Origin of the sequence: Phenylobacterium sp. (assembly GCF_013822795.1) — a bacterium.
Taxonomy (GTDB): Bacteria; Pseudomonadota; Alphaproteobacteria; order Caulobacterales; family Caulobacteraceae; genus Phenylobacterium.
On the sequence record NZ_PNLB01000028.1, the window covers coordinates 1 to 45,078 of the forward strand.

50 protein-coding genes are annotated in these 45,078 nt (G+C 68.5%); 20 read left to right on the top strand and 30 right to left on the bottom strand.

Annotation, left to right across the window (positions count from 1 at the left end; genetic code table 11):
• Positions 1 to 60: 60 nt before the first annotated feature.
• A complete protein-coding gene (locus C0481_RS20295) occupies positions 61 to 486 on the bottom strand; it encodes a hypothetical protein (protein ID WP_293407326.1) in 426 nt (141 codons plus the stop codon).
• Between the two features lie 64 nt (positions 487 to 550).
• Positions 551 to 886, bottom strand: coding sequence for a hypothetical protein (locus tag C0481_RS20300; protein WP_293407328.1), 336 nt, complete (start codon positions 884 to 886; stop codon positions 551 to 553).
• Positions 887 to 1,099: 213 nt separating this feature from the next.
• Here C0481_RS20300 and C0481_RS20305 point away from each other — a divergent pair, with 213 nt between their 5' ends.
• From C0481_RS20305 to C0481_RS20320, 4 genes are all read left to right on the top strand, one after another.
• On the top strand, positions 1,100 to 3,004 hold the full coding sequence (locus C0481_RS20305; RefSeq protein ID WP_293407330.1) for an ATP-binding protein: 1,905 nt from the start codon (positions 1,100 to 1,102) through the stop codon (positions 3,002 to 3,004).
• A gap of 116 nt (positions 3,005 to 3,120) precedes the next feature.
• Positions 3,121 to 3,489 (top strand): hypothetical protein, encoded by a 369-nt coding sequence (locus C0481_RS20310; protein ID WP_293407332.1) that lies wholly within the window; start codon positions 3,121 to 3,123, stop codon positions 3,487 to 3,489.
• A gap of 96 nt (positions 3,490 to 3,585) precedes the next feature.
• Positions 3,586 to 3,876: a GNAT family N-acetyltransferase gene (locus C0481_RS20315; RefSeq protein WP_293407334.1), complete on the top strand. Its 291-nt coding sequence runs from the start codon at positions 3,586 to 3,588 to the stop codon at positions 3,874 to 3,876.
• A complete protein-coding gene (locus C0481_RS20320; RefSeq protein WP_293407336.1) occupies positions 3,876 to 4,028 on the top strand; it encodes a hypothetical protein in 153 nt (50 codons plus the stop codon). The genes C0481_RS20315 and C0481_RS20320 overlap by 1 nt, the downstream gene beginning before the upstream one ends.
• On the opposite strand, the gene C0481_RS20325 is transcribed toward C0481_RS20320, so the two are convergent.
• Complete coding sequence (locus C0481_RS20325) at positions 4,025 to 4,600, bottom strand: nucleotidyltransferase family protein (protein ID WP_293407338.1); 576 nt, start codon at positions 4,598 to 4,600, stop codon at positions 4,025 to 4,027. The two genes, C0481_RS20320 and C0481_RS20325, sit on opposite strands and share 4 nt — an antisense overlap.
• Entirely contained in the window at positions 4,597 to 5,400 is an 804-nt protein-coding gene (gene thiD / locus C0481_RS20330; RefSeq protein WP_293407427.1) for a bifunctional hydroxymethylpyrimidine kinase/phosphomethylpyrimidine kinase, read from the bottom strand. The genes C0481_RS20325 and thiD overlap by 4 nt, the downstream gene beginning before the upstream one ends.
• 95 nt (positions 5,401 to 5,495) lie before the next feature.
• On the opposite strand from thiD, the gene C0481_RS20335 reads away from it, so the two are divergent.
• The gene (locus tag C0481_RS20335; protein WP_293407340.1) at positions 5,496 to 6,230 is read left to right on the top strand and encodes an SDR family oxidoreductase; all 735 of its coding nucleotides are present in this window, start codon (positions 5,496 to 5,498) and stop codon (positions 6,228 to 6,230) included.
• Here the strand turns inward: C0481_RS20335 and folP are convergent.
• From folP to rpsU, 3 genes are all read right to left on the bottom strand, one after another.
• The gene (folP, locus tag C0481_RS20340; RefSeq protein ID WP_293407342.1) at positions 6,227 to 7,039 is read right to left on the bottom strand and encodes a dihydropteroate synthase; all 813 of its coding nucleotides are present in this window, start codon (positions 7,037 to 7,039) and stop codon (positions 6,227 to 6,229) included. The two genes, C0481_RS20335 and folP, sit on opposite strands and share 4 nt — an antisense overlap.
• Positions 7,040 to 7,126: 87 nt before the next feature.
• On the bottom strand, positions 7,127 to 9,004 hold the full coding sequence (gene ftsH, locus C0481_RS20345; protein ID WP_293407344.1) for an ATP-dependent zinc metalloprotease FtsH: 1,878 nt from the start codon (positions 9,002 to 9,004) through the stop codon (positions 7,127 to 7,129).
• A gap of 194 nt (positions 9,005 to 9,198) precedes the next feature.
• Positions 9,199 to 9,432, bottom strand: a complete 234-nt coding sequence (rpsU, locus tag C0481_RS20350; RefSeq protein ID WP_111275467.1) for a 30S ribosomal protein S21 — start codon at positions 9,430 to 9,432, stop codon at positions 9,199 to 9,201.
• Positions 9,433 to 9,611: 179 nt separating this feature from the next.
• On the opposite strand from rpsU, the gene C0481_RS20355 reads away from it, so the two are divergent.
• Together C0481_RS20355 and C0481_RS20360 are read left to right on the top strand one after the other, a co-directional pair.
• Complete coding sequence (locus C0481_RS20355) at positions 9,612 to 10,244, top strand: COQ9 family protein (protein WP_293407346.1); 633 nt, start codon at positions 9,612 to 9,614, stop codon at positions 10,242 to 10,244.
• A gap of 215 nt (positions 10,245 to 10,459) precedes the next feature.
• A complete protein-coding gene (locus C0481_RS20360) occupies positions 10,460 to 11,320 on the top strand; it encodes a crotonase/enoyl-CoA hydratase family protein (protein ID WP_293407348.1) in 861 nt (286 codons plus the stop codon).
• A 135-nt stretch (positions 11,321 to 11,455) separates the two neighbouring features.
• Here the strand turns inward: C0481_RS20360 and C0481_RS20365 are convergent, their stop codons facing one another.
• The 5 genes from C0481_RS20365 to C0481_RS20385 all read right to left on the bottom strand — a co-directional run bounded on the left by C0481_RS20365 (position 11,456) and on the right by C0481_RS20385 (position 15,415).
• Positions 11,456 to 12,667, bottom strand: coding sequence for a pentapeptide repeat-containing protein (locus C0481_RS20365; protein ID WP_293407350.1), 1,212 nt, complete (start codon positions 12,665 to 12,667; stop codon positions 11,456 to 11,458).
• A 105-nt stretch (positions 12,668 to 12,772) separates the two neighbouring features.
• The gene (locus tag C0481_RS20370) at positions 12,773 to 13,726 is read right to left on the bottom strand and encodes a magnesium transporter CorA family protein (protein ID WP_293407353.1); all 954 of its coding nucleotides are present in this window, start codon (positions 13,724 to 13,726) and stop codon (positions 12,773 to 12,775) included.
• Positions 13,727 to 13,792: 66 nt separating this feature from the next.
• Complete coding sequence (locus tag C0481_RS20375; RefSeq protein ID WP_269627311.1) at positions 13,793 to 14,476, bottom strand: CHAP domain-containing protein; 684 nt, start codon at positions 14,474 to 14,476, stop codon at positions 13,793 to 13,795.
• Positions 14,477 to 14,543: 67 nt separating this feature from the next.
• Entirely contained in the window at positions 14,544 to 14,912 is a 369-nt protein-coding gene (locus C0481_RS20380) for a hypothetical protein (protein WP_293407357.1), read from the bottom strand.
• Between the two features lie 89 nt (positions 14,913 to 15,001).
• Positions 15,002 to 15,415, bottom strand: a complete 414-nt coding sequence (locus C0481_RS20385) for a VOC family protein (protein WP_293407359.1) — start codon at positions 15,413 to 15,415, stop codon at positions 15,002 to 15,004.
• A 74-nt stretch (positions 15,416 to 15,489) separates the two neighbouring features.
• Here C0481_RS20385 and C0481_RS20390 point away from each other — a divergent pair, with 74 nt between their 5' ends.
• The gene (locus tag C0481_RS20390; RefSeq protein WP_293407361.1) at positions 15,490 to 16,068 is read left to right on the top strand and encodes a TetR/AcrR family transcriptional regulator; all 579 of its coding nucleotides are present in this window, start codon (positions 15,490 to 15,492) and stop codon (positions 16,066 to 16,068) included.
• A 61-nt stretch (positions 16,069 to 16,129) separates the two neighbouring features.
• The gene (locus C0481_RS20395) at positions 16,130 to 16,936 is read left to right on the top strand and encodes a TerC family protein (RefSeq protein WP_293407363.1); all 807 of its coding nucleotides are present in this window, start codon (positions 16,130 to 16,132) and stop codon (positions 16,934 to 16,936) included.
• A gap of 134 nt (positions 16,937 to 17,070) precedes the next feature.
• Here C0481_RS20395 and C0481_RS20400 read toward each other — a convergent pair whose 3' ends face one another.
• The gene (locus tag C0481_RS20400; protein WP_293407365.1) at positions 17,071 to 19,233 is read right to left on the bottom strand and encodes a primosomal protein N'; all 2,163 of its coding nucleotides are present in this window, start codon (positions 19,231 to 19,233) and stop codon (positions 17,071 to 17,073) included.
• Between the two features lie 188 nt (positions 19,234 to 19,421).
• Here C0481_RS20400 and fsa point away from each other — a divergent pair, with 188 nt between their 5' ends.
• The 4 genes from fsa (at position 19,422) to C0481_RS20420 (ending at position 22,360) form a co-directional block, all read left to right on the top strand.
• Positions 19,422 to 20,075 carry a fructose-6-phosphate aldolase gene (gene fsa, locus C0481_RS20405; protein ID WP_293407367.1) on the top strand — a complete coding sequence of 218 codons (654 nt, stop codon included), beginning with the start codon at positions 19,422 to 19,424 and terminating at the stop codon, positions 20,073 to 20,075.
• A gap of 18 nt (positions 20,076 to 20,093) precedes the next feature.
• Entirely contained in the window at positions 20,094 to 20,771 is a 678-nt protein-coding gene (locus C0481_RS20410; protein WP_293407370.1) for a DUF484 family protein, read from the top strand.
• Positions 20,756 to 21,685 carry a tyrosine recombinase XerC gene (locus C0481_RS20415; RefSeq protein ID WP_293407372.1) on the top strand — a complete coding sequence of 310 codons (930 nt, stop codon included), beginning with the start codon at positions 20,756 to 20,758 and terminating at the stop codon, positions 21,683 to 21,685. Before C0481_RS20410 ends, C0481_RS20415 begins: the two co-directional genes overlap by 16 nt.
• Positions 21,686 to 21,910: 225 nt before the next feature.
• Positions 21,911 to 22,360, top strand: a complete 450-nt coding sequence (locus C0481_RS20420) for a GNAT family N-acetyltransferase (protein ID WP_293407374.1) — start codon at positions 21,911 to 21,913, stop codon at positions 22,358 to 22,360.
• A gap of 10 nt (positions 22,361 to 22,370) precedes the next feature.
• On the opposite strand, the gene C0481_RS20425 is transcribed toward C0481_RS20420, so the two are convergent.
• The gene (locus C0481_RS20425; protein WP_293407377.1) at positions 22,371 to 22,883 is read right to left on the bottom strand and encodes a helix-turn-helix domain-containing protein; all 513 of its coding nucleotides are present in this window, start codon (positions 22,881 to 22,883) and stop codon (positions 22,371 to 22,373) included.
• Between the two features lie 141 nt (positions 22,884 to 23,024).
• On the opposite strand from C0481_RS20425, the gene C0481_RS20430 reads away from it, so the two are divergent.
• Positions 23,025 to 23,954 carry a fatty acid desaturase gene (locus tag C0481_RS20430; protein ID WP_293407379.1) on the top strand — a complete coding sequence of 310 codons (930 nt, stop codon included), beginning with the start codon at positions 23,025 to 23,027 and terminating at the stop codon, positions 23,952 to 23,954.
• Here the strand turns inward: C0481_RS20430 and C0481_RS20435 are convergent.
• On the bottom strand, positions 23,951 to 24,325 hold the full coding sequence (locus C0481_RS20435; RefSeq protein WP_293407382.1) for a helix-turn-helix domain-containing protein: 375 nt from the start codon (positions 24,323 to 24,325) through the stop codon (positions 23,951 to 23,953). The two genes, C0481_RS20430 and C0481_RS20435, sit on opposite strands and share 4 nt — an antisense overlap.
• Before the next feature lie 87 nt (positions 24,326 to 24,412).
• Between C0481_RS20435 and C0481_RS20440 the strand changes: the two genes are divergently transcribed.
• Positions 24,413 to 25,261, top strand: coding sequence for an SDR family oxidoreductase (locus tag C0481_RS20440; protein WP_293407384.1), 849 nt, complete (start codon positions 24,413 to 24,415; stop codon positions 25,259 to 25,261).
• A 342-nt stretch (positions 25,262 to 25,603) separates the two neighbouring features.
• On the opposite strand, the gene C0481_RS20445 is transcribed toward C0481_RS20440, so the two are convergent.
• The 7 genes from C0481_RS20445 to sucC all read right to left on the bottom strand — a co-directional run bounded on the left by C0481_RS20445 (position 25,604) and on the right by sucC (position 34,263).
• On the bottom strand, positions 25,604 to 25,888 hold the full coding sequence (locus C0481_RS20445) for a hypothetical protein (protein WP_293407386.1): 285 nt from the start codon (positions 25,886 to 25,888) through the stop codon (positions 25,604 to 25,606).
• Positions 25,889 to 25,944: 56 nt separating this feature from the next.
• Entirely contained in the window at positions 25,945 to 26,364 is a 420-nt protein-coding gene (locus C0481_RS20450; protein WP_293407388.1) for a GNAT family N-acetyltransferase, read from the bottom strand.
• Positions 26,365 to 26,374: 10 nt separating this feature from the next.
• On the bottom strand, positions 26,375 to 27,772 hold the full coding sequence (lpdA, locus tag C0481_RS20455) for a dihydrolipoyl dehydrogenase (RefSeq protein WP_293407390.1): 1,398 nt from the start codon (positions 27,770 to 27,772) through the stop codon (positions 26,375 to 26,377).
• A 77-nt stretch (positions 27,773 to 27,849) separates the two neighbouring features.
• Positions 27,850 to 29,061 carry a 2-oxoglutarate dehydrogenase complex dihydrolipoyllysine-residue succinyltransferase gene (gene odhB / locus C0481_RS20460; RefSeq protein WP_293407392.1) on the bottom strand — a complete coding sequence of 404 codons (1,212 nt, stop codon included), beginning with the start codon at positions 29,059 to 29,061 and terminating at the stop codon, positions 27,850 to 27,852.
• A gap of 57 nt (positions 29,062 to 29,118) precedes the next feature.
• Positions 29,119 to 32,073, bottom strand: a complete 2,955-nt coding sequence (locus C0481_RS20465; protein ID WP_293407394.1) for a 2-oxoglutarate dehydrogenase E1 component — start codon at positions 32,071 to 32,073, stop codon at positions 29,119 to 29,121.
• Positions 32,074 to 32,185: 112 nt separating this feature from the next.
• Positions 32,186 to 33,064 carry a succinate--CoA ligase subunit alpha gene (sucD, locus tag C0481_RS20470; protein ID WP_293407396.1) on the bottom strand — a complete coding sequence of 293 codons (879 nt, stop codon included), beginning with the start codon at positions 33,062 to 33,064 and terminating at the stop codon, positions 32,186 to 32,188.
• A complete protein-coding gene (gene sucC / locus C0481_RS20475; RefSeq protein WP_293407398.1) occupies positions 33,064 to 34,263 on the bottom strand; it encodes an ADP-forming succinate--CoA ligase subunit beta in 1,200 nt (399 codons plus the stop codon). Before sucC ends, sucD begins: the two co-directional genes overlap by 1 nt.
• Before the next feature lie 237 nt (positions 34,264 to 34,500).
• On the opposite strand from sucC, the gene C0481_RS20480 reads away from it, so the two are divergent.
• Positions 34,501 to 35,268, top strand: a complete 768-nt coding sequence (locus C0481_RS20480) for a LytTR family DNA-binding domain-containing protein (protein WP_293407400.1) — start codon at positions 34,501 to 34,503, stop codon at positions 35,266 to 35,268.
• 44 nt (positions 35,269 to 35,312) lie between these two features.
• On the opposite strand, the gene C0481_RS20485 is transcribed toward C0481_RS20480, so the two are convergent.
• Positions 35,313 to 35,849: a GNAT family N-acetyltransferase gene (locus tag C0481_RS20485; RefSeq protein WP_293407402.1), complete on the bottom strand. Its 537-nt coding sequence runs from the start codon at positions 35,847 to 35,849 to the stop codon at positions 35,313 to 35,315.
• 77 nt (positions 35,850 to 35,926) lie between these two features.
• Here C0481_RS20485 and C0481_RS20490 point away from each other — a divergent pair, with 77 nt between their 5' ends.
• Positions 35,927 to 36,655, top strand: a complete 729-nt coding sequence (locus C0481_RS20490) for a lysozyme inhibitor LprI family protein (protein WP_293407404.1) — start codon at positions 35,927 to 35,929, stop codon at positions 36,653 to 36,655.
• A 66-nt stretch (positions 36,656 to 36,721) separates the two neighbouring features.
• On the opposite strand, the gene C0481_RS20495 is transcribed toward C0481_RS20490, so the two are convergent.
• Positions 36,722 to 37,708: a malate dehydrogenase gene (locus C0481_RS20495; RefSeq protein WP_293407406.1), complete on the bottom strand. Its 987-nt coding sequence runs from the start codon at positions 37,706 to 37,708 to the stop codon at positions 36,722 to 36,724.
• A gap of 110 nt (positions 37,709 to 37,818) precedes the next feature.
• Here C0481_RS20495 and C0481_RS20500 point away from each other — a divergent pair, with 110 nt between their 5' ends.
• Positions 37,819 to 38,229 (top strand): HIT domain-containing protein, encoded by a 411-nt coding sequence (locus C0481_RS20500; RefSeq protein WP_293407408.1) that lies wholly within the window; start codon positions 37,819 to 37,821, stop codon positions 38,227 to 38,229.
• Here C0481_RS20500 and C0481_RS20505 read toward each other — a convergent pair.
• Positions 38,226 to 38,933, bottom strand: a complete 708-nt coding sequence (locus tag C0481_RS20505; protein WP_293407411.1) for a hypothetical protein — start codon at positions 38,931 to 38,933, stop codon at positions 38,226 to 38,228. The two genes, C0481_RS20500 and C0481_RS20505, sit on opposite strands and share 4 nt — an antisense overlap.
• 8 nt (positions 38,934 to 38,941) lie before the next feature.
• A complete protein-coding gene (locus tag C0481_RS20510; protein ID WP_293407413.1) occupies positions 38,942 to 39,790 on the bottom strand; it encodes a CoA ester lyase in 849 nt (282 codons plus the stop codon).
• A 57-nt stretch (positions 39,791 to 39,847) separates the two neighbouring features.
• Here C0481_RS20510 and C0481_RS20515 point away from each other — a divergent pair, with 57 nt between their 5' ends.
• Entirely contained in the window at positions 39,848 to 40,231 is a 384-nt protein-coding gene (locus tag C0481_RS20515) for a DUF2237 domain-containing protein (protein ID WP_293407415.1), read from the top strand.
• 3 nt (positions 40,232 to 40,234) lie between these two features.
• On the opposite strand, the gene thpR is transcribed toward C0481_RS20515, so the two are convergent.
• Positions 40,235 to 40,771 (bottom strand): RNA 2',3'-cyclic phosphodiesterase, encoded by a 537-nt coding sequence (thpR, locus tag C0481_RS20520; protein WP_293407417.1) that lies wholly within the window; start codon positions 40,769 to 40,771, stop codon positions 40,235 to 40,237.
• Between the two features lie 127 nt (positions 40,772 to 40,898).
• On the opposite strand from thpR, the gene C0481_RS20525 reads away from it, so the two are divergent.
• On the top strand, positions 40,899 to 41,648 hold the full coding sequence (locus C0481_RS20525; RefSeq protein WP_293407419.1) for a Bax inhibitor-1/YccA family protein: 750 nt from the start codon (positions 40,899 to 40,901) through the stop codon (positions 41,646 to 41,648).
• Between the two features lie 84 nt (positions 41,649 to 41,732).
• On the opposite strand, the gene C0481_RS20530 is transcribed toward C0481_RS20525, so the two are convergent.
• The 3 genes from C0481_RS20530 to acnA form a co-directional block, all read right to left on the bottom strand.
• A complete protein-coding gene (locus C0481_RS20530; protein ID WP_293407421.1) occupies positions 41,733 to 42,065 on the bottom strand; it encodes a DUF2794 domain-containing protein in 333 nt (110 codons plus the stop codon).
• A 351-nt stretch (positions 42,066 to 42,416) separates the two neighbouring features.
• A complete protein-coding gene (locus C0481_RS20535) occupies positions 42,417 to 43,106 on the bottom strand; it encodes a DUF1223 domain-containing protein (RefSeq protein WP_293407423.1) in 690 nt (229 codons plus the stop codon).
• A gap of 156 nt (positions 43,107 to 43,262) precedes the next feature.
• A partial coding sequence (gene acnA, locus C0481_RS20540) for an aconitate hydratase AcnA (protein WP_293407425.1) occupies positions 43,263 to 45,078 on the bottom strand: 1,816 nt, incomplete at its 5' end.

Consider the following 45,078-nt stretch of genomic DNA (forward strand, 5'->3'; position numbering starts at 1 on the left):
GGATCGCGGCGCGGCGCAAGCGAAAGTTTTCGAAATCGGCGCGAGCCGTCGCGCGATCGCTTAGGCGGGACGCCTGAGCCGTTGCCGCCAGCCGACGATCGCCCCGACCAGCAGGCAGATGACGATCCCAAGGAAATTCAGGTTGTTGATCCAGGCATAGAGCACGTCGACCGGGCGCGACGTGACGATGTAAAACGCGTGCAGGCTGAACTGCACGGCATAGAGCAGCATCACCCCGCCGAGCCAGAAGCTGGCGAAGCTGACGGTGATGATCAGCAGGCTGATGGCGGTCAGGCCGTCCAGGGTCAGGCGCGCCAAGGCCTGCGCCGAGTCCGGCAGGAGCAGGCCGCTGATAATGGACAAGACAACGTTGGCGCCGACGACGGCGCCGCCGACTCTCTCGGCGAAGGTGCCCTTCCAGAGGGCCAGCAGCGAGATCCCCAAGGTGAGGGCGATCAGGCCAAGAACGATCGGTGATGTCGGCATAGCACTGCGCCCCTAACTCGCATTAGGGGCGCAGCACCAGTTAATCTATTGCAACCAAATCGGCTCAGCCGACTTCGCGCATCGCCGTCACGGTCTCACGCTTCCGCATCGCCGGCTTGTCCATGTAGCCGAGCTTGGTGCGGATGCCGAGGCGCAGCTGGGCTTCCGCCAGCTCGTTGTGCGCTCCGACCATGGCGCTCCGGGCTTCTCCCAGGGCCTTGATGGCTTCCACCATCTTCACCTGCACGTCGTCAGCGAAGACGAGCGAGGCGTTAACTTCCGAGCGGGCCTTCAGCAGATCCGCCAGCAGTTCCGTGGCTTCGACCATGGCCTGGTCAACCGCCGCTTCCGTCGAGAACAACTTGGTCGCGACACGCTGCGCGACAAACGCCTTTTCCATGGGAACCCCTCCGAGGAAATTAACCAACTCCGTCAAGGTAAACCGGAGGTTAAATTCCACCTAGGAGATTCATGTTCTGTTAACCACGATTTTATCGCTCGACGGTTGTGATCGTGTCTTTGGCGCCACAGTTCGCGCCTTGAGCGAGCCGTCTGGAAGCGAACCGTTAGGAGAATTCGCCTAAATCGAGAGCTCGGATGAAGCCCGGGCTCCATGACTGACCAGCCTCGCACCACCGTCTCTCGGCCCCAGATGACCTTCCACGCGCGCGTGGCGGGTGTGGCCCTGATCACGACTGTCGTCGTCCTGGTGGCCGCTTGCCTGACGTTCATGCTGCAACAGTGGGCCGTAGCCCGCGAGCAGAACCACCAGGCCCACCGCGCGCTGTCCGAGGTCGTGGCCCGCGCCGCGGCGCCGGCGCTGGCCGACAAGGACCGTGAAAGCGCAAGGCGCTCCATTGCTACGCTCGGCAGCGATGGCAGCGTCACCTTGGCGGTGCTGAAGAACGCATCGGGCGAGACGATCGCGCGGTTCGAACGGCCCGAGCCGATGACGTCCGAGTCCTTCGAGGTGATCGCCACCCCGGTGATGGCCCAAGGCCGCAAGGTCGGCGAACTCAGTCTGACCTTCGAGACCCCCGCCCTCACCGCCCTGCTGCCGCAGTTCGTCGCGCTGACCCTGGCGCTGCTGTTCGGCGGCGTCGGCGTGGCGCTGTTCCTGGCCCGCGGACTCGCCTCTCGGGTGATCGCGCCCGTGCTCAAGCTTTCTGAAGCGATGCATGGCGTCGCCGCCAGCGGCCGCTTCACGCCCGTCGAGGTTGAGGCTGACGACGCTCTTTTCCGCAGTCTCACCGACAGCTTCAACCACTTATTGGCGAAGCTCGACGAGCGCGAACAAGCGCTGCAGCGGACGCTGCGCGAACTGGTCGAGGCGCGTGATGCGGCCAACGCCGCCAACGTGCTGAAGTCGCAATTCCTGGCCAATATGAGCCACGAGATCCGCACCCCGCTGAACGGCGTGCTGGCCATGGCCGAAGTCATGTCGATGGGCGACCTGACCCAGGTGCAGCGCGAACGGCTGGACGTGATCCGCCAGTCGGGCGGCCTGCTGCTGGCGGTGCTCAACGACGTGCTGGATCTCTCGAAGATCGAGGCTGGTAAGCTGACCCTGCTGGTCGACGACTTCGACCTCGAAGCCGCCGTCGCCCCGACCCGCGACTCCTTCTCGGTGATCGCCCAGGGCAAGGGGCTGGACTTCAAGGTCGAGGTTGCTGAGGAGGCGCGCGGCGCCTGGCGCGGCGACGCCGACCGCATCCGGCAGATCGTCGGCAACCTCTTGTCCAACGCCGTCAAGTTCACCCTGCAAGGCGAGGTCAGCGCCAGCTTCGATGTCGGCCCGTCGGGCGTTCTGCGCCTGGTGGTCCGCGACAGCGGCGTCGGCATCGCCACCGAAAAGCAGGCCGGGCTGTTCGAGAAGTTCACCCAGGCCGACAACTCCGCGACCCGCCGCTTCGGCGGGACGGGCCTGGGCCTGGCCATCTGCCGCGAGTTGACCCAGATGATGGGCGGCGTGATCAGCGTCGAGAGCCGCGAGGGCCAGGGCTCGGTCTTCACGGTCGAGCTGCCGCTGGAACGCGGCGAGTTGGCCTTCGAGACCCCGATCGCGCCGCAGCCCGCGGAAGAGACCGACGAAGGCGCTCTGCGCCTGCTGGCCGCCGAGGACAACCCGACCAACCAGCAGGTGCTGGCCGCGGTCATGGGCTCGCTCGGCATCGACATCGACATCGTCGCCAACGGCCGCCTGGCGTTCGAGGCCTGGCGCGACGGCGCCTACGACCTGATCCTGATGGACATCCAGATGCCGGTCATGGACGGCATCGATTCCGCCCGTGCGATCCGCACCGCCGAGCGCGAGGCCGGCCGCCCGCGCACCCCGATCGTCGCCCTGACCGCCAACGCCCTGTCGCACCAGGTCGAAGAGTACCTGGCCGCCGGCATGGACGGCCACGTCGCCAAGCCGATCGAGATCGCCAAGCTCTATGAGGCGATCAGCCGAGCCCTGACCGAGGCCGCTGCGGCGGGCGTCAGCAGCGCCGGCGGGGCCGTCGCCGCGGCCTGACCGCGCCCCCTTCCTGAACGACAGACAACGGCGGCCTCAGACGCGTTTCAGGTCGCCGATGGTCTTCTGCTCGTCAACGTCGCTTCCCGCGACGCGGATGTCCCAGGAGGACCGTCATGAAAAAGCTCGTTCTGGCCCTGACCGCGGCCTCCGCCCTGGCCGCCGCCGCCGTTCCCGCCGCAGCCCAGCCGTACGGCGGTTACGACCGCCATGACCGGCCCCAGCGCTACGACAATGACCGCGCCGACCGCCTGATGTGGCGTATCGACCGCGCCGAGCGCATCGGCTCGCTGAACTCCGGCGCCGCCGGCTGGCTGCGCCGTGAGGTGAGCAACACCGAACGTCTGGCCTGGCGCTACAGCCGCGACGGCTTCAGCCAATGGGAACGTCAGGACATCGACCGCCGCTATGACCAGCTGGCGCGCCGCATCGACCGCGACGACCGCCGCTATGGCTACGGATACGGCCCGGACTACCGCCGCTAAGGCTGGTGCTTGAAACACCAGAAGGGGCGGCCGCACGGCCGCCCCTTTTCGCATGCGCTGGGGCGCGCCAGACTGTCCGCCCCGGGGGAGAACCGCATGGCCTACGAGATCAGTCACGAGGACGGCGTCTGCATCAGCGACGATCCGCAACGCTTCGACGTCGAGCGGGCGCACGGCTGGATCGGTGGTCAGAGCTATTGGGCCCAGGGCATCCCGGAAGCCACCTTCCGCGCCGCCGTCGCCAACAGCCTGACGGTCGGCGCTTACGACGCCGGTGGAGCGATGACCGCGATGGCCCGCGTCGTAACCGACCGGGCGACGTTCGGCTGGATCTGCGACGTGTTCGTCGACAAAGCCGCCCGCGGGCAGGGCCTCGGCAAGCGGTGATGGCCTACCTGAAGGCTCATCCCGACCTGCAGGGCTTCCGTCGCCTGCATCTGGCGACCCGCGACGCCCACGGCCTCTACGGCCAGTTCGGTTTCGTCCCGCTGACCGGCGCCGACCGCTGGATGGAGATCCGCGGCCCCGGCTACCTCTAGGCGTCCAGGATCGACAGTTCCGGCCAGCGCTTCTGGGCCGCCTGCGCCGTGCGCAGGAAGCCGCCGGTCACGCGGCTCGGATTGGGCCGCAGGCGCATCGAAAACAGGTCCTCGAGCCCGAACGGGGCATGGACGCTCAGCCGGTCGTCTTCCTCCAGCCGCACACCGACCGCGAACACCGTCGACGTGAACCGCGACAAGGCCTGAGTGCTCGAGGTCAGCGGCTCGTACGGCTCGCCGAACTTCTGCTCGAACCACAGGTGCACGCGAGCCTGGTTGCGAACCTCGACCATTTCCTGGAACGGCGGCTCGAAGGCGGCGGCGACCTGGCGGATCACCACGTCCTCGGCCTCATAGGAGGTGTCGGACGCATCGAAATAGCCGAGGTCGTAGTCCTTGATCCCGTAGTCGGGGTCGCGGCCGGTCAGATGGTTCAGCACCGGCTGGTAGACCGCGCCTGAAAACACCAGCCAGTCCGGCAAGTTCAGGCCGCGCACCGTGGTCAGCACGTGCATCAGGCTGGGGGTGGCGCGGACGATGGCCTCGAGCCGGCCGGCGAGATCCTCGCTCATTTGTCCCCCCGCAACATCCAGGCGTGATCCAGGGGACCATGACCGCCGCCGAGACCCGGCGCGGCGCGCATCGCCGCATGAACATAGGCCCAGGCGCGCGCCACCGCCTCGCTCAGCGGCAGGCCTTGCGACAGGCCGGCGGCGCAGGCCGAGGCTAGAGTGCAGCCCGTGCCGTGGGTGTGGCGGGTGTGGATGCGTTCGCCCTCGTAGGTGGTCTCGCCCTGCGGCGTCAGCAGCACGTCGGTGACCATCTCACCGGGCACATGGCCGCCCTTCATCAGCACCGCGCGGGCGCCGAGCTTCAGCAGCGCCTCGCCGACCCGGCGCTGGTCGTCCAGGCTCTCGACCGCGAGGCCGGTCAGGGTTTGAGCCTCAGGCGCGTTGGGCGTCAGCAGCGCCGCGCGCGGGATCATCAGGCTTCGCACCGCGTCCACCGCCTCGGGCGCCAGCAGGTTCGAGCCGCCCTTGGCGACCATGACCGGATCGACGACCGCCGGAGCTGTCGTGCTGTCGAGAATCCGGGCCACGGTCTCGACCATCGCCACGTCCCCCAGCATGCCGGTCTTGATCGCGTCGGCGCCGATGTCGTCCAGCACCGCCCGGGCCTGGGCCTCGACCACCTGGACCGGGATCGGGTGGACGCCGGTGACGCCCAGGGTGTTCTGCACCGTCACCGCGGTGATCGCCGTCGCCGCATAGGCGCCCAGCATGGTCACGGTCTTGATGTCGGCCTGGATCCCGGCGCCGCCGCCCGAATCCGAACCCGCGATGATCAGCACTCGGCCCAAGGTCTCGCTCATGGCCAGGAGGTAGCGCGAGCGCGCGGCGAATGCATCGGGATTTGCGCGGCTGTCCACTGTGGCGCTTTCGCTCAGCCGCCTGCTAACTTGCCGCCATGAAAGTCGCCCTCGTCACCGGGGCCGGCTCCGGGATCGGCCGCGCCAGCGCCCTCGCCCTCGGAGCAGCCGGCTATTCGCTCGTCCTTGTCGGCCGCCGCGCCGACAAGCTGGAGGAAACCGCCGCAGCCCTGCCGGGCGAGGCCCTGATCCAGGCGACAGACATCGCCGACGAGGCCGCCGTCGACGCCGCGTTCGAGGCGACGCGCGCCCGCTTCGGGCGGCTGGACGTGCTGTTCAACAACGCCGGCGTCTCAGCCGGCGGGCGGTTGGAAGACCTGTCGCTGGACGCCTGGAAGCGGGTGGTCGACGCCAACCTGACGGGCGCCTTCCTCTGCACGCGAGCGGCGTTCCGGCTGATGAAGGCGCAGGAGCCGCACGGCGGGCGGATCATCAACAACGGCTCGATCTCGGCCCACGCGCCGCGGCCCTATTCGGTCGCCTACACCGCCACCAAGCATGCGATCACTGGCCTGACCCGCTCGGCCTCGCTCGAGGGCCGCGCCTACGACATCGCCTGCGGCCAGATCGACATCGGCAACGCCGCCACCGAAATGACGCTGGCCATGGCCAAGGGCGTGCCGCAGGCCGACGGCTCGTTCGCGCCCGAGCCGCTGATGGACGTGAAGGCCGTGGCCGATGCGGTGGTGTTCATGGCCGGCCTGCCGCTGGACGCCAATGTCCAGTTCATGACCGTCATGGCGACCAAGATGCCGTTCGTCGGCCGCGGCTAACGCGCCGCAGCCACGGCGCTCCAGACCTTCAGAGCCTGCACGGTCTCGGCGACGTCGTGGACGCGCAGCACGCCCGCGCCGCGTTCGACGCCGGCCAGGGCCGCGGCCAGCGATCCGGGCAGCCGCCCGTCCAGCGCCGCGCCGCCGGCCGGGTCCAGCGCGGCGATGAAGCGCTTGCGGCTGACGCCCAGCAACACGGGGAAGCCTAGCGCCGCCACCGCGTCGAGGCGGGCGATGAGCGCCAGGTTGTGCTCGGGCCGCTTGCCGAAGCCGACCCCGGGATCGAGCCAGATCTTCTCGCGCGCCACCCCCGCCGCCATCGCCGCTTCCGCCCGCTCGGCCAGGAAGCCGCAGACCTCGGCCACGACGTCGTCGTACTGCGGATCGGCCTGCATGGTGCGCGGCTCGCCGCGCATGTGCATCAGTACGAGGTCGCAACCGAGCTCGGCGGCGACCTGCGGCGCGTCGGGCGCGTAGCGCAGGGCGGCGACGTCGTTCCAGATATCAGCGCCGGCCGCGACCGCGGCCCGGGCGACCTGCGGCTTCATGGTGTCGATCGAGATGGCGACCGAGCTCTCGGCGCGGATCGCCGCGATCAGCGGCACGGCGCGGGCGATCTCATCCTCGGCCGAGACCGGCTCCGAGCCCGGCCGCGTCGACTCCGCACCGATGTCGAGGATGTCGGCGCCTTCGGCGATCAGCCGGCGCGCGTGGGTCAGGGCGGCGTCCGGATCCAGAAAGCGCCCGCCGTCCGAGAAGCTGTCGGGGGTGACGTTGACGATCCCCATGACCTTCACCGAACCGGGCATGGGCGGATTTCCTCGTGGCGCAGACAGCAAGACGCCCTCCTGGCGCGGGGCCGGGAGGGCGTCAAGGTCGTTAGGTCTGGACCAGCCTTAGGCCGGTTCGGGCCGCGGCGAGATCGGCACCGCCACCGACGGGCCCGTGGGCCGCTTGGAGTCGGCGTCGTCGCGGACGGGCGGGACGCCCTTCAGCGCATTGATGATCTCGTCGCCGGTCAGGGTCTCGTACTCGAGCAGAGCCTTGGCCAGGGTATGCAGGTCGTCGAGCTTCTCGGTCAGGATCCGGCGGGCCTCGTCGAAGCCGCCCTGGACCAGACGCTTCACTTCGGCGTCGATCAGGTTGGCGGTTTCTTCCGAGACCGACTGGGTGCGCGACACCGAATGGCCGAGGAACACCTCGTCCTGGTTCTCGCCGTAGGAGACCACGCCGAGCTTGTCGGAGAAGCCCCACTTGGTGACCATGGCGCGGGCCAGCTTGGTCGCTTGATCGATATCGGACGAGGCGCCCGAGGTGATCTTGTCCTTGCCGAAGATGATCTCCTCCGCCATCCGGCCGCCCATCAGGATGGCCAGGCGCGAGGTCATCTGCTCGTAGGACATCGACAGCTGGTCACGTTCCGGCAGCTGCATGACCATGCCCAGGGCGCGGCCGCGCGGAATGATCGTGGCCTTGTGCACCGGATCGGTGGCCGGGACGTTCAGGGCGATCAGGGCGTGGCCGCCTTCGTGGTACGCGGTCAGGCGCTTTTCGTCCTCGGTCATGGCCATGGACTTGCGCTCGGCGCCCATCATGACCTTGTCCTTGGCGTCCTCGAAGTCGCGCTGGGTGACCATGCGGCGGTTCTTGCGCGCGGCCATCAGGGCGGCTTCGTTGACCAGGTTGGCCAGGTCGGCGCCGGAGAAGCCCGGGGTGCCGCGAGCGATGGTCTTGACCTCGACGTCGGCCGCCAGGGGCACGTTCTTCATGTGGACGCGCAGGATGCGTTCGCGACCGCCGATGTCCGGGTTCGGCACCACGACTTGGCGGTCGAAGCGGCCGGGACGCAACAGGGCCGGGTCCAGGACGTCGGGACGGTTGGTCGAGGCGATGACGATAATCGCTTCCGACGGGTCGAAGCCGTCCATCTCGACCAGCAGTTGGTTGAGGGTCTGCTCGCGCTCGTCGTTGCCGCCGCCCAAGCCGGCGCCGCGGTGACGGCCGACGGCGTCGATTTCGTCGATGAAGATGATGCAGGGGCTGTTCTTCTTGGCCTGCTCGAACATGTCGCGCACGCGGCTGGCGCCGACGCCGACGAACATTTCAACGAAGTCCGAGCCGGAGATGTAGAAGAACGGCACGCCAGCTTCACCAGCCACAGCGCGGCCAAGCAGGGTTTTACCGGTGCCGGGAGGGCCGACCATCAGGGCGCCCTTCGGGATCTTGCCGCCCAGGCGCTGGAACTTCTGTGGGTCCTTCAGGAAGTCGACGATCTCCGTCAGCTCTTCCTTGGCCTCGTCGACGCCGGCGACGTCATCAAACGTCACGCGGTTCTTATTCTCGGTCAGCATCTTGGCCTTGGACTTGCCAAAGCCCATGGCGCCACGGGCGCCGCCCTGCATCTGACGCATGAAGAAGATCCAGACGCCGATCAGCAGCAGGATCGGCAGGCTGTTCAGGAACAGGCCCAGCAGACCGCCGCCGGCCGACTTCACATTGATGTCGGCGCCGCCGGATTCCAGCCGCTTGATCAGGTCGTCCTGATTGTTCGGGGTCAGCGCGGTGTAGGACTTGCCGCCCGCGTCCTTGATCTCGATCGCGGTGCCGCGGAACGTCGCGGCCTTGACCTCGCCAGCGTTCACCTTGCTCAGCAGCTGCGAGTAGGAGATCTGGCCCGATGCGCCGGCCGCCTGACTGCCACCGGTCATCATGCTGTAGAGGCCGATCAGGACGACGACGATGACGCCCCAGATGGCGAGATTACGCAGGTTCATGACGCGCCTTCGTGAAAAGTGTCTCTCAAAGCCCACTGTAGGTGGGAGTGGCCAGGGGCACTAGCAAGCCTCGTGCCGCGCGACCGAATATCGCGGTTCGTTGAACGAGCTTGGCCAGGCCCAAATCCAGACATGCAAAGGGCCGCGCAGTCTCCCGCGCGGCCCCCCACACTTAGGCTTAAAGCCTTAATTTCTTACCGGCTCGGCTTCTTCGGCGCGGCGATCAGGCCTTCGCGTTGAGCGCGCTTGCGGGCCAGCTTGCGCGCGCGGCGCACAGCTTCGGCCTTTTGACGAGCGCGCTTTTCGCTCGGCTTTTCATAGTGCACGTGCCGCTTCATTTCGCGGAACGAGCCCTCGCGCTGCATCTTCTTCTTCAGCGCCTTGAGGGCCTGATCGACGTTGTTGTCGCGGACGAAAATCTGAACCAGAGGTCTCTCTCCTATCACCCGTTCCCGCTCGGCCTTCCTGACATCAGGCGGCGGCGAACGGATAAAAGCCTTGCGACCCGTCGAGCGAAGGCCCTCCGGGTTGAGCGCGGCGAGATATCAGAACCCGGCGGCGATGTCCACGGCGGACAGGCGGAAAAACCGTCGCTAAGATGCCGCGCATGGCCAATGTAGACGATTGGGCGCAGGACGCCGAACGGCAGGTTCTCGACGCCGCCTTGCAGATCGCCGCCGATCGCGGCTGGACCTGGCCGACGGTGAAGGCCGCCGGCGCGGTCGCCGGACTGTCGGCGGCGGACGTCGAGCTGCTGCTGCCGCACGGCCCGCGCGACCTCGCCGCCTTGCTGGCCAAGCGACACGACGCCCTGACCCTGGCCGCCCTGCCCGACCCGGACGCCCTGAAGATCCGCGAGCGCATCCGCACCGCGGCGATGACCCGGATCGACATCGCGGCCCAGGACGAGGCCGCCGTCCGGCGTTGGGCAGGTTTCCTCGCGCTGCCGATACACCTGCCGCTGGCGCTGCGGCTGTTGTGGGACAGCGCCGACCAGCTGTGGCGCTGGGCCGGCGACACGGCCACCGACGAGAACCACTACTCCAAGCGTGCGATCCTCTCGGGCATTCTCGCCAGCGCTCTGGCCATCCGGCTGTCGTCGGGCCGCGACGCGGCGGCCGCCTTCGTCGACGCCCGCATCGAGAACGTTATGGCCTTCGAGAAGTGGAAGGGCGGCCTGAAGCCCTCGCAGCTGCTGACCGACGTGGCCGGCGCGCTCGGCAAGATGCGATACGGGTGAGGCCTGAACCCAGATGATCCCTCTCCCCGCGGGGGAGAGGTTAGGTGAGGGGGCGAGAACTTCTCGGCTGCGCCGCCGCTCGCCGCGAATGCGCCGCTGCGCGTCGCTGACCCCTCACCCTACCCTCTCCCCTCAAGCGGGGAGAGGGAACAAAGAGGCTCCCATTCCCTGGCGTCGCGCGCGATATGACTGCGCGACAATTCAGGGAGCAGCCGATGACCGACGCCTTTTCGACCGAGTGGACCTGTTTCGACGTCAGCCTCGACGGCCACGTCGCCCACATCCAGCTCAAGCGCCCCGAGGCGATGAACTCGATGATCCGCGAGTTCTGGAACGAGCTGCCGGCCATCGTGAAGGACATCGACCACAACGCCCGCGCCCGGGCGATCGTGATCTCCTCGACCGGCAAGCACTTCAGCGCCGGCATGGACCTGGCGGTGTTCGGCGGCGGCGGCTCGACCTCGGCCAACCAGAACCAGGACCGGCACCTCAACGCCGAGCAGCAGCGCCACCATATCCTGTGGCTGCAGGACTGCTTCGGCTGCCTGGACGCGGCGCGCATTCCGGTGATCGCCGCCATCCAGGGCGGCTGCATCGGCGGAGCGGTCGACATGACCAGCGCCTGCGACATCCGCTACGCCAGCGCTGACGCCTTCTTCTGCATCCAGGAGATCAACATCGGCATGACCGCCGACGTCGGGACCTTCCCGCGACTGTGCAAGCTGATCCCCGAGGGCTGGGTGCGCGAGATGGCCTACACCGGCCGGCGCATGCCGGCCGCCAAGGCCAAGGAGATCGGCTGGGTCAACGAGGTGCTGGCGACCCACGAGGATTGCGTCGCCCACGCCCTGGCCACCGCCCACGAAATCGCCAGCAAGGCGCCGCTGGCGGTGACCGGGTCGAAGGTGATGATCAACTACGCCCGCGACCACACGATCAAGGACGGGCTCGACTACATCGCCGTCTGGCAGACCGGAATGTTCTCGGGCCCGCACATGGGCGAGGCGTTCGCCGCCAAGTCCGAGAAGCGCGAGCCGGTGTGGCAGGGTCTGCAGCCGCTGAAGCACGGGATGTAGGACCCACGATCGTCATCGACGGGCTTGTCCCGGCGACCCATACACACGGGGCATCGGGATATTCGCGCCAAGCCCGTCGACGATGGAGTCTATGGGTGGCCGGCACAGAGGCCGGCCATGACGAACTGATGGGGCTTACCCGTCCAGCTCGGCGTCGGTGAGCACGCAGCCGTCGAGCTTGGCGTCGGAGAGGTCGGCTTCCAGGAAGCGGGCCCGCAGCGCGAAGGCGCGCCGCAAATCGGCCTGACGCAAGTTGGCGCGCGAGAAGTCAGCGCGGATGAAGCGTCCCTGGCCGATCTCCAGCGGCCCCAGCATCGCCCCGCGCAGGTCGGCGCGCGTGAGCTGAGCGTCGATGAGCCGCGCGCCGCGCAGGTCGGCCATCCGTAGGTTGGCCCCGCGCAGGTCGCAGCGCGACAGGTCCGCCCCCTGCAACTCGACGCCCTCGAGATTCATCCCGAACAGCACCGAGCCGGGCGCGATCAGGCCGCTGAGCTTGCGGCGCTTGAGCGTCACCACCGGACGGAAGTCGATATCGGCCAACCGGGCGGCCAGGCCGGTCCGGCCGCCGCTCGCACAGAAAGCCTCGTGTGCGGCCAGCACCTCGCCGAGCGGGCGGTCGTCGACATAGACCACGGCCGGCGGCGCGCGCAGCACATTGGAAAGGTCGGCGCCCTCGACGGTCGCAAAGCTGAAGTCGACACGAATGAGAATGGCGCGCCGCAGCGAGGCGCCGGAGAGGTCGGCGCCGGCCACCTGGGCCCCGGTCAAGTTGGCTCCGTCGAGCTTGGCCTTGATCAGGCGCGCCCCGCCCAGTTGGGCGTCCGTCAGGTTGGCGTCGGTGAAGTCGGTGGCCAGGGCCGAGGCCCCGGTCATCTGGGCGCCGGTGAGGTCGGCGCCGGTCAAGACGGCGAAGTTCAGTTCGCCCGGGCCGCCGGCATGATCGAGATAGCGAAAGCCCTCGGTGCGGTCCTGCAGGGCGATGCGCCCCTCGCGCAGGTCGCAGCCGGCGAGGTTGGCCCCCGCCAGGTTCGCCCCACGCAGCGAGGCCCCGCGCAGGTCGGCCTTGGACAGGCTGGCCTTGCGCAGATCGGTGTCGCGCAGGTCGGCGCCGAACAGGATCGCCCGATCGAACTTCACCCCGGCCAGCATCGCGCCGGACAGCCGCGCGCCGGTCAGGTCGGCGTCGCTGAGGTCGAGGCCCTCGAGTTTCAGGCCCGACAGGTCGGCATAGGCCAGATTCGCCCGACGCCCGCCGGTGCGGTGGGCGAGGTAGCGGCGATGAGCTTCCAGGGTGCGCTTAAGCGCCTGGGGCTCCAGCGGCCGATGAAGATTGGCGACGGCGGACATGCTGACCGAAACAAGGAACGAGGCCCTCAGGATCAGACATCGCACTTAAGGAACGGTTGCAGAATTGTGACTTCACCGTGGCGACTTCTAACGCCGGTCTGCGATCTACAGCCAACCCTTCTTCTTGAACCACCAAAACGGGGTAACTCCCGTGATAACCATAAGAAGAAGAGCCAATGGATACCCAAATATCCAGTGCAATTCAGGCATCACATCGAAGTTCATCCCATAGATAGAGGCGACCAGAGTCGGCGGCAGAAAGACCACCGCCACCACGGAGAAGAACTTGATGATGCTGTTTTGCTCGATGTTGATCAGGCCGAGCGCCGCATCGAGCAGGAAGGAGATGTGACCGGAGGTGAAGCTGGAATGTTCGGTCAGGGCCTGAATGTCGTGCTGGATCGACGTCAGATGGCTGCGCCGGCTCTCCGCCTTCTGAAGCTCTGGCGCGAGGGCCGCGAAGCTGGCCAGGCGGCTGAGCGACACCAAGCTCTTGCGGGCCATCGAGGTGATCGACTGGGCGCGCGAGAGGTCGGTGAGCAGCGGCCCGAAGGCCGTGCTGGGCGGGCGGTTGAAGATCGCCACCGAGGTCTCGTGAACCAGGGCGGACTGCTGCTCGAGCACCTCGGCGCAACGCTCGACGATGGCGTCGAGCAGTTCCAGCGCCGCCTCGCCGCCATCGCCGATGGCGACGTTGGCGCAGCGCTGAGAGAAGATCGAGAACGCCTTCAGCGGCTCGTAGCGAATGGTGATCAGCACGTCGGCCAGCAGCACGAAGGTCACCGGCGTGGCGACAGGATGCGGTTCGTCGGCGCGGGCCAGCAGGGTGGCGGTCAGGAAGGTCGCGCCGTCTTCCTGATAGAGCCGCGACGACGGCTCGACATGCGCGATCTCCGCGCGGGTCGGCAGGTCGACGCCATAGGCCTGCTCGACGGCGCGCTCCTCCTCGGGGGTGGGCGAGACCAGGTCGATCCAGATGATGCCCTCGCCGGGCCGCCAGCCTTCGCCGATGGTTTCAGGCGCAAGGCCCCGGCCGGCGCGGCGAAGCAGGTTCAACATGGAGCTCTCCGCAAGGGAAGGAGCCCCATCTGAAACGTCGGGGGATGGGCGTCAACGCCCGGCCGGTCAGTTGGACTCGGCCGGCGGGGTCATCTGGGTCGCGGCCTGGATCAGGGCGGCGATCCGGTCGGTGGAGTCGGCCGCCTGGCTCAGCATCTGCAGCGGACCAGCGCCCGGACGAACCACCGAGGCGACCTGGTTGGCCGCGCCCTGGGCCACGGCGAGAGCGGTGTTCTGCGCGCCGTTGAGCTTGTTGCTCGCCATGCGAAGGGCGTTGGCGTCCTGATAGATGAAGCCGTGGGTCGGATAGGTCGACGAGCCGAGGTCACGCACCGGGTCGTACCAGACCTTGACCTGCGACCAGTCGCCGGCCGGCGAAACGTCGATGACGGTGACGTCCTTTTCGATCTGCCCGCGGGTGCCGCCGATACGCGACCAGTTGGCGTGGGTGATCTGGATGACGCGGTCGGTGAGCACCTGGCTGACCACCGCGACATGGCCAAGACGCATCTTGCCGGTGGGCTTGAAGCAAAGCACGGCGCCCGCCTTGGGGCTGAAGCCGGTTTCGTACTTGCCGACGGCCTGACGCCACCAGGTCCAGGCGTCGCCATAGATCTGGACGCCGGAAATCAGACGCGCGAACGGGACGCACTGCCAATAGGTATCGGCCATCGCACCCGAAATCGGAGCAAAGAACATAACCGCCGCGGCGGCCAGGGAGCCGATCACGGCCCTCGGTCGTTTAAGCATGCTACGGGTACTCCCCCACGCGAACAGCGTAAGGGGTAACCATCTCACGCCCCGATGAAAAGAGTCTTTACGCGCCTGCGGTAGAAGGTCGCCGAGCCTCGCGCGCATCCGCCCACAGCTTCATGCGAGCCCGGGCCGACTTCTCAGCAAGTTGATCCGGCATCGCGGCCAGTGAAACGACTCGACCCAGGAAAACTAACCACAGCCCTTGCGGGCGGCGCTGGCCGTTGAGCTCAAATACTTTCGAGACCGAACTCGCGAATACTATCTTCCGTCGAACACAGACCATGTAGACGGAGCAGTCGATCTTCCGCGGATAAACGAGCTGTGCGTTACCAAATGTTTCAAAGGCCGTTTGCGGCATGCGCACGGGGAAGAAGATCGCGGCCCCGACTACGGTCACGATTACGGCATCGGGAGCGGCGATCGCCGTCATATTAGGCGCCGCGAGGGTCGAAACGGCGATCCCGACAAGCGGCCGCGCCTCGATTCTGCGCGGGCCGCGCAAACGGGCCCCCGCGCCGGCTATGCCGCCGTCGTCATGTAGCGGTCCCAGAAGCCTTCAGCCGGCTCCACCTGCTCGACCACGTCGACCCAGAGGCCGGAGGGATCGAAGAAGCCGAAGCGCAGTTGGCCGAACGGCTCATGGGCCAGGGCGTAGTCGACCCGCAGGCCGCGGTCGCGAAACTCCTCATAGGCCAGGGTGGCGTCCTCGACCTGCAGCTCAAAGCACATGCCGTGGCCGGAGAACGCCTGCGGCCCCGGCGGGCTCGACGGATGATTCGGATGCATGAAGGCCAGGCTGGCGCCGTCGGCGGCCAGCAGGACGAACCAGTCGGCCTCGAAGACCACCTCGAACCCCAGGTGGGCGGTCCAGAAGTCGCGGCAATCCGCGAGCCTGGGCGTGACGATGATCGGGTAGCGGTCGACGAATTTCATGGCGTCTGTCCCTTGATCGCTCTGAGCCGCGAGTTAAGATACAGACTGTCTGTATGTCAAATGGGAAATCGGCGATGGGCGTGAAGGCGCAGCGGGCGGCGGCGACGCGAACGGGGCTGGTGAGCGCGGCGCGCGAGCTGTTCGCCGCCGAAGGATATGGCGCGACCAGCACCGAGGCGATCCTGGCGGCGGCGGGCGTGACCCGCGGGGCGCTCTATCATCACTTCGCCGACAAGCAGGCGCTGTTCGCGGCGGTCTGCGAGGACCTGCACGGCGAAGCCGAGCGCGTGATCGAGACCGACGCGGACGCACAGGCCAGCGCCTTCGACGGGCTGGTGGCCGGCTGCCTGGGCTTTCTCGATTTCATGGCCGACCCGCAGGTGCGCCGCATCCTGATCCTCGACGCCCCCAGCGTGCTGGGCTGGGAGGCCTGGAACGAGATGGACCGGCGGCACGGCTTTGGCCTGCTGATCGAGGGGGTGCGGGCCGCGGTCGTCGAGGGCAGCCTGGAGGGCGACCCCGAAGCCCTGGCGGTGATGATCAACGGCGCGCTGAACTACGGGGTGGTCTGGGCCGGCCACACCGAGGGGCCTGAGGCGCTGGCGCGGCTGAAATCGAGCTTTGTTGAGACACTGGTCCGCTTGCGGCGGTGAAACTCCACCTTATCTGACGCGGTTGGCTCGATAGAATTTCCATACAACCGAGAGGACCTCGATGGACACCCTTATGACCCTAGCTGCTGATCCGGCCGTGTGGGCGGCGCTGATCACGCTCATCGTCATGGAGGTGGTCCTTGGCATCGACAACCTCATCTTCATCTCCATCCTCTCGAACAAGCTGCCCCCCGAGCACCGCACCAAGGCCCGCCGCATCGGCATCGGCCTGGCCCTGGTCATGCGCCTGGCGCTGCTGTCGACCCTGGCCTTCATCGTCGGCCTGACCGCGCCGGTGTTCGAGTTGCCCTGGCACGGGGCGCTGGACGAGCACGGCAAGCCGGCCTGGGAGCTGGCGTTCTCGTGGCGCGACCTGATCCTGATCGCCGGCGGCCTGTTCCTGGTCTGGAAGGCGACCACCGAAATCCACCACACGGTCGATCCGACCCCGAACGACGACGTGTTCGACTCCAAGAAGGCGGTCGCGTCCAACTTCGGCGCCGCGATCGTCCAGATCATCATGCTGGACCTGGTGTTCTCGATCGACTCGATCCTGACCGCCGTCGGCATGACCGAGCACCTGCCGGTCATGGTCATCGCGGTGATCTTCGCCGTGACGGTGATGCTGGTGGCCGCCGACCCGCTGGCCAACTTCATCAACAACAACCCGACCGTGGTGATGCTGGCCCTGGGCTTCCTGCTGATGATCGGCACCGTGCTGATCGCCGACGGTTTCGGCGTGCACGTGCCGAAGGGCTACATCTACGCGGCGATGGCGTTCTCGGCCGGAGTCGAGGGGCTCAACATGTGGAGCCGCAACGCGGCGAAGAAGCGCGAGGCCTTGGGCCAGGACGCGACCAAGCACTGACGTGATTGCTCCCCCTCCTGGGGGAGCTGTCCGCCGCATGGCGGACTGAGGGGGCTTGCTGACTCAGCAGCCCCCCTCCGTCTCGCGGCTCCGCCGCGACCCACCTCCCCCAGCGGGGGAGGAATTAGGACGGCTCACAGAAAACTGTACGGATCGACGTCGATGGCGACCCGGATCGCGCCGGGCGGCCGCACGCGCGCGCGCCAGGTGGCGAGGTAGGCCGAGAGGTCGACATTGCGGTCGGCGCGGACCAGGAAGCGCTTGCGCCGCCGGCCGCGCACCAGGCTGAGCGGCGCATCGGCCGGGCCGTAGACCTCGACCCCCTCGGCGTTGGGCGCGACCTTGGCCATCTCGCGGGCGAAGGCCTCCAGCGCCGCGGCGTCGGGACCGGAGACCACGATCGCCCCCAGCCGCCCGAACGGCGGCAGCTTCATGATCTCGCGCTCGGCCATCTCGGCCTCGACGAAGGCGTCGCGGTCCTGGGCCTTCAGCGCCTGCATCACCGAGTGCTCGGGGGCGTAGGTCTGCAAGAGCGCGCGGCCGGGGCGGTCGCGGCGTCCGGCCCGGCCGGTGGCCTGGGCCAGCAGCTGATAGGTGCGCTCGGCCGCGCGCAGGTCGCCGCCGCGCAGGCCAAGGTCGGCGTCGACCACGCCCACCAGGGTCAGCTTCGGAAAGTTGTGGCCCTTGGCGGCCGCCTGGGTCGCCACCAGGATGTCGATCTCGCCGTCGGCCATGGAGTCGACCAGGCGGCGCGCCTCCTTGGCGTCCCAGACCGTGTCGGACGAGAAGACGGCGATGCGGGCGTCGGGGAACAGGTGGCGGGCCTCCTCCTCCACCCGCTCCACGCCTGGGCCGATCGAGGTCAGGCTGTCCTTGGCCCCGCAGTGCGGACACTTGTCGGGCTTGGGCATGGAGAAGCCGGTCAGATGGCAGACCAGGCGGCCGGAATAGCGGTGCTCGACCAGCCAAGAGTCGGTGTCGGGCGAGGTCAGCTTCTCGCCGCAAGCCTTGCAGAGCACCAACGGGGCGTAGCCGCGGCGGTTGAGGAACAGCAGGGTCTGCTCGCCGGCGGCCAGCGTCTGGCCCATTGCGTCGACCAGCGGCGGCGAGAGCCAGCGGCCGGGCGGCGGCGGCGTCGCCTTCAGGTCGATGAGGGTGATGTCGGGCAGCTGCGCGGTCCCGTGGCGGCTGGTCAGCTTCAGCCAGCGATAGCGGCCGGTCTCGGCGTTGCGCAGGGTCTCCAGCGACGGCGTGGCCGAGGCCAGGATCACGCCCGCGCCCTCGATCTTGCCGCGCATCACCGAGAGGTCGCGGGCCTGGTAGATGAACCCCTCGTCCTGCTTGTAGGAGCCGTCATGCTCCTCATCGACGATGATCAGCGCCAGGTGCGTGAACGGCAGGAACAGGGCCGAGCGGGCGCCGATGACGATCCGGGCCCGGCCGGTGGCGACGGCGTCCCAGGTCCGCCGGCGCATCGGCGGGGCGACGTCGGAGTGCCATTCGGCCGGTTGCACCCCGAAGCGTTCCACGAACCGGGCGATCACCGCCTGGGTCAGGGCGATCTCGGGCAGCATGACCAGCACCTGCGCGGCGGGGTCGCGGGCCAGGGCGGCGGCGACCGCCTCCAGATAGACCTCGGTCTTGCCCGAGCCGGTGACGCCGTCGAGCAGGGCGACGTTGAAACCGCCCTCGGCGACCATGTCGACCAGAGCGCCGGCGGCGGCGGCCTGGCTGGGATTCAGCGCGTGGCCGGCGCGGGCGAGGTCGGGCTCGGGGAACCCCCCGTCGGCCTCGATCAGCCGCAGGGCCAACGCGCCCTCGTCGACCAGGCCCTTGACCACCCCGGCCGAGACCCCGGCGGCGCGGGCCAGATCAGCCGGCGCCTGCGGGCCGCTGGCGGCGGCCTCCAGCACCTTGAGCCGCGCGGGGGTCGAGCGGGCCGGCAGGACGCCGGTCGCCTCCAGCACTCGTTCGGGCTTGGCCTTGGGGGCGCGGGCGCCGCGGATGGCGATGGCCAGCGGCTGGCCGGGCGCGTCGACCGAGTAGCGCGCCGCCCACTGCACGAACTCGATCGCGCCCGGCGGCAGCGGCGGGGAGTCGAGCTTGCTGTCGAGAACCTTCAGCGGCCGGTTGCCGCCGGCGCCTTCGCGCAGGGCGACGACGACGCCGCGCAGCAGCCGCGGGCCCAGCGGCGCAGCCACCTGGTCGCCGACGACGAGCTCCATCCCCTCCGGCTCGGCGTAGTCGAACGCCTCGGGCAGGGGCATGGGCAGAAGGACGGAGGCGATGCGGCTCATGGCCCCGTCCAGATAGGCTGGCCGCACGCGGCTGCAAACGGTAAAGAGCCCCAAGACCTCAACGAGATCAGGCGGAACCGCATGGTCTCGTTGAGGATCATCTTCAAAAACGTTGAGCGGGTTGCGGGCGGAAAACCGCTGCGCACTTTTCCTCAACCCGCTCCCAACCCCGCGCCAGAAGGTCACCCATGCAGCTCTTCCTCGACACCACCGACATCGGCCTGCTCAAGGAGCTCACCGCCACCGGCCTGGTGGACGGGGTGACCACCAACCCGACCCTGATCGCCAAGTCCGGCCGCCCCATGCTGGAGGTGATCGCCGAGATTTGCGAGCTCGTCGAGGGCCCGGTGAGCGCCGAAGTCGCCGCGACCGAAGTCGAGGGCATGCTGGCCGAAGGCGCCAAGCTGGCCGCCATCGCCCCCAACGTGGTGGTGAAGCTGCCGCTGACCCGCAACGGCCTGATCGCCACCGCCGAGTTCGCGGTGCAGGGCATCCAGACCAACGTCACCTTGTGCTTCACCGCCGCCCAGGCGCTGCTCGCCGCCAAGGCCGGCGCCAGCTACATCTCGCCGTTCATCGGCCGCCTGGACGACTACGGCGCCGAGGGCATGAGCCTGATCGAAGAAATCCGCGCGATCTACGACAACTACGGCTTCGACACCGAAATCCTCGCCGCGTCGATCCGCACCCCGTCCCACGTGACCGCCGCGGCCCTGGCCGGCGCCGACTGCGCGACCATTCCGCCCACCACCTTCGCCGACCTCTTCAAGCACCCGTTAACCGAAAAGGGTCTTGAACAATTCCTCAGCGACTGGGCCAAGACGGGCCAGTCCATCCTGTAGAAGGCTGGGGGCGGGCATATGGAACGCGGGGCGAAGGCGAAGGAACACAGTCTTGAGCCCCGCGAGGTTCGCCGCTTCCTATCCGACAATCCCGACTTCCTGCGCGGCGACACCGCCCTGCTGGCCGAGCTTGGCCTGCGCGAAGACGCGGCCAACGTGATCGACTTCGGCCCCGCGGCCCTGGCCCGGGTGCACGAAGCGCACAAGCGCGAGTCCAGCGCGCGCAAGCACCTGGAAGCCACCGCCCGCGCCAACTTCGCCGCCCAGGCCCAGACCCACGGCGCAGTCGTCGACATGCTGGAATCGCGCAACCACGCCGACCTGGCCCGCCGGGTCGACGAACTGGCCCAGTTGCGCTTTGGCCTGATCAGCGGCGTGGTCGCCTTGGAAGGACCTGAACGCACCCCGGCTGGCTGGCGAATGCTGGTCGAGGGCCAGATCGACATGATCATCGGCCACGACCGCGTGGCGCTGATGGGCTTCGAGCCGGTGGCGCTGGGCCTGTTCGGCGATCGCGCGCCGCAGGTCCGCTCCATGGCCATGGTCCGCATGGCGATCTGGGAGCCCTCCCGCGAGGGCCTGCTGGCTTTCGGCTCGGCCGACGAACACGGCTTCACCGAAGACATGGGCGCCGAACTGGTCGCCTTCCTCGCCCGCGTGGTCGAGCGGACCGCGGAGCGGTGGCCGGTCCTGTGACCAGCGCCCGCCAGGCTCTCGCCCAGTGGCTAGAGCACCTGGCCAAGGAGCGCCGCGCCTCGCCGCGCACGGTCGAGGCCTACGCCTTCGCGGGCGGCCGCTACATCAGTTTCCTGGAACGCCATCGCGGCGAGACCTTGAGCCTCTCCGACATGGGGACGCTGGCCGCCAGCGAGATCCGCGCCTGGCTGGCGCACCTGCGCCAGGGCGACCATCCGCTCTCCGCACGCTCGCTGTCGCAGTCGCTGTCGGCGATCCGCACCTTCCACCGCTTCCTCGACCGCCGGCTGGACACGCCGAACGCCGCCATCGCCCTGGTGCGCGGCCCGCGCGTGGTCCCGTCCGCCCCGCGGCCGGTCAGCGAGGATCAGGCCGCCGGGCTGATCGCCGAGCCGGCCTTCGACCCCGATCGCGACGACTGGGAGGTCAGCCGCGACCAGGCGGTGCTGACCCTGCTCTACGGCTGCGGACTGCGGATCTCCGAGGCGTTGTCGCTGAAGCGCAGCGACGCGCCGGTTCCCGAGACGCTGCGCATCCTCGGCAAGGGCGGCAAGACCCGGATGGTCCCGGTGCTGCCGGCGGTGCAGGCGGCGATCGCCGCCTACGTCGCCGACCTGCCATTCGTGCTGGAGCCCGACGAACCGCTGTTCCGCGCCAAGCGCGGCGGCCCTTTGAGCCCGCGGCACGTGCAGGCGACGGTCCAGGGCCTGCGCGGGCGGCTCGGCCTGCCCGACAGCGCCACCCCGCACGCCCTGCGTCACTCGTTCGCCACCCACCTGCTGGGCGCCGGCGCCGACCTGCGCTCGATCCAGGAACTGCTGGGCCACGCCTCGCTGTCGACCACCCAGCGCTATACCGAGGTCGACGCGGCCTCGCTGCTCAGCGCCTACGCCAAGGCCCATCCGCACGCGTGAGCGTGGGAGAGGTCCCCAGTCAATTCTCCTCTCCTCCAGTTGGAAGCGGGACCGCACCTTTTTCTCCCCTCCCCGCTTGAGGGGAGAGGTTCGGTGAGGGGTTCGCGGCGCGGAGCGGCGCATTCACGCCAACCGTCGTGGTCCGGAGAGGCCAAGCCCCCTCACCCTACCCTCTCCCCCGCGGGGGAGAGGGACTCGCGTAGCGATACGCTTTAGCGTCCCCCCATGCTCAAGCCTGTCATCCGCCCCGCGAGGCCCGACGACTTGGCCGGCGTGCTGGCGCTCTATCGGCAGCTCAATCCTGGCGATCCGGTGCTGGACGCCGCGACCGCCGCGCCGGTCTGGGCGGCGCTGCTGGTTTCGGGCCTGACCACACCGTTCGTGGTCGAGATCGAGGGACGGTTGGTCGCGTCCTGCACGCTGGCCATCGTCCCCAACCTGTCGCGCGGAGCGCGGCCTTACGGGGTGATCGAGAACGTGGTGACCGACGAAGGCCATCGCCGCACCGGCCTCGGCCGCGCGGCGCTGGAAGCGGCGCTCGACAAGGCGTGGGCTGCCGACTGCTACAAGGTGCTGCTCGCGACCGGGTCGCGGCGGGAATCCACCCTGCGGTTCTACGAAGGCGTCGGGTTCACGCGGGACGCCAAGACCTACTTCGAGATCCGCCGGCCGTAGGGCCCCTTCCCTACGCCTTGCGGTGCTCGGCGAAACCGGCGGCGCGCTGGCTGCGCTCGTCGGCCCAGGCGTCGCTGAGCTGGGCGCGCGTGTCGTGCCAGTCGACCAGCACGTCGCATTTCGGGCAGTGTCCGCTGAGATCCAGCTCGCTGTCGCAGGCCCGGTGGAACATCCGGGTGGCCGGTTGGCCGCCGGCCGGCTTGCACCAGCGCTCGCCCCAGGTCCGCAGCGCCAGGATCACCGGCATCAGGTCGCGGCCCTTGTCGGTCAGCCGGTACTCGTGCCGCGGGGGGCGTTCGCTATAGGCGTGGCGCTCGACCAGGCCGTCGGCCTCCAGCCGCTTGAGCCGCGCGGCCAACACCTGGCTGGAGGCGCCGGTCTGAGCCTGGAGATCCTGGAAACGGCTCTGGCCGAGCAGCAGCTCGCGAACGATGAGGATCGACCAGCGGTCGCCCACCAGGCCGGTGGAATGGGCGATCGGACACAGGGTGTCGTCGCCGTAGTCGCCGTCTGGTCCGCTCATGCGCTTTCTCCGCCCCGCTCCTGCATAGCACCAAGCGGCGGCGCGACAAAAGATGACACCGGCGTCATTTTTGAGTCGCTTTGAGTTTCAAAGTTGCTATCGTCCGGCCAAACCCCGGGACAGTGGGAATGGAGGAAGGTCATGGCTGACGGCGCTCACGACCCGAAGGCGCTGCGCGCGGCGATCGGGATTTCACACGCCGACGAGCGGAAGATCGCGCAGGAGCTGTCGCCGGCGGTGGCCTGGCCGACCCTGTTCCTGGCGCTCGCCCTGCCGGCGGCGCTGATCGGCGTCATCGCCTTGGGCTTCACCGGAGCCTGGCCGCTGTGGGCCTGCCTGCCCGTGCTGGCTGTGATCTCCTACGCGCACTACACGCTTGTTCACGAGTCGATCCACGGCAACGTGGTCGCCGCGCCCAAGAGCCTGCACTGGATCAACACCGTGGTCGGCTGGATTGGGTCGCTGGGCATGGGTTCGGGCTGGCCGGCGCTGCAGCGCACTCACGTGCTGCATCACTCGCACACCAACACAGAGCGCGACCCCGACATCTCGGTGAAGGGCACCTTCGTCCAGCTGCTGCGCAAGTGGCTGATCGGGGTTCCGATGTCGCTGATCCCGATGGGGGCGCTGCGGTTCATCAGCGCCGCGCGCTACAAGCGGCTGGGCACGATCCTGAGCCCCAGCGAAATCGCCCAGGTCACCGCCGTCACCCTGTTCACCTGGGCGCTGCTGATCGCGGCGATCGCCACCGGCCACGTCGCCGAATGGCTGATGCTGTGGTTCCTGCCGACCCGGATCGGCATCCTGGCGCTGAACATCCTGTTCCAGTGGCTGCCGCACCACCCGTTCGACCAGACCGAGCGCTATCTGAACACCCGCATCAGCCTGTGGGCCGGCGGCACCTTCCTGACCCTGCAGCAGAACCTGCACCTGATGCATCACCTGTGGCCCAGCGTGCCGTTCTACAACTATGCGCGGCTGTTCCATCGCCTGCGCCCGGTGCTGAAGCTGGAAGGCTCGCGGGTCGAAGGGCTGATGGTCGGGCCCGGCCGCCGCACGATCACCGACTAGGGTTCCGCGGCCTTCGCCAGCTCCGGCAGGCGCTCCTCGATCCAGTCGGCGAGCGCCTCGACGTGCTGGGCCGCCTCCTGGCCGAACTCGGTCAGGCTGTACTCGACGTGCGGCGGCACGACCGGATAGCTGCGCCGGACCAGCAGGCCGTCGCCCTCGAGCTGTTGCAGGGTCTGGGCCAACATCCGCTCGCTGACCCCAGCCGCCTTGCGGCGCAATTCGCTGAACCGCAGCGTGCCGCCGCGCAGGGCGATCAGCACCAGCACACCCCAGGTGCTGGTGACGTGCTTGAGAACCTCACGCGAGGGACAGCGCGGGGCGAACACGTCGCCGCGCTGCATGCGGTCGGCCAGGCGGGAGGGCGCGTCCATACTTACCTCTGCGTACGTACTTACGAAAAGGAAGTTAGGAACCTAGATGGCCGGCTGCAACTTCAATCCCAAGAATGAGGGACAGCCATGTACGCCATCACCGGAGCCACGGGCCAACTCGGCCGGCTCGCCCTGGACGCCCTGCTGAACACCGTCGCCCCCGACCAGATCGTCGCCCTGGCCCGCGATCCGGCCAAGCTGGCCGACGTCGCCGCGCGCGGGGTGCAGGTCCGCGCCTTCGACTATGACGCCCCGCAGACCCTGGCCCCCGCCCTGGCCGGGGTCGAGCGGCTGCTGCTGATCTCGTCGAGCGAGGTCGGCAAGCGCACGCCGCAACATCAGGCGGTGATCGATGCGGCCAAGACCGCCGGGGTGAGCTTCATCGCCTACACCAGCATCCTGCGCGCCGATGTCAGCCCGCTGGGCCTGGCGGTCGAGCACCGGGCGACCGAGGCGGCGCTGCAGGCCAGCGGCCTGGCGCACGCCCTGCTCCGCAACGGCTGGTACACCGAGAACTATGTGCAGGCGGCGCCCGCCGCCCTGGCCCACGGGGCCCTGCTGGGCAGCGCCGGCGACGGCAAGATCTCCGCCGCCAGCCGCGCCGACTACGCTGCCGCCGCGGTGAAGGTGCTGACCGGCGAGGCGGTGAGCGGGACCTATGAGCTGGCCGGAGACGAGGCCTTCACCCTGACCCAGTTCGCCCAGGCGCTGTCGGAGGTCGCCGGCAAGCCGGTGGTCTATTCGAACCTGCCGGAGGCCGACTATGCGGCGGCGCTGAAGGGCGCGGGCCTGCCGGCCCCGATCGCCGAGATGCTGGCGCAGAGCGACGCCGCGGCCGCGCAGGGCGCGCTGTTCGACGATGGTCGTGTGCTGAGCGGCCTGATCGGGCGGCCGACGACGCCGTTCAAGGAGACCTTGGCGGCGGCGATCGGCTAACCGCCACTCAGCTGTCATCCCGGTTTCGGCGCAGCCGAAGACCGGGACCCATGAACACCGGATCGGGCCCCCGGTGGCGAGGCGTCGCCTATTCCTCAGATCCAGCCGCGAATGGGTCCCGGTCTTGCTTCGCAAACCGGGATGACAAATGCGGATTGTTGGCTAGCGCGGCATGGGGAAACCGATCCCCATTCTCCTCTCCCCGCTTGAGGGGAGAGGTCGGGTGAGGGGTCGGCGGCGCGCAGCGGCGCACTTCGGCCGACGGTGGCGAGACGGCGCCGCGGAGGCCCCCTCACCCTACCCTCTCCCCCACGGGGGAGAGGGACGTCTAAAGCTCGAGAACTACCGCGGCTTGGCGAAGCGGCCGTCGCCCTGGACGTTCTGGCGGACCTGGGTCGAGACGGCGCAGCCGTCTATCGAGCGCATGACGGTCAGGTGCATTCCGGCCGGCGGCAGGCTGGCCAGGGTCTGGGCGCCGGCCGGGCCGCGGCGGTCCTGCGGCCGCAGCAGCGCCGCGGGGCGGGCCGGATCGGCGACCTGCAGCGTCGCCTCCTTGGGGCAGGATGGGGCGGGCGGCGCGGACAGCGCGGTCGCCGCCAGGGCGGTCAGAAGCAGGGAAGCGGCCATGGCGATCCTCCTGTTGGGGAGAATCTACGCCCGGACTGTGACAGCCTGAAGCGGATTCAGCGGCTCATCCGCAGCCAGGTGAACGCCGCGCCCGGGTCGCGGCCGACATCGACGATGCGGAAGCCCTCGCGCAGGTAGAAGTCCTGGGCCCGCAGGTTCGGGGACTGGCACTTGAGCGACAGCGGCCCGTCGGCGACCGCGGCCACGTGGTCAAGCAGCGCCTTGCCGACGCCGGCGCCGCGGGTCTCGACATAGAGGGAATGCAGGAAATTTCCGGGCCGGTGGAAGCCGGCGATCCCCAGCAGGCGATCGCCGTCCCGGGCCAGGTAGACTTCCTCCTGCTCGGCGGCGTGGAGGAAGTCGGCGGCCTGATGCCGCTGCGGCGGGACCCAGGTGAAGGTCTCGCGCAGAACGCGCTCGTAAAGCGCCGCGCAGGCCGCGATCTCGTCAGCCTGCGCGCGCCTTATCTCGATCATTGGGCGATCATCAGGCCTGCATGGTCCAGCCTTCGACGCCCATGGCGGCCTGGCGGCCGGCTTCCGAGCGGGTCGGGTGCGGATGGCAGACGCGGGCGATGTCCTCGCTGGCGGCCTTGAAGGCCATGGCCACGCAATACTCGCCGATCATCTCGCCGGCTTGCGGACCGACGATGTGGACGCCGAGAATCTCGTCGGTCTTGGCGTCGGCCAGGACCTTGGCGAAGCCTTCGGTCTCATGATTGATCTTGGCGCGGCTGTTGGCGCTGAACGGGAACTTGCCGACCTTGTAGGCGACGCCCGCCTCCTTCAGCTGCTCCTCGGTCTGACCGACCCAGGCGACTTCCGGGTAGGTGTAGACCACGCTGGGGACCAGATTGTAGTCCACGTGGCCGTACTTGCCGGCGATCATCTCGATGCAGGCGACCGAGTCTTCCTCGGCCTTGTGGGCCAGCATCGGGCCGTGGATGGCGTCGCCGATCGCCCAGACGCCCGGCGCCGAGGTCTTGAAGTGGTCGGTTTCGATGAAGCCGCGCTTGTCGGGGGTGATGCCGACATTCTCCAGGCCGAGGCCCTCGGTGTAGGGACGGCGGCCGATGGCGACCAGCACGTACTCGGCTTCCAGGGTCTCGGCCGCGCCGCCGGCCACCGGCTCGACGGTGAGCGAGACGCCCTTCTTGGAAGCGGTCGCCCCGGTCACCTTGGCGCCCAGCTTGAACTCCACGCCCTGCTTGGTCAGCGAGCGCTGGAAGGTCTTGGCGGTCTCGGCGTCCATGCCGGGCGTGATGCGGTCGAGGAACTCGACGACGGTGACCTTCGAGCCCAGGCGGCGCCACACCGAGCCGAGCTCGAGGCCGATGATGCCGGCGCCGATGACGATCAGGCTTCCCGGCACTTCCGGCAGCGACAGGGCGCCGGTGGAGTCGACGATGCGCTGTTGGTCGATGGTCACGCCCGGCAGCGGGGTCGGTTCCGACCCGGTGGCGATGACGATGTTCTTGGCTTCCAGGGTGGTGACCGAGCCGTCCTCGGCGGTGACCTCGACCTTGCCCGGGCCGGTGATCTTGCCGGCGCCCTTGATCCACTCGACCTTGTTCTTCTTGAACAGGAACTCGATGCCCTTGGTCAGGGCGGTCACCGAGTCGGCCTTCTGCTTCATCATCTGCACGAGGTTCAGCTTGGGCTTCACCTCGATGCCGAGGGTGGCGAACTCGCCGCCGGCGGCTTCGTACAGTTCCGAGGCGTGCAGCAGCGCCTTGGAGGGCATGCAGCCGACGTTAAGGCAGGTGCCGCCCAGCGTCGTGCGCTTCTCCACCACAGCGGCCTTCAGGCCCAGCTGGCCCGCGCGGATGCCGGCGTTGTAGCCGCCGGGGCCGCCGCCGATGATGATGACGTCGTATTGAGCCATTGCTCTAAGTCCTTAGCAAAACGGCGAGGCGTGAAAGCCCCGCCGCCATGAGATGCGTTCGCCGGTGACGGCGTGATTTAGACGTCCAGCAGCAGACGCTGCGGGTCTTCGATGGCTTCCTTGACCTTGACCAGGAAGGTCACCGCGCCCTGGCCGTCGACGATGCGGTGATCGTAGCTGAGCGCCAGGTACATCATCGGGCGGATCACCACCTGGCCGTTCACGGCCATCGGGCGTTCCTGGATCTTGTGCATGCCCAGGATGCCCGACTGCGGGGCGTTGAGGATCGGGGTCGACATCAGCGAGCCGTAAACGCCGCCGTTCGAGATCGTGAACGTGCCGCCTTGCAGGTCTTCCAGGGCGAGCTGGCCGTCGCGGGCCTTCTTGCCCAGGGCGCCGATGCCCTTTTCGATGCCCGATAGCGACAGCGCGTCAGCGTCGCGCAGCACCGGAACCACCAGGCCCTTTTCGGTGCCGACGGCGACGCCGATGTCGTAGTGGTTCTTGTAGATGACGTCGGTGCCGTCGATCTCGGCGTTGACGTCCGGCACGTGCTTCAGGCCGTGGATCACCGCCTTCACGAAGAAGCTCATGAAGCCGAGCTTCACGCCGTGGCTCTTCTCGAAACCGTCCTTGTACTGGTTGCGCAGGGCCATGACCGCGCTCATGTCGACCTCGTTGAAGGTCGTGAGCATGGCCGCGGCGTTCTGGGCTTCCTTCAGGCGGCGCGCGATGGTCTGGCGCAGGCGGGTCATGCGGACCCGCTCTTCGCGCGCGTGGATCTCACGCGGCGCGGCCGGAGAGGCTGGGGCGGCCGGAGCGTTGGCGCGGGCTTCCAGGGCGGCCAGGGCGTCGCCCTTGGTCACGCGGCCGGCCTTGCCCGACCCGGCGATGGCGCCGGCGTCGAGGTTGTTCTCGGCGACGATGCGCTGGGCCGACGGCGCCAGCGGCGCAGCGGCGGCGGGAGCCGCGGCCGGAGCCGGCGCGGGGGCCGGAGCCGGCTTCGGCGCTTCAGCCTTGGGGGCCGGCGCGGCGGCCGGGGCCGAAGCCACGGCGCCTTCGGCCAGACGACCGAGCACAGCGCCCGGCTCGACGGTCGCGCCTTCTTCGGCGGCGATGAACTCGAGCACGCCGTCCGCGGGGGCGGCGACCTCGAGGCTCACCTTGTCGGTTTCCAGTTCGACCAGGATCTCGTCCTTCCGAACGGCGTCGCCCGCCTTCTTCGTCCAGCGCGCGACCGTCGCCTCGGTGACGGACTCGCCCAGGGCGGGGGTCATGATGTCGGCCATTGGAAGTACCTGTCTCTCTCTTCGCTCTATTCTTTTACTTGGAAGCCCGGGGACGCCTTAAGCGAAGGCGTCCGCGAGGAAGTTCTGCAGTTCGCGCATGTGGCGGCTCATCAGGCCGGCGGCGGTCGAGGCCGAGGCCGGGCGACCGACGTAGCGGGCGCGCTTGGCCTTGACCTTGAGGCGCTCGAGGGTGAGCTCCAGCCACGGGTCGACGAAGGTCCAGCCGCCCATGTTCTTCGGCTCTTCCTGACACCAGACCAGCTCAGCGTTCGGGAAGCGCGACAGTTCCGCCGACAGCGACTTCACCGGCCACGGATAGAACTGCTCGAGGCGCATGATGTAGACGTCGTCGACGCCCTTCTCCTCGCGCGCGTCCAGCAGGTCGTAATAGACCTTGCCCGAGCACAGCACGACGCGGCGGATCTTGTCCGGCGCGACCAGCTTGACCGAAGTGTTGGCGCCGCGTTCGGCGTCGTCGTTCAGCACGCGGTGGAAGGACGAGCCCTCGGCCAGGTCGGCCATCGTCGAGGTCGCCTTCTTGTGCCGCAGCAGCGACTTCGGCGTCATGACGATCAGCGGCTTGCGGAACTCGCGGCGCTGCTGACGGCGCAGGGCGTGGAAGTAGTTGGCCGGGGTCGAGCAGTTGACGACCTGCAGGTTGTCTTCCGCGCACAGCTGCAAGAAGCGCTCGAGGCGGGCCGAGGAGTGCTCGGGGCCCTGGCCTTCGTAACCGTGCGGCAGCAGCATGACCAAGCCGCTCATCCGCAGCCACTTGCGTTCGCCCGACGAGATGAACTGGTCGATGACCACCTGGGCGCCGTTGGCGAAGTCGCCGAACTGGGCTTCCCACAGGGTCAGGGTCTTCGGGTCGGCCAGCGAGAAGCCGTACTCGAAGCCCAGCACCGCCTCTTCCGACAGCGCCGAGTCGATGACCTCGAAGTGAGCCTGGCCCGGACGCAGGTGCGACAGCGGGGTGTAGTGCTCCTCGGTCTTCTGGTCGATCAGGTCGGTGTGGCGCTGCACGAAGGTACCGCGGGCGCTGTCCTGACCGGCCAGACGGACCGGGAAGCCCTCGTCGAGCAGGCTGGCGAAGGCCAGGTGCTCGGCGGTCGCCCAGTCGAGGCCTTCACCGGCCTCGATGGCCGAGCGGCGGTTCTCGATCGCGCGGCGAACGGTCTTGTGGACGTCCAGGCGCTCGGGGATGGCGGTGATCTTTTGGCCCAGGTCGACCAGCTTCTGCATCGGCACGCTGGTGTCGCCGCGGCGATCGTCGCCCTCGGGCAGGGCCAGGCCCGCCCACTTGCCGTCCAGCCAGTCGGCCTTGTTGGGCTTGTAGGTCTTGCCGGCCTCGAACTCCTTGTCGAGGAAGTCCTCGAACTCGGTCACCCAGCCGGCGACTTCGGTCTCGGTGGCCACGCCCTCGGCGACCAGCTTGCGCGCGTAGAGCTCGCGGGTCGGCGGATGGTCCTTGATCTTGGCGTACATCAAGGGCGAGGTCATCGTCGGGTCGTCACCCTCGTTGTGACCGAACCGCCGGTAGCAGAACATGTCGATGACGACGTCCTTGCCGAACTGCTGGCGGAACTCGGTGGCCACCTTGGCCACGAAGGTCACGGCTTCGGGGTCGTCGCCGTTCACGTGGAAGATCGGCGCCTCGACCATCAGCGCCACGTCCGACGGATAGGGCGAGGAGCGGCTGTACTGCGGCGCCGTCGTGAACCCGATCTGGTTGTTGACGATGAAGTGGATGGTGCCGCCGGTGCGGTAGCCCTTGGTGCCCGAAATCGCGAAGCACTCGGCCACGACGCCCTGGCCGGCGAAGGCCGCGTCGCCGTGCAGCAGCAGCGGCAGGACATGGCCGCGGCCGCTCTCAGGCGCATCGCGAAGGGTGAAGGCCTGCTTGGCGCGCGCCTTGCCCAGGACGACCGGGTTGACGATCTCCAGGTGCGAGGGGTTGGCGGTCAGCGACAGGTGGACGTTGTTGCCGTCGAACGCGCGGTCCGACGAGGCGCCCATGTGGTACTTCACGTCGCCCGAGCCCTCGATGTCCGAGGGGACCGACGAGCCGCCTTGGAACTCGTGGAAAATGACGTGGTACGGCTTGGCCATGACGGCGGCCAGCACGTTGAGGCGGCCGCGGTGCGGCATGCCGAGCACGATGTCGCGAACACCCAGCGCGCCGCCGCGCTTGATGATCTGCTCCATGGCCGGGACCATGGCTTCGCCGCCGTCCAGGCCGAAGCGCTTGGTGCCCGGATAGCGCTTGTGCAGGAAGCGCTCGAAGCCTTCGGCCTCGATCAGCTTCTTGAGGATGGCGACCTTGCCCTCCTTGGTGAAGTGAATCTCCTTGTCGCGGCCCTCGATGCGCTCCTGCAGCCAGGCCTTCTGGGCCGGGTCGGAGATGTGCATGTACTGCACGCCGATGTCGCCGCAGTAGGTGCGCTTGAGGATCGCCAGGATCTCGCGAACCGTGCCCGTCTCCAGGCCCAGCACGTAGTCGAGGAAGATCGGACGGTCGAAGTCGGCCTCGGTGAAGCCGTAGGTCGCCGGGTCGAGCTCGGAGGCGTCGCCGTCCGGCACCGTGATGCCCAGCGGATCGAGGTTGGCGCGCAGGTGGCCGCGCATCCGATAGGCGCGGATCATCATGATCGCGCGCAGGGAGTCGAGGGTGGCGGCGCGGACCGATTCCGGCGAGGCGCTGGGCGCGGCGCGCTCGGCGACCTTGGCGCCGACCTTGGCCTCGACCGCCGGCCAGAGGCCGTCGATGGCCGAGAGCCAGTCAGGACGGGCGGCCGGGGCGCCCGGCTTGGTCCAGGAGCGCTTGCCGGCTGCGGCCTTCACCTCTTCGGCGCGGTCGTTCAGCGAAGAGAAGAAGGCCTGCCAGGAGGCGTCGACCGAGGCGGGGTTCGCCGCCCATTTCGCGTAGAGGTCCTCCACGAATGCGGCGTTGCCGCCGTAGAGGAATGAGGTCTCCGCGAGCACCTCGTTGATCAGACTGCCGTCGTCCGCCATTTCGTCCGTTTCCCGGGGCCCGTCGCGCGGACTTCAGGAAGAAGGAGCCGAGCGCGGACCGCCCATACTACTTAGGTTGTCGCCGGGCGCCTTCCAGGCGCCCGGCTCGCCGTCAGGCGCCTTTCAGCACCTGAAGAAGGGTTTCGCCCAGAGCCGCCGGCGACGGCGAGACGCGGATGCCCGCGGCCTCCATCGCAGCGATCTTGTCTTCCGCACCGCCCTTGCCGCCGGAGATGATCGCGCCGGCGTGGCCCATGCGGCGGCCCGGAGGCGCCGTACGACCAGCGATGAAGCCGACCATAGGCTTCTTGATGGGCGAATTTTTGATGAACTCGGCCGCGTCTTCTTCAGCCGAGCCGCCGATTTCGCCGATCATGATGATCGACTCGGTTTCCGGGTCCTTGAGGAACAGGTCGAGCATGTCGATGAACTCGGTGCCCTTGACCGGGTCGCCGCCGATGCCGACCGCCGTCGATTGGCCGAGGCCGACGTTGGTGGTCTGGAACACCGCTTCGTAGGTCAGGGTGCCGGAGCGCGAAACCACGCCGACCGAGCCCTTCTTGAAGATGTTGCCCGGCATGATGCCGATCTTGCACTGGTCCGGCGTCAGGACGCCGGGGCAGTTCGGGCCGATCAGGCGCGACTTGGAGCCGGCCAGGGCCTTCTTGACCTTGATCATGTCGGTCACCGGGATGCCCTCGGTGATGCAGATGATCAGCGGGACTTCGGCGTCGATGGCTTCCAGGATCGAGTCGGCCGCGAAGGGCGGCGGGACGTAGATCGCGCTGGCGTCGGCGCCGGTCTGCTTGACCGCCTCGGCCACGGTGTCGAACACCGGCAGGCCGATGTGCGTCTGGCCGCCTTTGCCCGGGGTCACGCCGCCGACCATCTTGGTGCCGTAGGCGATGGCCTGCTCGGAGTGGAAGGTGCCTTGGGCGCCGGTGATGCCCTGGCAGATGACTCGCGTCTCTTTACCGATGAGGATGGACATCAGTTCGCCTCCCGCACGGCTTTGACAATCTTCTCAGCGCCGTCCGAAAGGTCGTTCGCCGCGATCACGTTCAGACCGCTTTCGTTGATGATCTTCTTGCCGAGTTCGGCGTTGGTGCCTTCCAGGCGAACCACCAGCGGAACCGACAGGCCGACCTGCTTCACCGCGTTGACCACGCCGTTGGCGAGGATGTCGCAACGGGCGATGCCGCCGAAGATGTTGACCAGGATGCCCTTCACGTTCGGGTCGGCCATGATGATCTTGAAGGCCGCAGTGACCTTCGGCTCATCGGCGCCGCCGCCGACATCCAGGAAGTTCGCCGGCTCGGCGCCGTAGAGCTTGATGATGTCCATGGTGGCCATGGCCAGGCCCGCGCCGTTGACCATGCAGCCGATTTCGCCATCGAGGGCGATGTAGCTGAGGTCGAACTTGGAGGCCTCGATTTCCTTCGGGTCCTCTTCGCTCTCGTCGCGCAGGGCGACGATGTCCGGGTGACGGAACAGCGCGTTGGAGTCGAAGCTGACCTTGGCGTCCAGGACGCGCAGGTGATCATCGCCGGTCACGATCAGCGGATTGATCTCCAGCATGCTCATGTCCTTGGCGAGGAACGCCGTGTAGAGCTGCGAGAGAAGCGTGGCCGCTTCCTTGGCCAGGCCACCCGTCAGGCCGAGCGCCTTGGACAGCGCGCGAGCGTGGTGCGGGAAGACGCCGGTGGCCGGGTCGATGGAGAAGGTGACGATCTTCTCGGGGGTCGAGTGCGCGACCTCCTCGATGTCCATGCCGCCTTCGGTGGAGGCCACGACCGAGACACGGCTCGTTTCGCGGTCGACCAGCAGCGACAGGTAGAATTCCTTGGCGATCGCGGCGCCTTCCTCGATGTAGAGGCGGTTCACCTGCTTGCCCTTGGGACCGGTCTGGTGGGTCACCAGCACGCGGCCGAGCATCTCCTCGGCGTTGGCCTTGACCTCATCGACCGACTTGACGACGCGGACGCCGCCCTTGGAGTCGGGACCGAGGCCTTCGAAGCGGCCCTTGCCGCGTCCGCCGGCGTGGATCTGGGACTTCACGACGAAGACCGGACCACCGAGGTCCTGGGCGGCCTTGACCGCTTCGTCGACGGAGAAGGCGGCATAGCCGCGCGGGACCGCCACGCCGAACTCGGAGAGGACGGACTTGGCTTGATGCTCGTGGATGTTCATGAGGCCGCGTAACGCGTGATCGGGAAACCCGCCGGGCTCGGCGGACGGCCGGGGTTATAGGCGCCACCGCTCAATGTGGCAACCGCGAGCCCCCAACAAAACCGCGTATTTTCGCCTACTGTATACAATCTTGACGCCAACGTCATCGAAGAAAGACCAATCACAACAATCGCTCGACCATTAGGACGCGCCAGCGCCGCGCTTCCTCATGGGACCCAATCGTGTTTTCTCCTGCGCATGCGCTCAGTGAAGGCGAAGTGGTTCGAATATGGCCCCATGGGCGGGGTCGGCGGATGGGCCCGCGGCTTCGCCATCGCCGGGGTCGCGGCCGTGTTCCTGGCCGTCTCGGGCGCCTTCGGGATGGGGGAGCTGCCGCTCGGCCTCCGCCTGGCCTACTGGGCCGGAACGCTAAGCATCGGCACGGTCTGGGGCGGGCTCGTCTCGCGCTTCGCCTTCCCGATCCGCAACCGGACGCCGAACCTGTGGCTGCGCACCGGCCTCTATGCGCTGGTGATCGCCGGGCCGCTGACCGCCCTGGTCTGGATGGTCAACGCGCGCCTGCTGCACTCGCCGATCCCGACGAGGGCGCTCGCCTCGCTTTTCGTCAGCGTCGCCTTGGTTACGCTGGTGATCACCGCGGTCAACGTACTGGCGGCGCGACGCCGCGACGCCGTGGCCGCCGCCCCCGCTCCGCCCCGCTTCCTCGAACGGCTTCCGCTCAAGCTGCGCGGCGCAGAGATCTGGGCGGTGGAGGCCGAAGACCATTATCTGCGGCTGCACACCTCCAAAGGCCAGGACCTGATCCTGCTGCGGCTGGCGGACGCGGTGGCTGAGCTGGAGGGGATCGTAGGGGCGCAGGTGCACCGCTCGTGGTGGGTGGCGCGGGACGCCATCACCGAGGCGCGCCGCGGCGACGGCCGCGCCACCCTGACCCTGAAGGACGGCTCAGAGGTTCCGGTCAGCCGCACCTACGCCCGGCAACTGCGCGAACGCGGCTGGATCTGACCCGCAGCCTATAACCTTAGGGCATGGATGACTGAACCAAAGGACTAGGACAGGCGCGCGCGCCACTGTTCGCGGCTCTGACCCCACACGTCGACGCTCTCGCTGAGCGGGGGCGGCAGCAGCGCATGGCGCAGGATCGAAGAGCCGAGCTTGCGCGCCACGCCCTGCGAATTGACGTTGCCGGGGTCGATGCAGTGGATGACCTCGGTCCAGCCCAGATGATCGAAGGCCCAGTCGATGGCCGCGGCCGCGCCCTCGGGCGCATAGCCCTTGCCCCAGAACTCGCGCGCCACGCCCCAGCCGACCTCGGTGCCCGGCCAGCCCTCGGGCTGCCAGGGGCCCAGGCGGCCGACCCAGCGGCCACTGTCCTTCTCGATCACCGAGAACATGCCAAACCCCCGCACCACCCAGGAGCCGGCCATGGTGCACATCATCCGCCAGGCCGTTTCGCGCGGCTGAGGCCCGCCGAGGAAGCGTGCGGCCTCCTCGTCGGCGGCGAAGGCGGCCCACGGTTCGAAATCCTCGCCCGAGGTCGGGCGCAGGATCAGGCGGGCGGTTTCGAGAGTGGGTCCGAGGCTCATGACGCGATTTTTCACCGGTTCGGACCGCCGCGCCAGCGGTTCAGCCGGCGTTCAGCCCCTGGCGGTAGGGTGGCGCCATGAACCTCGACGGCGAACCGCCCCTGACCCTGGAGCCGCGCGATCCTTCGCCGCCGCGCCGACGGATCGGCCGCAAGGCGATGCTGGGCGGCGTGGCGATCGCCTGCGTGCTGGGGGTCGGCCTGGGCCTGGCGGCGCGTCCGCAGCTGATCAGTGATCTGGCGGCCCGCGCCCCGATGCCGGCGGCGACGCCGGCGGCCGGGTCCGAGCGCCAGATGGACATCGTCATGGCTGAGCTGCCGCCGGCGGCTCCGCCGCCGCCCGCGCCACCGCTGGAGACCCTGCCGCCAGACATGGGCGGCCCGCCGCCCGGCCTAGCGCCCCTGCCGCCCGAACCGCCGCCGGCGCCGATCCCACGCCCTGCCCCGGCGCCGCCGCGCGCGCCGCCGGCCCCGTGGGCCCCGCAAGCGCCGTTGGCCCAGGACCCGACCTGGGGCGACGCGGGCCGCCCGAGCTTCGACTGCCGCAACGCCGGATCGCTGGCCGAGGAGATGGTCTGCACCGATGCGGTGCTCGCCGCCGCCGACCGCCACCTGGCCCGCGCTTATCGCCAGGCCGAGCGCTCGGGTGCGCCGATCGAGGCGCTGCGCGAGGACCAGGACGAATGGCTGGCCTACCGCGAGGAGGCGGCCCTGCGCTCGCCGCGCGCCGTCGCCGCCGCCTATGACCGCCGCATTGGCGAACTCGAGGCCATAGCCGCCGGCCGCGCGCGCCTGAACGGAAGATAGCGCGCACGAAAAAGGCCGGCGCCGCGATCGCGGGCCGGCCCTTCGAAACGTTCAGACGCGTCGGGCTTAGCCCAGCATGTCCTTCACGGTGTCGCGCTCGCCGACCAGCTCGTCGTTGGTGATGGCGATCTTAGACTTGGCGAAATCGTCCATCTCGTACGAGGTGATGACGTCGTAGCCGGTGGCGGTGGTCTTCACCGGCATGCCGGCCCAGACGCCTTCGGCGAAGCCGTAGCGGCCTTCGCTGGCGATGGCGACCGAGTGGACGGCGCCGACGGTGGTCAGGTCGCGCACGTGGTCGATCAGGGCGTTGGCGGCCGAGGCGGCCGACGACAGGCCGCGGGCTTCGATGATCGCCGCGCCGCGCTTGCCGACGGTCGGCAGGTAGTCGTTCTTCAGCCAGGCTTCGTCGCCGATGACGTCGGCGGCCGGCTTGCCGCCGATCTTGGCGTGGGTGAAGTCGGCGAACATGGTCGGCGAGTGGTTGCCGTAGATGAACAGCTCGCTGACGTCGTTGATCGAGACGCCGGCCTTCTTGGCCAGCTGGGCGCGGCCGCGGTTTTCATCCAGGCGCACCATAGCGGTGAAGCGGTCGGCGGTCAGGCGCTTAGCCTGGCTGGCGGCGATCATGACGTTGGTGTTGCAGGGGTTGCCGACCACGGCGACGCGGGCGTCGTCAGCGGCGACGGCGTCGATGGCCTTGCCCTGGGCGATGAAGATCTTGCCGTTGTCCTTCAGCAGGTCGGCGCGCTCCATGCCCGGACCGCGCGGCTTGGAGCCGACCAGCAGGTTCCAGTTGGCGTCCTTGAAGGCGACGTTGGCGTCGTCGGTCAGAACCATGTCGGCCAGCAACGGGAAAGCGCAGTCTTCCAGCTCCATGGCCACGCCCTTCAGGGCCTTCTGAGCGCCTTCGGTCGGGATTTCGAGCAGTTGCAGGATGACCGGCTGGTCCTTGCCCAGCATCTCGCCCGAGGCGATGCGGAAGAGAAGGGCGTAACCGATATTGCCGGCGGCGCCGGTGACAGCGACGCGGATCGGCTTCTTCGTGGTCATGGAACTGTCCCGTGTTTGCAGTGCGAAATTCGCACGCGCTCTAGACCCGCAAGGGCTTTGCGGCAAGCGCAAGTGACTCCGCGCAGCTGCGGGGCTACCAAGCCGGGGTCATGTTCGAGATCGATCCGGCCTTCGTCGCCACCTCTCACGCCCTCGGCGACCTCGCCCTCAGCCATGCGCGGCTGCAGGACGACGCGCGCTATCCCTGGATCGTGCTGATCCCGCGCCGGGCGGCCCTGCGCGAGCTGGAAGACCTGGCGCGCGAGGAGCTGGCGATCCTGACCGACGAGATCCTGGCCGCCGGTCACGCCGTGCGGGCGCTGGGCGTCCAGGTCGACAAGCTGAACGTCGGCGCGCTCGGCAATCTCACTCCGCAGCTGCACGTCCATGTGATCGGCCGACGGATCGGCGATCCGGCCTGGCCCGGCCCGGTCTGGGGCCACAGCCCAGCCGAGACCTACGGCGCGGACAAGCTGGCGCGTGCGACAGCAGCGGCGAAAGCGGCGCTGGGCCTCGGCTAATTGCGGCGCAGGGTGACCGCGGTGCGGTCGCGGCCTTCCAGCAGATCGCCCGACCACTCGCCGCCAGGTCCCGGATTGAGCAACAGGGTCGCCACCCCGCCTCCCGGCCGCGGATAGAAGCTTGCGGTCACCTGCGAGCCGGTGCGCTGGATGTCGACCAGGAAGCCCGACCCCTCGGGGGTTCCGCGCCGGCGCGGATCGCGCCAGGCGCCTTCCAGGGTTCCGCCGCCCTTGTCGACCAACAGGAACGAATAGAGCGTCTCGCCCGAGCGCCCACGCAGCACCCAGGCGCCGTCCATCGGCCCCTGCATGCCCTGGGCCGAGGCGAAGGACGAGCGCAGGCGGGTTTCGTAGCCGAGTTCGGCGGCGTTGAGCGGCGCCTCGGGGGTCTTGTCGTATTCGTCGATCGTCACCGGGGCGGTCAGCCGCGGCCGGCGCGGAGCCGGCGGCGGCGTATAGGCCGGCGGCAGGCTGACGACGGCCGGCCGCTCGGCCGGAGCCGGCGCGGACGGCGGGCTGTAGGGAAAGGCGGGCGCGGGCGCCGGCGGGGTCGCAACAGGCGGCGGCGCGCCGACGGCCTCGGCGGTCTCCTCGTCGACCTGGTCGAGAATGGAGCCGATCGGATCGACGACGTCCTGCGCCTGAGCCGACGACGCGGCGGCCAGGGCCAGAAGCCCGATCGCAGAGCTCAGAAGATGGTTCAAATCACGCCTCACGCCGCGGCGATGGCCTCGGCCACGGCGATCACGCGCCGCGCCTGCGCCAGGTGCAACCGCTCAACCATGCGCCCCTCGACTTTAAGAACACCCTTAGCGGCGTTTTCCGGCGAATCGAAGGCCGCGACGACCACCCGCGACCATGCGACCTCCTCGGCCGAAGGGCTGAAGGCGGCGTTGGCGGACTCGACCTGACGCGGATGGATCAGGGTCTTGCCGTCGAAGCCGAACTCCAGCCCCTGGGCGCATTGCGCCGCCAGGCCAGCGTCGTCCTCGATCTCGTTGAACACCCCGTCCAGCACCGCCAGGCCATGGGCGCGGCCGGCCGCGACGATCAGCGACAGCGGCCCGGTCAGGGCCGCGCGCTCGACAGTGAGGCGGCAGCGCATCTCCTTGGCCAGGTCGTTGGTCCCGACCACCAGCGCCGCCAGTCCCTCGGCCCCGGCGATCTCGCCAAGCGCGAACAGCGAGGCGCAGGTCTCGACCATCGCCCACAGCGGCACCCCGCCGGCCTCGGCCGCGCCGTAGGCCCGCACGTCGTGGGCGCTCGAGACCTTGGGGACCAGGATCGCGTCGGGCCGCGCGTCGATGGCGGCGGCGAGATCCTCCAGCCCCCAGGGCGTGTCCAGGCCGTTGACCCGGATCACCACCTCGCGCTGGCCGAACCCGCCGGCGCGCACCGCCGCGACCGCCTGGTCGCGCGCCAGGTCCTTGGCGTCGGGCGCGACCGCGTCCTCGAGGTCGAGGATGACCACGTCGCAGGGCAGCTCACGGGCCTTTTCGATCGCCCGGGCGTTGGCGGCGGGCATGTAGAGGGCGCTGCGGCGCGGACGGGCGACGATCAAGACCTGCGGGCTCCGACGGGATAGCTATGGCCCAGTCATAAGGGTTAGGATGGCGCCATGACCACCCGCTACGACGCCGGCGCCAAGAACGTGTTGGGAGGCGAGCTGCTCGCCTGCTCGCTCAGCCCCGTGACCGGCTTCTTTCGCAATGGCTGCTGCGAGACCGGGCCGCACGACCTTGGCCTCCACACCGTCTGCGCGGTGATGACCGCCGAGTTCCTCGCCTACTCCAAGATGATCGGCAACGACCTGTCGACGCCGATGCCGGAGTACGGGTTCGAGGGGCTGAAGCCCGGCGACCGCTGGTGCCTGTGCGCGCCCCGCTGGAAGGAGGCGCTGGACGCCGGCGCCGCGCCGCAGGTGGTGCTGGAGGCGACCCACGAGGAGACACTGGCGATCGTGACGCTGGGCGTCCTCAAGGACTACGCGGTCGAGGCCTGAGCCTCAGAACAGCGGATACTCGCGCTCGGCCCGGTACCAGGAGCCCTGGTCCGACTGCCAGCTGGAATAGAGGCCGAAGCTGGTGACCCGGAAGGGCTCGGTGCGCAGCAAGTTGTTTTCCTGGATCCACTGGGCGACGTCGGCCGGGTTGGGCCGGCGCAGATAGGCCAAGGTGACGTGCGGCTTGTAGGCTCGGGTGTCCGGCTTCAGGCCGGCGCGGCGGGCCGCCACTTCGCAGGACCGGGCCAGATGGCGCAGGGCCTCGTTCTCCTCGACGCCGGCCCAAATCGCGTGGATGTCGGCCCCCTCGCCGAACGCCCCGACCCCCTGCAGGGACAACTCCAGCGGCCCGCCACCCACGGTGGTAAGTTCCGTATCGAGGTCCGCGGCGACGTTCTCGGCGACGTCGCCGACAAAGCGCAGGGTGATGTGGAACGCCTCGGGCGGCCGCCAGCGGGCCCCCGGCAAGCGGTCCTGGCGAGCGACCAGGTCCTGCGCGATGTCCTCGGGAATGGCGAGCGCGGCGAACAGGCGGATCATGGATACCTACCTAAGGTGCTGACGTTCTGACGCAATCGTAATCGACCCAGCCTTGCATGGACGCCATTGGACCACGATATTTGAGCGGCGTCCGCTAGGGGCGCTTCCTAGAAGGGCCAACATCCCTATGAGCGACTATAACCGCGGCTACGCGCGCTCGATCCCCGCAGATCGCGCCGACATGTCGGTGGACGCGGGTCTGCGCAGCTTCATGCTCGGCGTCTACAACAAGGTAGCGCTGGGTCTCCTGCTCTCCGCCGCTCTGGCTTACGTGACCGGCTCGTTCCCGCCCGTTCGCGACCTGATGTTCAGCATCTCGCCCTCGGGCAAGGTCGGCTACACCCTGCTCGGCATGATCGTGGCGTTCGCGCCGCTGGCCGTGATCCTCTTCGGCGCCTTCGCCATGAAGAACGTCACGCCGCGCTCGTCGGGCATCTATTACTGGACCATCGTCGGCCTGATCGGCGCGGGTCTGGGCGTGCTGACCTTCGTCTACACGGGCGCTTCGATCTTCTCGACGTTCCTGATCACCGCGGCCGCCTTCGGCGGCCTGTCGCTGTTCGGGTACACCACGAAGAAGGATCTGACGGGCTTCGGCAGCTTCCTGATCATCGGCCTGATCGGCCTGGTCGTGGCGAGCATCGTCAACATCTTCCTGGCCAGCAGCATGATGGGCTTCATCATCAGCATCGCCGGCGTGCTGATCTTCGCGGGCCTGATCGCCTACGACACCCAGCGCCTGAAGATGAGCTACTACGAGATGGGCGGCGACCAGACGGCTCAAGCCGTGGCCACCAACTACGGCGCGCTCAGCCTCTACCTCAACTTCATCAACCTGTTCCAATTCCTGCTCAGCATCTTCGGCGACCGCCGCTAGGACCTGACCTGGAGCGAGAGCTTCGAACCCCGGCGGGCCACCGCCGGGGTTTTTGTTTGGGCGCGATGCTGCAGGCGGACGCCGCTAGTCGACGACCTTGAAGCGGCCCTTGTCGAAGAAGCGCAGCACCTGCTCGAGGTCGTGGCCGCGGCGCAGGATCATGCCGCCCTGGCCGATCACCGCCCAGGCGCCCTGGCGGCGGGCCAGGGCCGGCCGCTTTTCGATGCGGTAGAGCGGCGCTTCGGAGGCGCGGCGGAACACCGAGAACACGCAGGCGTCGGCCAGAGCGCCGATGCCGTAGTCGCGCCATTCGCCGGCGGCGACCATGCGGCCATAGAGGGCGAGAAGGCGGTCGAGCTCGCGACGCTCGAAAAAGACCTGCACGGTCCGAGGCTGCTGTTGCGGATCAAGCGCCATCGCCGGTCAGCGTGCCCCAATTTCCAGCCGTCGACAAATGCTCAGTGAGCGGCGATCCGTTGCGCAGCCGACACGGCGGCCAGCCAATCTAAATCAGCCGTAATGTTGCGCCACGGAAAGACCTTATTTCGGTCGTTCGCGCGCCTGATCCGCCTTCGATAGTGACATCGTCGGTTGATCGGAGACCTGCTGGTCCCGGATCCTGAACAGCCCCCCCAGCCCCCCTGGATCGCGGGCTTCGGTCAGCCGACGCTACTACATTGAGCACCACCCAATGCGAGCCCGCGCGGATCCTCCCCCCCCTCCGCGCGGGCTTGTTTGCGTCTGGATCCCCGAAAATCAGCGCCTGGATCAGTCTCGGACGGCGACGCCGAGGATCCGGCCGCCGTCGACGCCCTGGACCAGCACCGCCGAGGCCAGGCCGTCCTCGGCTGCTGGCAGCCGATAGGCGGTCGGCCGGCCGCGCCAGGCGCCCAGCCGCTTCATTTCGCGCACCACATTGCGGTGGACGACGGTCTGGCCGCGGTTGTCGCCCTTTTTGACCACCACGTCCTGCTCGCGCGGATCGTAGCGCACCAGCCACACCTCGGCCCCGCCGCGCGGGACCTTGCCGGAGCCGACGTCGACCCGGCGCGGACCGATGAAGGCCATGTCCGGCGGATCGTGCGGGCCCTTGGCGGCCTGGGAGACCAGGCGTTCGACCTTTTCGGTCTGCAGCCCGCCGGCCTGGGTGCGGCCGTCGACCACCACCTGGGGGGTATAGGGTTCGCGCAGCTCCAGCCGCGTCACATAGGCCTTCTGGCGGGCCGTGAACTCAGGCTTGGCGAAAGTGTCCGGCCAGCCGAGGTAATCCCAGTAGTCGACCGGAAACGTCAGGGCCAGCACGCCCTCGCGCTGGGCCATCTTGGCCAGATTGGCGTTCGCTTCGCCGCAGGACGCGCAGCCCTGGGCGGTGAACAGCTCGACCACCACCGGCGGCTTGGCGGCCGCGGCGAGAGGGGTGACACAGAGCAAGAGGCTGAAAAGCGCGGCCTTACGCATCGTGGCGCAATTAAGCGGACTTCCCTCAGCTTTGGATTTCAACAAGGCGTGACCAGCTTGCAGCGTCGCGGAAACGAAAGAGGGGGCCTGCACGGGCGGCAGACCCCCTCGAACGTGATGATCTACCCCTCAGCGTGAGAGAGGCAAACCAAGACTTTAGGCCGCCGAACCACCGGCCAGATTGCGCAGCACGTAGTTCAGCACGCCGCCGTTCTTGAAATACTCAAGCTCGGTCGGGGTATCGATACGGCAGCGGACCGGGAAGCGGGCGATGCGGCCGTCCGACGGACGGTACATCTCGACGGTCAGTTGCTTGCGCGGGGCCAGCTCGGTGAGGCCGCGGATGGTCACGATCTCCTCGCCGGTCAGACCCAGCTTCTGCCAGCCGTCCTGGGTGAACTGCAGCGGCAGCACGCCCATGCCGACCAGGTTCGAGCGGTGGATGCGCTCGAAGCTTTCGGCGATGACCGCACGGACGCCGAGCAGCTTGGTGCCCTTGGCCGCCCAGTCGCGCGACGAACCGGTGCCGTATTCCTTGCCGGCGAAGACGACCGCCGGACGGCCCTCGGCCTGGTAGCGCATGGCCGCGTCGTAGATCGACATGACGTCGCCCGACGGGAAGTGCTTGGTCACGCCGCCTTCGATTTCCGGGGTGATCTTGTTGCGGATCCGGATGTTGGCGAAGGTGCCGCGCATCATGATCTCGTGGTTGCCGCGGCGCGCGCCGTAGGAGTTGAACTCCGTGGCGGGCACTTGGCGTTCACGCAGATAGACGCCGGCCGGCGAGGTCGCCTTGATCGAACCGGCCGGGCTGATGTGGTCGGTGGTGATCGAGTCGCCGAACACGCCGAGGATGCGGGCCTCGACGATGTCGGTGACCGGCTCCGGCTCCATCTTCATGTCCTGGAAGTACGGCGGGTTCTGCACGTAGGTCGAACCCATGTCCCAGGCGTAGGTCTGGCCGCCGGACACCTTGATGCCCTGCCAGTTCTTGTCGCCCTTGAAGACGTCGGCGTAGCGGGTCGCGAACATCTTCTGCGTGACGTGCTTGCGCTGCAGCGTGGCGATCTCTTCCGAGGTCGGCCAGATGTCCTTCAGGAACACCGGATTGCCGTCCTTGCCTTCGCCGAGCGACTCGGTGGCCAGGTCGATGTTCATGTTGCCGGCCAGGGCGTAGGCGACCACCAGCGGCGGCGAGGCCAGGTAGTTGGCGCGGACGTCCTGGTTCACGCGGCCTTCGAAGTTACGGTTGCCCGAGAGCACCGAGCAGGCGACCAGGTCGTTGGCGTTGACCGCTTCGGCGATGGCTTCCGGCAGCGGGCCCGAGTTGCCGATGCAGGTGGTGCAGCCGTAGCCGACCAGGTTGAAGCCCAGCGCGTCGAGCGACTTCGTCAGGCCGGCGGCCTTCAGGTAGTCGGTGACGACCTGCGAACCGGGGGCCAGCGAGGTCTTCACCCACGGCTTCACCTTCAGGCCCTTTTCGACCGCCTTCTTGGCGACCAGGCCGGCGGCGATCAGCACCGAGGGGTTCGAGGTGTTGGTGCAGGAGGTGATGGCGGCGATCACGACGTCGCCGTTGCCGACGTCGAACTTTTCGCCGGCCACCGCCACGCGGGGCTCTTCGCCTGTCTTGCCGAAGTCCTTGGCCAGGGCGGACTTGAACTCCGAGGCGGCGTCGGACAGCAGCACGCGGTCTTGCGGGCGCTTCGGGCCGGCCAGCGACGGCAGCACCGCGCCCAGGTCCAGCTCGAGCGTGTCGGTGAAGACGGGGTCGGCGTCGCCGGCCTCGACCCACATGCCCTGCTCCTTGGCGTAGGCTTCGACCAGGTCGGCGCGGGCCGGATCACGGCCGGTGGCGCGCAGGTAGTCGATGGTCGCCTTGGTGACCGGGAAGAAGCCGCAGGTGGCGCCGTATTCCGGAGCCATGTTGGCGATGGTCGCCTGGTCTTCCAGGGTCAGGCCGGCGAGGCCC

Bases quoted from the DNA above. Each gene is read 5' to 3' on its own strand.
- C0481_RS20445 (WP_293407386.1), bottom strand. From the start codon at position 25,888: ATGGCCGCTTCCCTGCTTCTGACCGCCCTGGCGGCGACCGCGCTGTCC.
- C0481_RS20500 (WP_293407408.1), top strand. From the start codon at position 37,819: ATGTTCGAGATCGATCCGGCCTTCGTCGCCACCTCTCACGCCCTCGGC.
- C0481_RS20525 (WP_293407419.1), top strand. From the start codon at position 40,899: ATGAGCGACTATAACCGCGGCTACGCGCGCTCGATCCCCGCAGATCGC.
- sucC (WP_293407398.1), bottom strand. From the start codon at position 34,263: ATGAACATCCACGAGCATCAAGCCAAGTCCGTCCTCTCCGAGTTCGGC.
- C0481_RS20335 (WP_293407340.1), top strand. From the start codon at position 5,496: ATGAAAGTCGCCCTCGTCACCGGGGCCGGCTCCGGGATCGGCCGCGCC.
- C0481_RS20440 (WP_293407384.1), top strand. From the start codon at position 24,413: ATGTACGCCATCACCGGAGCCACGGGCCAACTCGGCCGGCTCGCCCTG.
- C0481_RS20320 (WP_293407336.1), top strand. From the start codon at position 3,876: ATGGCCTACCTGAAGGCTCATCCCGACCTGCAGGGCTTCCGTCGCCTG.
- thpR (WP_293407417.1), bottom strand. From the start codon at position 40,771: ATGATCCGCCTGTTCGCCGCGCTCGCCATTCCCGAGGACATCGCGCAG.
- odhB (WP_293407392.1), bottom strand. From the start codon at position 29,061: ATGGCCGACATCATGACCCCCGCCCTGGGCGAGTCCGTCACCGAGGCG.
- C0481_RS20375 (WP_269627311.1), bottom strand. From the start codon at position 14,476: ATGCTTAAACGACCGAGGGCCGTGATCGGCTCCCTGGCCGCCGCGGCG.
- C0481_RS20515 (WP_293407415.1), top strand. From the start codon at position 39,848: ATGACCACCCGCTACGACGCCGGCGCCAAGAACGTGTTGGGAGGCGAG.
- C0481_RS20310 (WP_293407332.1), top strand. From the start codon at position 3,121: ATGAAAAAGCTCGTTCTGGCCCTGACCGCGGCCTCCGCCCTGGCCGCC.
- lpdA (WP_293407390.1), bottom strand. From the start codon at position 27,772: ATGGCTCAATACGACGTCATCATCATCGGCGGCGGCCCCGGCGGCTAC.
- thiD (WP_293407427.1), bottom strand. From the start codon at position 5,400: ATGAGCGAGACCTTGGGCCGAGTGCTGATCATCGCGGGTTCGGATTCG.
- C0481_RS20430 (WP_293407379.1), top strand. From the start codon at position 23,025: ATGGCTGACGGCGCTCACGACCCGAAGGCGCTGCGCGCGGCGATCGGG.
- C0481_RS20420 (WP_293407374.1), top strand. From the start codon at position 21,911: ATGCTCAAGCCTGTCATCCGCCCCGCGAGGCCCGACGACTTGGCCGGC.
- C0481_RS20360 (WP_293407348.1), top strand. From the start codon at position 10,460: ATGACCGACGCCTTTTCGACCGAGTGGACCTGTTTCGACGTCAGCCTC.
- C0481_RS20395 (WP_293407363.1), top strand. From the start codon at position 16,130: ATGGACACCCTTATGACCCTAGCTGCTGATCCGGCCGTGTGGGCGGCG.
- C0481_RS20495 (WP_293407406.1), bottom strand. From the start codon at position 37,708: ATGACCACGAAGAAGCCGATCCGCGTCGCTGTCACCGGCGCCGCCGGC.
- C0481_RS20380 (WP_293407357.1), bottom strand. From the start codon at position 14,912: ATGACGGCGATCGCCGCTCCCGATGCCGTAATCGTGACCGTAGTCGGG.
- C0481_RS20300 (WP_293407328.1), bottom strand. From the start codon at position 886: ATGGAAAAGGCGTTTGTCGCGCAGCGTGTCGCGACCAAGTTGTTCTCG.
- ftsH (WP_293407344.1), bottom strand. From the start codon at position 9,004: ATGAACCTGCGTAATCTCGCCATCTGGGGCGTCATCGTCGTCGTCCTG.
- C0481_RS20425 (WP_293407377.1), bottom strand. From the start codon at position 22,883: ATGAGCGGACCAGACGGCGACTACGGCGACGACACCCTGTGTCCGATC.
- C0481_RS20390 (WP_293407361.1), top strand. From the start codon at position 15,490: ATGGGCGTGAAGGCGCAGCGGGCGGCGGCGACGCGAACGGGGCTGGTG.
- C0481_RS20435 (WP_293407382.1), bottom strand. From the start codon at position 24,325: ATGGACGCGCCCTCCCGCCTGGCCGACCGCATGCAGCGCGGCGACGTG.
- C0481_RS20385 (WP_293407359.1), bottom strand. From the start codon at position 15,415: ATGAAATTCGTCGACCGCTACCCGATCATCGTCACGCCCAGGCTCGCG.
- C0481_RS20530 (WP_293407421.1), bottom strand. From the start codon at position 42,065: ATGGCGCTTGATCCGCAACAGCAGCCTCGGACCGTGCAGGTCTTTTTC.
- C0481_RS20410 (WP_293407370.1), top strand. From the start codon at position 20,094: ATGGAACGCGGGGCGAAGGCGAAGGAACACAGTCTTGAGCCCCGCGAG.
- C0481_RS20490 (WP_293407404.1), top strand. From the start codon at position 35,927: ATGAACCTCGACGGCGAACCGCCCCTGACCCTGGAGCCGCGCGATCCT.
- C0481_RS20480 (WP_293407400.1), top strand. From the start codon at position 34,501: ATGCGCTCAGTGAAGGCGAAGTGGTTCGAATATGGCCCCATGGGCGGG.
- C0481_RS20295 (WP_293407326.1), bottom strand. From the start codon at position 486: ATGCCGACATCACCGATCGTTCTTGGCCTGATCGCCCTCACCTTGGGG.
- C0481_RS20355 (WP_293407346.1), top strand. From the start codon at position 9,612: ATGGCCAATGTAGACGATTGGGCGCAGGACGCCGAACGGCAGGTTCTC.
- C0481_RS20370 (WP_293407353.1), bottom strand. From the start codon at position 13,726: ATGTTGAACCTGCTTCGCCGCGCCGGCCGGGGCCTTGCGCCTGAAACC.
- C0481_RS20400 (WP_293407365.1), bottom strand. From the start codon at position 19,233: ATGAGCCGCATCGCCTCCGTCCTTCTGCCCATGCCCCTGCCCGAGGCG.
- fsa (WP_293407367.1), top strand. From the start codon at position 19,422: ATGCAGCTCTTCCTCGACACCACCGACATCGGCCTGCTCAAGGAGCTC.
- C0481_RS20450 (WP_293407388.1), bottom strand. From the start codon at position 26,364: ATGATCGAGATAAGGCGCGCGCAGGCTGACGAGATCGCGGCCTGCGCG.
- C0481_RS20365 (WP_293407350.1), bottom strand. From the start codon at position 12,667: ATGTCCGCCGTCGCCAATCTTCATCGGCCGCTGGAGCCCCAGGCGCTT.
- C0481_RS20325 (WP_293407338.1), bottom strand. From the start codon at position 4,600: ATGAGCGAGGATCTCGCCGGCCGGCTCGAGGCCATCGTCCGCGCCACC.
- C0481_RS20315 (WP_293407334.1), top strand. From the start codon at position 3,586: ATGGCCTACGAGATCAGTCACGAGGACGGCGTCTGCATCAGCGACGAT.
- folP (WP_293407342.1), bottom strand. From the start codon at position 7,039: ATGCCCGGTTCGGTGAAGGTCATGGGGATCGTCAACGTCACCCCCGAC.
- C0481_RS20535 (WP_293407423.1), bottom strand. From the start codon at position 43,106: ATGCGTAAGGCCGCGCTTTTCAGCCTCTTGCTCTGTGTCACCCCTCTC.
- sucD (WP_293407396.1), bottom strand. From the start codon at position 33,064: ATGTCCATCCTCATCGGTAAAGAGACGCGAGTCATCTGCCAGGGCATC.
- C0481_RS20305 (WP_293407330.1), top strand. From the start codon at position 1,100: ATGACTGACCAGCCTCGCACCACCGTCTCTCGGCCCCAGATGACCTTC.
- C0481_RS20485 (WP_293407402.1), bottom strand. From the start codon at position 35,849: ATGAGCCTCGGACCCACTCTCGAAACCGCCCGCCTGATCCTGCGCCCG.
- C0481_RS20465 (WP_293407394.1), bottom strand. From the start codon at position 32,073: ATGGCGGACGACGGCAGTCTGATCAACGAGGTGCTCGCGGAGACCTCA.